This is a genomic window from Collinsella sp. wc0529 (assembly GCF_046116875.1).
GTDB lineage: Bacteria > Actinomycetota > Coriobacteriia > Coriobacteriales > Coriobacteriaceae > Collinsella.
Genome location: NZ_JBJXBO010000002.1, coordinates 229,926 through 287,596 on the forward strand (window position 1 = coordinate 229,926; position 57,671 = coordinate 287,596).

Here is a 57,671-nt window from a genome sequence, read left to right on the forward strand (position 1 = left end):
TAGAACTCAAACGGGTCGCATGTTGAACAACTAAGTTCATATTTGGGGGCGCAGTGACCTGTTGCAAGGTAGCTGCGCTCTTTTGTCATGGATATGGCAAAACGCTTTATCACATGACACGGAGAGAGGAATGGGAATGTATCAGGGAGTCAACGCTTCCGAGGGCATCGGTATCGGCACCGTCATGGTCGCCGTCGATCCCGACTTGACGTTTGAGCCGCACGAGGTTGCTGATTCGGCAGCAGAGAAGGAGCGCTATCAGTCCGCTCTTTCGGTCTTCTGCGAGAAGACCCAGGCTCAGGCCGACCACATGAAGGAGACGGTGGGCGAGGCCGAGGCCGAGATCATGAGCGGACACATTGTCCTGGCTCAGGACCCGGGCATGACCGACGCCATCAACGCCGCCATTGACGGCGGTACCTGCGCCGAGCAGGCGCTCATGGACACCTCGACCATGTTCGAGAACATGTTCCTGTCCATGGACGACGAGATGTTCCGTCTGCGCGCGGCCGACATCGCCGACATCCGCACCGGTATTCTGGCCGAGCTGCTGGGCAAGGAGGTCGTCGACCTCTCTGTCCTGCCCGAGAACACCGTCGTTGTCGTGCACGACCTTACGCCGTCCATGACCGCCACGATCGATAAGGCCCACGTTGCCGGTATCGTCACCGAGACCGGTGGCCGCACGTCGCACTCCGCGATCATTGCGCGCGCCCTCGAGATCCCGGCTGTCCTTTCGGTTTCCAACAGCTGCACCGCGCTGCGCAACGGTATGACCGTTGTCGTCGACGGCGGCAAGGGTATCGTCGAGGCCGATCCCGACGAGGAGACGCTCGCTGCCTACACCGCCAAGGCCGAGGCCTTCGCTGCCGAGAAGGCAGCCCTCGAGGCCTTCCGTGGCAAGCCGTCCGTGACTGCCGATGGCATCAAGAAGATCATCGCCTGCAACATCGGTAACCCCGATGACGTTCCCAACGCGCTCGATCACGACGCCGAGGCCATCGGTCTGTTCCGCTCCGAGTTCCTGTTCATGGACTCCGCTGAGCTTCCTTCCGAGGAGGAGCAGTTCAACGCCTACCGTAAGGTCGCCAGCGCGCTCAAGGGCGCTCCGGTCATCATCCGCACGCTCGATGTGGGTGGCGACAAGGAGATTCCGTATCTGCACATGGTCAAGGAAGATAACCCCTTCATGGGCTTCCGCGCCGTGCGTTACTGCCTGGCCAATCCCGACCAGTACAAGGTCCAGCTCCGCGCTCTGCTGCGCGCTAGCGCCTTCGGTGACGTCAAGATCATGATCCCGCTCGTCACCTGCGTCGAGGAGGTCTTGGCCGTCAAGGAGCTCGTCGAGCAGTGCAAGGCCGAGCTGACCGAAGAGGGTCGCAAGTTCAACGAGAACATCGAGGTCGGCATCATGGTCGAGACGCCCGCCGCTTCGCTGCTCGCAGACCGTCTGGCCGAGGTCGCCGACTTCTTCTCCATCGGCACCAACGACCTGATCGGCTACACCATGTGCGCCGACCGTGGCAACGACACCATCTCCAACCTGTACCAGGTGTACTATCCCGCCGTGCTCCGCTCGCTCAAGAACATCATCGAGAGCGGTGTGAAGGCCGGCATCATGGTCGGTATGTGCGGCGAGGCCGCTGCCGATCCGCTGCTCGAGCCGCTGCTGATCAGCTGGGGCCTGGAGGAGTTCTCGATGAGCGCTCCGTCCATCCTGCGCGCCCGCAAGACCATCAGCCAGTGGACCAAGGCCGAGTGCGACGAGCTCGCCGAGAAGGCGCTCGCCTGCAACACCGCTGCCGAGGTCAAGGCACTGCTCGAGACCGCAGCTCGCTAATTTGGTATCAGAGGTAACCGCGTGGTTGGAATGGGCCGGCCACGCGGCCCTCACATATACAGGGGGTACTGTAAATGTTCTACACGCTAACCGCTAACCCGGCTGTCGACATGACGGTTTCGAGCTCTCCGCTCGAGCCCGACGAGAACGTCCGCACCGGCTCGGCCAGCTACACGGCCAACGGCAAGGGCCTCGACGTGTCCTTCGCCTTTAAGAAGATGGGCGTCGACACCGTCGCGCTCGGCTTCTTCGCCGGCTTCACGGGCAAGTTTATCGTCGAGGAGGTCATGAACCTGGGTTGCCTGTGCCGCCCGGTCTGGACCGACGGTATCACGCGCATCAACACCTACGTCAACGATGGCCAGCACGAGTACGGCATCCTGAACCCCGGCGCCCCGATTACGCCGCAGCACCAGGAGGAGCTCTACAACATCCTGGACACCGCGGGCGATCTTGAGTGCCTGATCGTCTCCGGCTCCGTGCCTCCCAAAGCTACGCCCGACTTCCTGGCTCAGGTCATGGAGCACGCTCAGGCTCGTGGCGCCGACGTCGTCCTGGACCTGTCCTCCGACAAGCTCAAGGAGCTCGCTCACAAGAAGCCGCTGCTCATCAAGCCGAACCATCACGAGATGAAGGCCATCTTCGGCGTGCCGGTCGACACCGACGACGAGGTTCGCGTTGCCATGAAGATGGCTCACGACGCTGGCGTTCAGAACGTGCTGCTCACCCGTGGTAGCCGCGGCGACGCTTACTTCTCCAACGGCGAGGACATCTGGTACGCCAAGCGTGAGTTCAACATCAAGCTGGTTTCTTCTGTCTGCGCCGGCGACTGCACCCTCGCTGCGTTCCTGCACAAGTGGTACAGGGATCGCGACAACGTCGAGGAGGCCATGAAGCTCGCTATGGCCACCGGCGCCAACGTTGCCGAGTCCGTCGGCATTGGCGACTTTGGTCACGTCGACGAGTACAGCAAGCGCGTTGCCGTCCGCAAGCTCGATCGTCAGTAATCGAAACGCGACATATTCGTGCGCATGCGGCGCCCCGGTTTCGGCCGGGGCGCCTTTTTGTTCCGCCACGGGGGAGAGGTGTCCCGCCGTACTTCATCGCTTCCACACCGTTCACCGAGTTGCCCTAGCCTTTTATCGATGCGTGGAATATACTTTCATTAACACGTTGCTTCGTGAAAGGAACATTCATGATTTACACGCTCACTGCAAATCCCGCCATTGACTACAACATCGCCTGTGACCGTCTTGCTGCCAACACCGTCACGCGTACCCGCAACGCCGTCTACACGCCCAACGGCAAGGGCCTCAATGTCTCGTTTACGCTTGACCACTACGGTGTCGACACCACGATCCTGGGTTTCTTCGCCGGCTTCTCGGGCGAGTTTATCGTTAAGGGCGCCGAGGCCCTGGGCGTGCCCGTCAAGCCCGTGTGGACCGACGGCATCACGCGCGTCAACGTGTTCCTCAATGCCGGCCCCGACACGGAGTACAACATGGTCAACGCCGGTGCCGCCATCAACGAGGCCAACGAGCAGGAGATGTTTGAGCTCATCGATTCGCTCGATGACATGACCTGCCTGGTCATCAGCGGCTCGCTGCCTCCCAAGACTTCCGAGGGCTTCCTGGCCGAGGTCCTTCGCCGCGTCAAGGCCAAGGGGGCCGAGTTCGTCCTAGACATCTCGAGCCATCAGCTGGCAGACCTCATTGCCATGGAGCCGCTGCTGATCAAGCCCAATGACGACGAGCTGCTTGACATCTTTGGCATTAAGGTGAGCGGTGGCGACGATGAGTCCGTCAAGGGCGCAATGGCTGAGCTTCATGCCAAGGGCGCCAAGAACGTGCTGCTGACCCTCGGCGGCGCCGGTGCGTACTTCTCCAACGGCAAGCACATCTGGTTTGCTAACCGCACCTTCGACGTCAAGCTGCTGTCGACGGTGTGTGCCGGCGATTCCTCGCTCGCTGCCTTCCTGTCCGTGTGGCACGACGCCCCCGAGCGCGTCGAGGACGCCCTGCGCCTTTCGATGGCCACTGGCGCCAACGTGGTCGAGTGCCCTGGTTTGGGTGATTTTGCCAAGGTGGACGAATATAAGAAGCACATCGAGGTTCGCCAGGTCTGCTAGTTCCGGCACCTTGTCTGAATAGTTTGATTATTTCGCATCCGTCTTAGACTAGGACGGATGCGTTTTTGTTTATCGGACTTGCGTGTGCAGTGGAGGCTGTTTCTTGTTAGACTTCTTGAGAACCATCGATTAACGCTCACAAGTGCAGGAGGCCATAGGCATGTGCAATGTTTCGCTCAACGGTACACAACCGTCCGATGCGTCCCTACGCGTCCTGCGCGCGCTTGAGGCGGCTGGTCTTGAGGCTTGGTACGTGGGCGGTTGGGTGCGCGACGCCCTGATGGGGTGCCCCAGCCACGATGTTGATATGTGCTGTAGCGGCCTGTGGCAGGAGTCCAAGGCGGCGCTCGAGGCCGCCGGCATCGTGGTTGTGGAGTCGGGCATTAAATTTGGCGGAATCACGGCTATTTCCGATGGCGAGCGTATCGAGGTCACCACGTACCGTCTGGATGGCTTCTATACCGATGGGCGCCATCCTCAGAGCGTCGAGCGCGCCGCCTCGCTCGAGGACGATCTGGCGCGCCGCGACTTTACCGTCAACGCCATGGCCTGGCATCCCGAGCGCGGGCTTGTCGACCGCTACGACGGCCAGGGTGACTTGGAGCGCAAGCTGATTCGCGCCGTCGGCGATCCCAGGCGTCGCTTTAACGAGGACGCCCTGCGCATGCTGCGCGCGGTGCGCTTTGCCTGCCGCCTGGACTTTATGATTGAGCCCGAGACCAAGCGTGCGCTTGCCGAGTGCGCGCCGCTGCTCGATGCCGTAGCGCGCGAGCGTGTGGGTATTGAGCTCGAGGGCATTCTTTCGACCGGTCACGGGGGAGACGCCATGTTGCGCTACCCTGAGCTCATCTGCGCCGCTGTGCCCGAGTTGGCAGCGGGTCGCGGGTTTGATCAGCGCAGTGTCTATCATGCGTTTAACGTCTACGAGCATATCGCCCGTGTGCTGACGGTGGCAGGGGAGCTGGCGCTGTGCGACGGCGTCGCGCCATCGTCGAGCCTTATGTGGGCGGCGTTTTTGCACGATGTCTCCAAGCCCGAGTGCTTTACGGTCGATCACGCCGGCAGCGGACACTTCTACGGTCATCCCGAGCTCGGCGCCAAGAAAGCGCGCGTCATTATGGATCGCCTGGCACTCTCGCACGACCTGGTGCGCGACGTTTGCCTGCTCATCAAATATCACGATAAGCCGCTGCGTCCCGAGCGCTCCTGCCTGCTCAATATGATGCGCGCGCTTTCGGGTGAGGGCGTCGACACGGCCCGCCTGATTGACGAGTTCATGGACCTCAAGCGTGCTGACACGCTTGGCAAGGCCCCATCGTGCTTCTATTACGTTGAGACGATTGAGGAGATGCGCGCGCTGGCGCACGAGCTGCTGAAGGCAGGGGAGCCCCATACGCTCAAGATGCTCGCCATCAACGGCGGCGACCTGATCCGTGCCGGAGTCAAGCCCGGGCCGGAACTGGGTCAGCTTCTCAACTCCGCCCTCGACGCCGTGATCGAAGACAATATTCCCAACGAGCGCGAAGCTCTTTTGGTCCATCTCAACTTGAATTAGCTACCCAGTTTACCTTCGTGTTCCATAACCTGCCGACAAAATTTGGGCAATTTGGAATTTCTTCTTGCGCTGACGTTTTTTGTCCCGTAATATATATCCTCGCAGCACGGCAGTGCAGATGTCATGTGGCCCGTTCGTCTAGCGGTTTAGGACGCCGCCCTCTCAAGGCGGAGATCACCAGTTCGAATCTGGTACGGGCTACCACTTCTTTTCTGCTGAGGCTTATGGCCCGTTCGTCTAGCGGTTTAGGACGCCGCCCTCTCAAGGCGGAGATCACCAGTTCGAATCTGGTACGGGCTACCATACATCTGATACCCGGCCTTCCCATGGAAGGTCGGGTTTTTTATTTTCAAACAACCGTCTGCAATTCCCGTTTGAACCAGAGCTTTGCGTTCTGCCTATGGCCCTTACGGGTACAATATCCAAGATATTTTGACTGTTAGAAGGAGTCTCATGACGGAGTCCTCTCAGCATACGTCTAAGCCCCAGGTCGAGGTTGAGGCCTCGGGCGGAGATGACAATAAGAGCGCACGCCGCGGCGCCATCTTTATCGGCGTTGTGCTGGTGGGTTATATCGTCTATCTGGTGGTAACCGGGCAGATGGGGCAGTTCTGGGCCGCTATGTCGAGCGTCCAGGCGCCATGGCTCGTTGTCGCGTGTCTTTGCATGTTCATGTATCTGTTCTTTGGCATTGTGGCCTATGCGATCGCCGTCTGGCTCGATCCCAATTCGCCCGTCGGCATCCGCGACCTGATCTCGGTCGAGGCGAGTGGCATCTTCTTTGGTAACCTGACGCCCATGATGATGGGCTCCACCCCGGCTCAAATCTATCGCCTGACCAAGGCCGGCCAAAACGTGGGCGAGGCCGGCGCCACGCAATTCACGCGTTTTATCGTGTACCAGTTTGGCCTCGTTGCCTGGGGCGCTATCCTACTGCTTGCCCGTATGCCGTTTTTTGCCGAACGCTACGGCGACATGACGCTGCTGTGCGTCTTTAGCTTTGGTGGACACTGCTGCATCTTGCTGGGCATCTTCGCCGTCGCGCTCATGCCTAAGACCGTCACGCGCGTCGCCCATTGCATCATCAATTGGTTCGAGCGCATTGGTGTCTCGGCCACTAAGATCGAGGGTTGGCGCACGTTTGTCGATGGCGAGATCTACTCCTTCTCCGAGAAGTTCAAGCTTTCGGCCGGACATTTTTCTTCCATGCTGCTCACCGTGTTTATCACCATGCTGCAGCTCGCGTTTTTCTATCTGGTTCCGTATTTCCTGATGCTTGCCTTTGGCCACCACGAGGTCGACTTTTTCTCGGTCATGGCCGCGAGCGCCTTTGTCCAGCTGTTAAGCTCTGCGGTTCCCTTGCCCGGTGGAACTGGTGGCGCTGAGGGCGGCTTTGCATTGTTCTTGGGTCATTTCTTCGGTTCGGCTTCGACCGCCGGCTATCTGCTGTGGCGTCTCATTACGTTTATTGCGCCTACCATTTTGGCTGCGCCCCTGCTGGGACTTAAGAGCGCCCACAACGAGAGCATCCATGCGCGCTGGGATCGCGTGATGCGCAAGCTCGGCCGCACGCCTCAGACGCCCTCTGCGCCCACTAAGCCGCACCCCACGAATGCTGTTACCGTTGATCCCAAGAAGCACGCTCAGAAGGCTTCTGGGACCGCAAAGCCGGCTCATAAGGCCTATGTGCGTCAGACAGGAGACGGTATTCGCGTATCTCCGTCGGCACTCAATAAGAAGAAGCATCCCAAGTTGCAGTAGGGCAGTCGTGCGTTCTTCATGATGCGGGGCATATTTGTGCTGTATGGGGGATAATCCTCTTACGTAGATTATCTCTCATCTGTTGATGAATGCTTGCATATCGAAGGGACACGCCCATGGCAACCAGCAAACCGCGTCTTGATCGCCGCATCGTTCGCAGCCGTAATGCCATCCTTTCGGCTTTCGAGCGCCTGCTCATGGAAAAGCCGCTGGCAGACATTACGGTGAGTGCCATCGCGCGCGAGGCCAATGTCGACCGCAAGACCTTTTACGTTCACTTTGGTACGGTTGATGGCCTGCTCGATGCCATTGCCGTCGATGTGGTGGAGATGATTGTCGACTCGGTCGAGAAAACGCTTGCTTCAATGGACGGCGACACCAACGAGCGCGCTCTTGGCGCGGCGGCGACCTTCTTTAAAACCGTTAACGAGGCACTGTGCAACAACTTGGTGCTTAATCGTCAACTTATCGAGAACATTCCGCTCGATGATTTTATGGCTCGTCTTCGTGCGCCGCTCGAGCACGAGATTGCCGAGCGCGATCTGCTGCCTCAAGGTCTCAAGGACGAGATGTTCGACTACTATCTGGCGTTTTTGCTGTCGGGTATTATCGGTATCTATCGCACGTGGGCGCTGTCTGACGGCTCGGTTCCTATCGAGCGCGTCTCTGAGGTCGCCAACGATCTGACTCTCAATGGTCTGTCGAGTCTGGAATCTCGCTTCGAATAGCATCGATAATTCAACAACTTAAAGAAGTTGCGGTGGAATAGGGATTGTTTTGGTTATTGGAAGGCCGATCTAGCCCCTATTTCATCGCAACTTAGTAAAACTGTTTTGATGGTAAGGCGGAGCAGACTCGAAGATGTGCCTCGAGACTGCTCCGCTTCATTTCTGAGCGTTTGTCGTGTAGGGCAGCATTAATCGCCGTTTTTGAGCGTGCGGCCCTGTTTTTCGAACTTGTGCATGTCGCTATCGGCCATACCTTGTGACTTATCCTCGTGACGCTTGGCGTATAGCGGATCGTCGGAGTCGTTCCAGATGCGGTCGGCGACAGGTGACCATGCCTCGGCGGCAGCCTGGGTCTTTTCGCGCAGCTGCTCGGGTGACTCCTTCTCGATAAGATCGGTGCTCATTGCGCCACTCTCGGCGACCATTTTGGGCAGCACGTCGGGATTCTCGAGCATGGGGCATGGTTTGAGGTAGTTGTCGTTGAACGGCATGTTCTCGTAGTACTTCATAAAGAGGGGAGAGCGCAGCGCGTCGAGTAAGCTCACATCGTGGATGTTGGCGTTTGAGTAGTGGATGAACACGCACGGCTCCACGTCTCCGGCGGCGTTGATGTGCAGGTAGCGGCGACCTCCGGCGATACACCCGCCTACAAACTCGCCGTCGTTTTGAAAGTCGAGCGTAAACAGCGGCTTCTTCTCGCGCATTTTGCGGATAAAGTGATACATGTGCTCGCGCTGCTCGGGCGTGGGCATGAGCTCGGGGGTTGCGTTGCGGCCAACCGGCATAAAGTGGAAGTACCAGCAGAAGAGTGCTCCCTCGCCGATCATCCAGTCCATGTTCTCCTCGGTAGCAACCGTATCGGCATTGGCGCTTGTCCAACAGGTGGAGATACCAAACGGTAAGTCGCGCTCGCGCAGGAGTTTCATGGCGTGCTCGATCTTTGCGTAGGTACCTTCGCCGCGACGGGCGTCGGTTGTGTGCTCATTGCCCTCGGCGCTGATGGCGGGGACAAAATTACCTACGCGAATCATGTCGTCGCAGAAGGCCTCGTCGATCAGCGTGGAGTTGGTAAAGCAGAGAAACGCGCAGTCCTGATGTTTTTCGCAAATTCTGATTAGGTCCTGCTTGCGGACGAGCGGCTCGCCGCCGGTATAGATGTAGATATGCGTACCGAGCTCTTTGCCCTGCGTAACGATAGAGTCGATGTCTTCGAACGAGAGATTCTGCTTGTAGCCGTACTCAGCGGCCCAGCAGCCCGTGCAATGCAGGTTGCAGGCGCTCGTGGGATCGAGCAGGATGGCCCACGGAACGTTGCACTGGTACTTTTCGCGGTTCTTTTCCTGCTCTGGCCAAGCAAGCAGGTTGGCGTCGACAATGAGGGTCTTAAGCAGCTTGGTTCGCATCTGGGGATTAAGGCTGAACACACGCATGATCAGGTCATACCAATTGCCGCGGCTCTTGATGACATTGGTGAATGCCTCTCGCTGTACAGGAAATACGCGATTGGGGACCAGCTTGTTCACGAGGTCCATGATTTTGTCGATGTTTTCTTGCGGGTTGTCGTCGAGATAATCGATGAGCTTGTTGAGCGCTGCACGCTCTGCTGACTGTGTAAGCGACATGCGCATATCCTTTCACGTGTGCCTTGTGTGTGATAATACCCACTTGTGGATTAAACGAAGTATAAAGATTTGCAATGTGTCTATTCAACGAATCAATTTGATTTGGGATGAAGCGTTATAGCGGACGCTCTCTAAGTTGCGGTGAAATAGTGTCAGATGGGGATGCGGACGATTTCTTGGGCCGCGCCTAGGCGTATCCATTGGAATCTTCCGATGCGCCTTCGCGCGCTCGCATGACCTCGATACCATGTGAGCGCGCGAACTCGACGAGCTCTGCGTTGCGGGCGTTTATGGTGCCGAAGGCGGCGGGGCACACGATAAGACGCGCGCAGTGAACGAGGAGCTCTTTGGCGCGGGCTATGGTTTTATCCCCGATCGGCTCGAAGGCGCGCTCGGCCACGCATTCCGTCGCCAGGTCGCGCGCAAGCTCGCAGTCGATGTCCCCTTCGTGCAGAACGCCCGCGTAGAACGCCTTGCCCTGCCGGATTAGCTGGCGAAACACAGCTGACCCCGTACCTGCGCCGGCGATGACGAACGTGTGCGCATCGCCGTGTGGGCGCCCAATTTCCACGCTGCCGAAGCGCTCGTTGAAGGTGCCATGTTGAAGGCCGTAGAGCTCGCCAATCGTCTCGCGCGTGAATATGTCCTCGGGTGCGCCGGCGCGGAAGACCCGGCCGTCCTTCACGCAAATCACCCTGTCGGCGCTTTTCTGCGCGAGCTCGAGTTCGTGGATGGACATGATGACAGCCACATTCCGCGATTTCGCAAGGTGGCGAAGTATTCGCAGCAGGTCGATCTGGTAGCGGATATCGAGATACGATGTGGGCTCGTCGAGCACGAGCACACGCGGATCCTGCGCGATGGCGCGTGCGAGCATGACGCGCTGGTGTTGCCCGTCGCTTATCTGCATGAAGTCGCGCTCGGCGAGCTCTTCCACATGTGCGGTTTTCATGGCCTCGTCGACCCGACTGTGGTCGTCAGGCGAGAGTGTGCCCATTCGCCCGGTGTAGGGATGCCTTCCCGCCTCTACGATATCGCGGCAGGTGAGGAGCTCGGTCCGGGGGCGATCTGTCAGCATAACGGCAAGGTTCCTTGCGAACTCCGCCGTCTTCCATCGGGAAATCTCTCGCCCGTCGAGCTCGACCGCGCCGGCAAGCGGTGCCAGATGGCGTGTGATGGTTTTCAAGATGGTCGACTTGCCCGAGCCGTTCGGCCCGATGAGCGCCACGACGTCGCCCGCGCGAACCTCCAGATCGACGCCTTCGACTACGACCTTCTTGTCGTAGCCCGCCGACAGGTCGCTTATGCGGAAAAGCGGCGCTCCGTCAGCCTGCGTTTCGACCGGGGTTTCGAGGTTCGACTCCCCTCTGAGCGTTTTGGGCCGCGGCATGAATTCCCCCATCTACCTCACTCGTTTCTTCAACATGAGCGCGATAACCACCGGCGCGCCGAAGATGGCGGTGACGGCGCTGATGGAAAGCTCGACGGGAGAGAACAGCGTGCGCGCGATCAAATCGCAGCCCGCGCAGAAGATGGCGCCTCCCAAGAAGCACGCAGGAATCACGCGGATGGGCTTCGACGACTTCAGCGCCGACTTAACGAGATGCGGAACCGCGATGCCTACGAACGACACCGGACCAGCGAACGCGGTCACGCAGGCGGAGAGCATGCTCGCTAGAAGGACGAGCACCACGCGGAAGCGTGCGACGTTCACGCCGACGCTTTTCGCGTAGGCTTCTCCCAGCTGGAAGGCGGAAAGGGGCTTCGATATCGCGAATACGCATGCGCTCACGGTGATCACCACGACAGCGATGACCGCGATGTCGTCCCAGCTCGAACCCGAGAAGCTACCCAAAGACCAGTTGTGCAGGTTCACGATGGACTGGTCGTCGGCGAAGGCGATAAGGAAGTTCGTCGCCGCCGAGCAGATGTATCCCACCATGACGCCCGCCACGATGAGCATGGCCATGGAACTTATGCGCCGTGCGATGAGGAGCACGAAGCCGATGGTGATAAGCGAGCCCAGAAACGCTGCGGCCACCATGGCCGGCGAGGACATGGCCTGGTTCGCGCCCAGAAGTACGATCATCGTAAGCGCGACGACGAACTTTGCGCCCGAGGAGACGCCCAAGATGAACGGGTCGGCGATGGGATTGTTGAAAAACGTCTGCAGCAGGAACCCGGAGAGGGAAAGCGCCCCGCCGAGAAGCACGGCTGAAAGCACACGCGGCAGGCGAATCTCCCAGATGACTTGGCTTTCCATGGAATTGGCCGCGCCGCCCGAAAGGATGCCGGGGATGTGGTCTGCGGGCACGAGCACGCTTCCGACGCACAGGTTGGCCCCGACGAGCACGATGAGGGCAACAGCGAGCAGCGCCGTCACGACGCGACACCGCGCGGCGCGCCCCGATTCGTCGTATGCCATGGTAAGCCGGCTTCTCATGGCGCTAGCCGAGCTTCCTCAGATAATGGAAGTCACTCGTGTCATCGCCGGTGAACGCCCCGTGCAGCTCGTCGATAATGTCGGCGGTAGAAGTCATCTGCTGGTACATGTCGGCGCTTGTGACCCAGACGTTGCCGTTCTTCACGGCTTTGAACTGCGACAATAGCGCGTTTTTGCTTACGAAGTCGCTCAAGGTGGCAACCGATTCGTCGATGGTGCCGTTGTAGACGATGATGTCGGCATCCTTCGCCGTCGCATAGAAGCGCTCCATTTCGAGCGTTACTGACGAACCTGACGTCGACGCCGTCTGTGCGTCATCGAGCGCGTAGCTGCCGCCTGCGAGCTCGATCATCTGCGCCACGTAGTCGCCCCTCCGCCGCGTGACGGCGGCCCCGTTCGAGTTAATGTAGAAATACGCCACGGTTTTACCTGACGACGCGAGCCCCGACGTTTGCTCGACGCGGGCCTTCTGCTCGTTGAACAGGTGCGCGGCCTCCTCTTCCTTGTCGAACAGGACGCCGAAAAGCTTAATCCACTCGATGCGTCCGAGTGCTTCGGGCTCGCTCGACGACTGTTCGGTGAGCACGACGAGCCCGAGCTTCTGCAGCTTTTCCTTCACATCGGGCGTGTGGTTGATCATGGTGTTCTCGATGGCGAGCGTGCAGCCCGAGGCCGATATTCGCTCGTAGTCGGGCGCGCTGTACTTGCCGCCGTAGGCGATCGCCCCACTTTCGAGCGCGCTTTTGAAGCCCGCGACCGAGCAATCGTCGGCCTTCGTGCCCGACATTAAGATATTGTCGTTCGCATCGAGCGCGTCGACCAGGCACATCGTCGCCGACGACACGAGGTACACCTTGTCGGCGGGGCGTCTTATGACCGCGATGTCGGAGCTCAACCCGTCAGGTACCTTCGCATCTTGCGGCACCACGAGGAAGCGCTCCCCGTTCGAAACGCAGATAAGCCGCAAGCCGCCTTCGAACTCGTCGACAGTGAAGTGCTTGGCGTATTCAAGCTGAAGCGCCCCCGTCGGCTCCCAGCCGCAGCCCAAATCAGCGTTGTGGAAGTCGGCCGCGGCGCTTGAAGCCGTTCCCGCAGGGGAGCCACCGCTTGCATCGTCGCCCGATTTCTCCTTCATGGTGGATGAGTCGAAGTGGAGCGTGTAGTCGATGGTGTGCGGCGTCGACATGGCGACGGTCTCGGCCGACACGGCGATGTCCTCGTCGAGCGTGACGGGTATCTCGAACGTGGAGTTGCCGCCGTCGTTTACGGGCGCGTAGTCCACGCCGTCGACGGTCATCTTGTCGTAGTTCGAACTCGACCAGGTGATGGTCGCGGTGTAGGTGTCGCCATCCTTCACAATTGTGGTGGGCGAGGCGATGCTTGCGCGCCCTGACCCGCCGGAAAGCGAGACGCTCACAGTGTATTCCTGAGAGCCCGCCGTGGCACCGGTCACGTTCGGGCTCGCACTGCACCCCGCGAAGGGAAGCGCGAGCAGGGCGACGAGAACGCAGGCGATCGCGCGCGCCGCGATGCTGCGGCGCTTCCTGTTTTCCCCCTTGGGAAGAATCGACCGCATGGCGTTACTTCAGTGCGTCGGCGCGCAGATCGACGCCGGCGGATTCGAATACGAGCGTGCGGTCGTACCACCGCTCCCTTTTAATGCTCCACGCGGCGCAGGCGGTGTCCTCGTCGAGCGCATCAACGGGCACGTCGTAGGTGTACTTGCCTTCCGCGTTTTCCACATAGGGGATGAAGTCGGCCTCGCTCGCGGCGGCAGCCTCGTCGCCCGTGCCCATGAAGAGCTTGCCGTAGCCCGTGCCGGAAAGTGTCATCACGCAGTGCATGGAGCCGTTTTCCACGATGAGCTGGGCATCCACAATCCTGAACATGTTCGAGCTGGAATCTACGGTGATCGGATAGGTGCCGTCGGCCACCTTGTCGGCGGTGATGGGGGCAGCGCTTGCGCCCTCGGGCGCATCGGCCGCCTGTTCGGTCTTTTCCTGGGAATCGGCATCGCTTGCCTTTGCGCTGTCGATTGAATTTCCGCCGCAGCCGGCGAGCGAGAACGCGAAAAGCGCCGCCGACAGGGCGAAGGCGAGGGTTTTCTTCAACATGGAGGGGGTTCCTTTCAATCGCTTCGACCGCCCGCGCCGTGCGGTGGGCGGGCGGGATGCGAATGCAACGGGCATGCGCCGTCAGTCGGGGAAGGCGCATGCCCGTTGCACGGGGACGCGACCGGCGCCCCCGTGCGCGGCGAGTTTACAGCTTGGCGATGGCGTCGTCCACGTGCGCGACGTAGATGTCGTCGACCGCGACGTTCTGTCCCAGACCCTGGAGCAGGCACGTCACTTCGAAGCCGGCAGCCACGAACTTCGCAGCCCAGCTGTCGGGGTCGGTCTCGTCTGCCATGTCGTTGTTCGCGTGGTCGCCCGCGACCACCATGAACGGCGCGAGCACGGCCTTCTTGTAGCCTGCGGCGCTCGCGGCGGCGATAACATCCTCGCAGGTCGGTTCAGCCTCGACGGTGCCGACGAAGAACTGCGTCAAGCCCTCGTTCTTAAACACTTCCTGCATCTTGGCATAGTCGGCGTTGGAATCGGCTTCGGTGCCGTGGCCCATGAGGCACAGCGCCGTCTTGCCGTCGTCGAAGGACGCCATGTTCTCCTTAATGGCTGCGGCCACCTTCTTGTAGTCGTCGTCGGAGGTGAGCAGCGGGTCGCCGAGCGAGATTTTGTCGAACTTGTCGGCGTACTTGTCGAGCTCGTCTTTCACGTCGGTGTATTCCAGGCCACCCATGAGATGCGTCGGCTGCACGACGATTTCCTTTACGCCGTCTTCCACGCAGCGGTCGAGCGCCTCGGTCATGTTGTCGATCGTGATGCCGTCGCGCTTCTTCAGCTTGTCGATGATGATCTGCGCGGTGAAGGCGCGGCGGATGTCGTAGTCCTGCCAGTACTTCTCGCGGATAGCGTCTTCGATGGCGCCGATGGTGATGTGGCGCGAGTCGTTGTAGCTCGTGCCGAAGCTCGTGACGAGGATGACCGGCTTCACGGCCTTCTCCTTTTCACTCGATTTCTCGGAACTCGCGGAGGTGTTGGAGCAGCCCGCGAGCGCGACTCCGGCGAGCGCGAAGGCTCCGGTTGCTGCGGCGCCCATGAAGCCGCGGCGTGACATCTGGTCGGACATGGTTTTTCCTTTCCTCGGTTTGCCGGTCCCCCGGCGACAGTTGCTTGTCGGCACAAGCGAAAGAAAAGCGCACCCCTCGGGGTTCACAAGGAGCTAACGCCACGGCGATGCCGTGAGGAAAAGGCGAAGCAGTCTGGCTTGGGGCGCGAGGCGGTTCGCCCGTGCGTCCTATACAGTAATGTCCCTTGCCCAGGATTCCCACCTGGTTCCCTCCGCAAGCCAGCGCGGGCTGTGCGGGCGCCGCGCCGGTCATTTCCTTTTATCCGATTGTCATATGCTCGTTGCCGAATCTTTTACTATGATAGTGGGCACTTTTGAACGTGTCAAAGCCAGGGCGGGCGGCATTGCGCCTCCTGCCTGCGTATTTGCGCCGATTGCCGCTGCGGGCGCCGTGTTTTGGCCGCTGCGCGAATGGCAGCGTAAACGGTTGCGATGAGAAACGGGAAGGGAAGGCTCGGATGATTCATATCGTTGGCGCTGGCTCGGGCGCCGCCGACCTTATCACGCTGCGCGGGGCGCGCCTTTTGCGCGCGGCCGACGTGGTCGTTTGGGCGGGAAGCCTTGTGAACCCCGAGCTGCTCGCTGAGTGCAAGGAATCCTGCATCGTCTACGACAGCGCGCACATGACCTTGGAGGAAGTGCTCGACGTGATGTGCGCGGCAGATGCGCGGGGCGAGGACGTGGTGCGCCTGCACACGGGCGACCCGTGCCTGTACGGCGCCATCCAGGAGCAGATGGACGCGCTCGACGCGCGCGGCGTGGACTACGAGGTGGTGCCCGGCGTGTCGAGCTTTTGCGGTGCCGCGGCGGCGCTTCGCCAGGAATACACGCTGCCGGGAATCAGCCAGTCGGTCGTGATCACGCGGCTTTCCGGACGTACCCCCATGCCCGCGGGCGAGGGCATGCGCACCATGGCGGAAAGTGGCTCGACTATGGTCATCTTCCTGAGCTCGGGTATGCTCGCCGAGCTTTCCGCCGAGCTTTTGGCCGCGGGCCGCAGCTCCGACGAGCCGGCCGCGCTCGTGTACAAGGCGACCTGGCCTGAGGAGCGCGTGGTGCGCTGCACAGTGGGCACACTCGCCGATGCGGGCGCGCGAGAGGGCATCGACCGCACGGCGCTCGTGGTGGTGGGCCGCGTGCTCGGAGCTCGCGGCGGGTTTTCGCACAACGGCGCGCAAGCAGAGTCGTACGAGCGCAGCAAGCTTTACGACCCTTCGTTTGCCACGGGGTATCGGAAGGCGAGCAGCTAGCGTGGCCTTCGAGCACTACATATATACCGGGACGACCCGCCTGCGCTGCGGCTACACCACGGGGAGCTGCGCCGCGCTCGCGGCGAAGGCGGCCTGCGAGATGCTTTTGTCACGAAAGCCCCTCGGCCGCGTGTCGATCGTCACCCCCGGCGGGCTGCCCGTCGAAGCGAACGTGGTCGACGCATGCATCGGCGAGGGGTGTGCCCAGTGCGCCGTGCGAAAGGACGCAGGCGACGATGCCGATGTGACCGACGGCGTGCTCGTGTACGCGCGCGTGGAACATGCGGGGTCGGGCACGGGCGCTGTGGGCAGCAAGGGCGTGCCCGCGCGCGAATCGGAAGTTTCCGTCGATGGCGGCGTGGGCGTGGGGCGCGTGACGTTGCCCGGGCTCGAGCAGCCGGTGGGGGCGGCCGCCATCAACGCGACGCCGCGCGCGATGATCACTTCGGCGGTGCGCGAAGTGTGCGCCGCGCACGGCTTTTCTGGAAATATTGCTGTGACGATTTCGGTACCCGAGGGCGTTTCCCTTGTCGAAAAGACCTTCAACCCGCACCTGGGGATAGAGGGCGGCATCTCCATCCTAGGCACGACGGGCATCGTCGAGCCGCGCAGCCTCGCTGCCTTGCGCGACAGCATCGAGCTCGAGATCCGGCAGCATGCGGCTATGGGGCGGCGCGGAGTCGTACTCACGCCCGGCAACTACGGCGGGCAGTTCATCTCGGGGCATTTCCACCTAAACGGAGCGCCGGTGGTCTTCATCTCCAACTTTGTGGGCGATGCGATTGATTGCTGCGTTCGCGAGGGATTCACCAATGTCCTTCTTGTGGGACACATCGGCAAGCTGGTGAAGGTCGCTGGCGGCATCATGGACACCCATTCGCGTACCGCTGACTGCCGCGCGGAGATTCTGGCCGCCCACGCGGCCTTGGCCGGCGCGGGTGCGAAGACCGTGCGCGAGATCATGTCGTCGGTCACGACCACGGCGGCGCTCGAGGTAATCGAGGCCGCCGGCGTGGGGGACGCTGCGCGTGCCTCGCTCGCTGCGGCAATCGAGGACAGGTTGCGCCGCCGCGCGGCGGGCGCATGCGACATCGCCGCGGTCGTGTTCGACGCCGAGCGCCGCGAGCTTTTCCGCACGTCGGGCGCCGATGCAGTTATCGGGGAATTGGGGGCGACGTATGAGTAAAGGCGTGCTGTACGGGGTGCGCCGCGCAATCGGCTGGCCGGGGACGAAGGTGGTCATGAAGACGCGCCGCTCGCTTGAGGACACGAAGCGCATCCTTCGCGAGGAGGGCGCCTTCGACGGTGCCGAGCTCGTAGAGGACTGTGGGCTTCCGGGCGAGCGCGTGTACCGCTCGCTCGACGATGTGCCCGATCGGGGCAGCTACTTCTCGACGATGGTGGTGCGCTAGATGAGGGTTTCCTGCATAGCGTTCACTGAGAGGGGGTATGCGTTGGCGGAGCGCACCGCACGCGCGCTTTCCGATTGCGCGCAGACAGGTGAAGATGACCCTGGCTGGGACGTTTCCGTTTCGCGCGGGTTCGGCGAGGGGAAGGCCGACCTGCGCGCATGGACGGCGCTCACGTGGGAAGCGTCGGACGCGCTTCTGTTCGTGGGCGCGGCGGGCATCGCCGTGCGGGCGATCGCGCCGCATGTCGCCTCGAAGGTAAACGATCCCGCGGTTGTGGCGATCGACGAGGCGGGGCGCTTTGCCGTCCCGCTTTTGTCGGGGCATTTGGGCGGTGCGAACGAGCTTGCGCAAACTGTGGCACGCGCGGCAGGGGCCATCCCCGTCATCACCACGGCGACCGACGTCCGCGGCGTGTGGGCGGTGGATACGTGGGCGCGCTGTGCGGGGCTCGCCGTTTCGAATCCCGAGGCCATCAAGCGAGTGTCGGCGCGGCTGCTTTCGGGCGGGCGCGTGGCGCTCTATTCCGACATGCCGATTTCGGGACAGCCGCCTGAGGGGGTTGACATTGCGTCCGACCGCGCTCGGGCCGATATCGTCGTGTCGCCGTTCGCTGGCGCGAATGCAGGTGCGTCCGTTCGCGCCTTGGAGACAACGGGCGAGGTCGTGCCCGCCGGTGAGACGTGGAAGCCGGCGGGCGTGCGGGGGCAGGGGCCTTCGCCCGCGCCGCTTCGCCTTGTCGTGCCCTGCATCGTTGCGGGCATAGGGTGCCGTCGCGGTGCGTGCGCCGAAGCGATCGAGGAGGCGTTTCTTCTCGCGTGCGGGCAGGCGGGTATCTCGCCTTCGGCCGTGCGCGAGGCGGCGACGATCGAAGTGAAGGCGCACGAGGAGGGTCTGCTCGCCTTCTGCCGCGCGCGCAATATCCCGCTTGCGACGTATTCCGCAGAGGAGTTGTCGCAGGTCGAAGGCAGCGTTTCGCCATCTAATTTCGTGCGCGCGACGGTGGGGGTCGACAACGTGTGCGAGCGCGCGGCGCTCGCGGACGGGGGCAAACTTATCTTCCCGAAGCTCGCTCACGGCGGCGTGACCGTCGCGTTTTCCAAGGTAACTATCGAACTTTCGTTTAAGGAGCGGTGATGGGAAAGCTCTTCGTGGTGGGGATCGGCCCGGGCGGCCCCGACGGCATGACGATTGCGGCCCGGCGCGCGCTCGAGGCGGCCGACATCGTTGTGGGGTACACGAAATACGTGGAGCTCGCGCTCGCCGCCGTGCCCGACGCGGCGCATCTCGCGACGCCGATGATGCACGAGGTTGAACGGTGCCGCCTGGCGCTTTCGCGCGCGCAGAGCGGAGAAGCCGTGGCGCTCGTGTGCAGCGGTGACGCGGGCGTGTACGGCATGGCGAGCCCCGTGCTGGAGCTTGCGGAGGACTACCCCGATGTAGACGTGGAAGTTATCGCCGGGGCCACCGCGGCTCAGAGCGGGTCGGCGGTGCTCGGCGCCCCGCTTGCCCACGACTTCGCGGTCGTGTCGCTCTCCGACCTGCTCACGCCGTGGGAGGTCATCGAGCGCAGGCTCGCCGCCGTGGCGAGCGCCGACTTCTGCATCTGTTTGTACAACCCGCGCAGCAGAAAGCGCGCCGACAGGCTCTCGCGCGCGGCGAAGATTATGCTCGAATGGAAGGCCCCCGACACGCTCTGCGGCTGGGTACGCAACATCGGGCGCGAGGGGCAGCAGTCGGGCATGTGCAGGCTCTCCGAGCTGGGGGAGCTCGACGCCGACATGTTCACCACCGTGTTCGTCGGCAACGCTGACACGAAGCTCGTAGGCGGCCGTATGGTCACGCCGCGCGGGTATCGGGAGATTCCATGCGAAAGGTAACGATCATCGGGGCGGGGCCCGGAAACCCCGACTTGCTCTCGCGCGCGGCGCTCGACGCGATCGACATCGCCGACGTGGTCATTGGCGCTCATCGCGCGCTTGCCGGCATCGACGTGCCGCCCGACGTGGTGAGATGCGAGCTCGTGAAGACGGCGGACATCGTCGCCGCGCTCACCGATGCGGCGTCGTGGCGGCGCGCCGTGGTCGTGATGACGGGCGATGTGGGGCTGTTCAGCGGCGCGCGCCGCCTGGTGGAGGCGCTCTCCGGCGACGCGCAGGTGGACGTGCGCGTTGTTCCCGGCATAAGCTCAGCGTCGTATCTCGCCGCGCGCCTTGCGCGTCCATGGCAGGATTGGCGCTTCGCGAGCGCTCACGGCGTGGCGTGCGACATCGTGGCCGAGGCCGAGCGCGCAGGTGAGCTCTTCCTCGCCACGTCGGGCGGGGAAGACCCCTCGCGGCTTTCGTGCGAGCTTGCGCAAGCGGGCTTCGGGGACGCGCGCGTGACGGTGGCCGAGCGCCTGTCGTACCCCGACGAGCGCATCACCTGTGCGACCGCAAGTGAAATCGCAGGTCAGACGTTTGACGACTTGAACGTGATGCTTATCGAGTTCGCAGGCGGCGCCGGGTCGCCTGCGGGCTCTAGCGCAGCCTCCGAGGCGCCGGCCGGCGCGTCATCGCCCGCGGCGGCTTCTTCCGCGGCGGACCCTGCGGGCGCATCCAGCGCCGCGAGCTCCCGCTGGCCGTACGCTTCCTTGGGCATTCCCGACGAGCTCTTCATCCGCGGCGACGTTCCCATGACCAAGCAGGAGGTGCGCGCCGTCGCGCTCGCGAAGCTGCGCCTTACCGCGACCGACACCGTGTGGGACGTCGGAGCCGGCACGGGGAGCGTGTCGATTGAGGCGGCGCTCGTCGCGCGAGCGGGGTCGGTATGGGCGGTCGAGCGCAACGCGGCCGGCGTGCGGCTCATCCGAGAGAACGCGGATGCATTCGGGTGCGGCAACGTGCATGCGGTCCCCGGTGTCGCCCCCGAAGCGCTCGCGAAACTGCCCGTCCCCGACGCCGTGTTCGTCGGCGGGAGCGCGGGCGAGCTTCCCTCTATCGTGGAGGCGGCGCTCGAGAAGAACTCGCAGGTTCGCCTGTGCGTGCCATGCGTCACCGTTGAGACGCTCACCGAGGCGTGCGCGCTTCTCTCGGGTTCGCGCTTTAAGGGGTTCGAGGCGTGCCAGGTGTCGGCCGCCCGCGCCGAGGCTGTAGGCTCGCACCATCTTATGAAGGCGCAAAACCCCGTGTTCCTCGTCAGCGCGCGTGGTGCGGGTGGGGAAGGCGGCGCCCGGTGAGCACGACCATCCCGCGTTTCATGGTCGCTGCGCCCTCGAGCGGGAGCGGCAAGACGGTCGTTACGTGCGCGCTCCTGCGCGCGCTTGCGCGCCGCGGCCTCGCATGCGCGGCCTTCAAATGCGGCCCCGACTACATTGACCCGCTCTTTCATCGCCGCGTCGTGGGCGCGCGCTCGGGCAACTTAGACGGCTTCTTCACCGACGCCCGGACGCTGCGCGCCCTGCTCGCACGCGGCGCCGCGGGCGCGGATGTCGCGGTGCTCGAGGGGGTCATGGGCTTCTACGACGGCATGGCGCCCGGCGTGGCCGACGCGAGCAGCTACCAGGTTGCGCGCGACACGGAAACGCCGGTCGTTTTAGTGGTGAACGGGCGCGGGGCGTCTTTATCGCTCGCCGCCGTAATTCGCGGCATCGCCGAGTTCCTGCCTTGTGCGAACGTGCGCGGCGTCGTGCTGAACAAGACGAGCGCCGCTGCCTGCGCCTACGCGGCGCCTGCGATCGAGAAGCACACGGGCGTCGCGGTTTTGGGTAATATTCCCGCCGACGAGGCGTTCTCGCTCGAAAGCCGGCATCTGGGGCTTGTGACCGCCGACGAGGTCGAGCAGCTCTCCGCGCGCATCGACAAGATGGCCGAGCTGGTGGAAAAGAGCGTCGACGTCGACCGCTTGCTCGAAATAGCGGCGACGGCACCCGATATCCGCGAGGAACCTTACCGGTTGGAGCCGATCGCGGGAGCGCGGCCCATCGTCGCCGTCGCGCGTGACGAGGCGTTCTCGTTCTACTACGAGGAGAACCTGCGCGCGCTCGAGGACCTGGGTTGCGAGCTGGCCTTTTTCAGCCCTCTGTGTGATAGCGAGTTGCCCCGGGGGACAAGCGCCCTCTATCTGGGAGGCGGCTACCCGGAGCTCCATGCGCGACAGCTCTCCGAGAACGCGCCGATGCGCGAGGCGGTGCGGCGCGCGGTGGAATCCGGCATGCCGACGGTCGCCGAATGCGGTGGGTTTCTGTGCCTGCAGCGCGAAATCGCCGATAGCGAGGGGCGGCGCTGGCCTGTTGCGGGCGCCCTTGAGGGCGCAAGCGAGAACGGGGGAAGGTTGTCCCATTTCGGGTACGTGGAGCTCACTTCCCAACGCGACGGGCTCTACGGGCCGCGCGGCACACGCATCCGCGCGCACGAGTTCCACTACTGGCAGTCCACCTGCCCGGGCGGCGACTTCTGGGCGCAGAAGCCCCGGCGCGACAAGGGCTGGCCGTGCATGACGACCACCCCGTCCCTGGTTGCGGGCTTCCCGCATGTGTACTATCCTGCGAACCCCGACGTTGCGCGCGCGTTCGCGTCTGCCGCAGCGTCGTTCGCAGAGAGGAGACGGCATGGCTGAAGCAACCGAAACCGCGCTTGCCTGCATCCGCGAGGAAGTCGAGCGCGCGTTCTCGTCGGCGCCGGGCGCCGTGCTCGAAGCCGCGCTCTCCCGGATCGCGCCCGCAGACGAGTGCGCCCGCGCCGCCGCGTATGCCGCGTGGGACTCCATCGCGCACCCCTTGGGGGGATTGGGCGACTTTGAAGACGCTGTCGCGTGTATCGCCGCAGCTCAGGGGAGCGCCGAGGTGGCCGAGTTTCCCCGTGCGCTCGCGGTATTCTTCTCCGACAACGGGGTCGTTGCCGAAGGCGTGTCGCAAAGCGGGCAAGACGTGACGCGAGTCGTCGCGCACAACATGTGCGAGGGGGCCACGAGCGCCTGCCGCATGGCGGCGTTCGCGGGTGCCGAGGTCGTGCCCGTCGACGTGGGTATGGCCCGGGGCATAGAAGACGCGCGCATGGTGCGCGCGAACGTGCGACGGGGGAGCGGCAACATCGCGCACGGCTTAGCCATGTCTCGCGATGGGGCCGTGCGCGCGATCGAGGTCGGAATCGCCGTCGCGTGCGGGCTTGCCCGCGCCGGCGTGCGCCTTCTCGCTGCGGGCGAGATGGGCATCGGCAACACGACCACCTCGGCGGCGGTGGCCGCAGTGCTCATCCGGGCGGACGCGCGGAGCCTCGTCGGGCGCGGCGCGGGGCTCTCGGACGCCTCGCTCGCGCGCAAGCGCGACGTGGTCGAGCGCGCTATCGATGCGAACTCGCCCGATCCCGCCGACCCGATCGACGTGCTCTCGAAGGTGGGCGGCTTCGACATCGCGGCGATGTGCGGCTTCTACCTGGGGGCCGCGGCCTCGAAGGTGCCGGCGCTCCTCGACGGGGTCATATCCTGCACGGCGGCCCTGTGCGCGGTGCGCCTTTGCCCCAACGCCTTGGGCTACCTCGTGGGCACCCACGCATCAAGCGAACCCGCAAGCCAGGAGCTCCTTCGCGAGCTCGGCATAAAGGCACCCCTCGACGCAGGCATGCACTTGGGCGAGGGCGCGGGTGCCATGGCGTATCTGCCCCTTCTGGATTCGGCGCTGCGCGTGTACCGGGATGGGAAGACGTTCACGGCGTCTGGCATGGCTGCTTACGAGCATTTCGAGGCCGGGAAATGACGGTGACGCTCGTCATCGGCGCCGCCGCGAGCGGCAAGAGCGCCTACGCCGAGTCCCTGTGCCTCAGGCACGACGGCCCCCGCGTGTACCTGGCAACGATGGAGCCCTTCGGGGAAGAGAGCGACCGTCGCATCGCGCGCCATCGGGCGCTGCGCGAGGGCAAAGGGTTTTCCACCCTCGAGCGCACGCGTGACGTGGGCGCCGCAGCGTCCGGGCTTCCGTGCGGCTGCACGCTTCTTTTGGAGGACGTGGGCAACCTGGTTGCGAACGAGCTCTTCGCGGAAGGCGGCTTGTCCCCACGTGACCCCGACGCTGCGACGCGCGAGGTGCTCGGAGGCATCGAACGGCTCGCTCAGGCCGCTGCGTATACGGTGGTGGTCACCGTCGACGTGTTCGCCGATGGGATGCGCTACGATGAGGGGACCGAGGCATGGAGGCGCGCGCTCGCGCGCGTGAACGCGGGTGTGGTGGCGCTGGCCGACCGTGCAGTCGAAGTGGTATGCGGGATTCCCGTGTGGATGAAAGGCGAAGGACCTACAAGGTGAAGATAGCAGAGGCAATCGGCGCGGCGTTCGGAACGTTCTCGCGCATCCCCGTCCCGAAATCGGCCTGGACCGATTTCGGATCAACCCATGCGCTTGCCGCGTTTCCCCTGGTGGGCCTTGCGGAAGGCTTCCTCATGACGGCGTGGGGGTACGTGGCGAACCTGCTCGGCGTACCCGCGACCATCGTCGCGGCCGTGCTCGCGGCGCTGCCTGTGGCGGTGACGGGAGGCATCCACCTAGACGGGCTCTGCGACACCTCCGATGCGCTTGCAAGTTGGGCCCCGCGCGAGCGAAAGCTCGAGATCATGCACGACCCGCGGGCGGGCGCCTTCGGGGTCATTGGTGTTGTTGTGTACCTTATTCTGCAGTTTTCCCTGTTCACCGCGCTGCCGCTTACGGCAGGGGCGTTCCTCGCGCTTCTGTGCTCGCTCGTGTTCTCCCGCGCGCTTTCGGGGCTCGCCGTAGAATGCTGGCCTGCCGCGCGGGCGGACGGCATGGCCGCGGGGCTCTCGCCTGCGAAGAAGCGCGCGGCGATCGTCGTGCCGCTTTGCGCTTTCGCTGCGGCTTCGGCTGCAGGGATGGTCGCGTGCGCTCAGGCCGTCGGCGCCCTTATGGCGGTGGCGGGGCTTTTGGCGCTCGCGTGGTACCACCATGTTGCCCTGTCCCGCTTCGGCGGGGTGACGGGGGATTTGGCCGGATGGTTTCTGCAATGGGCCGAGCTCGCGATGCTTGCCATGCTGGTGGCGGGGGGTATGCTCCTATGATTCTCGTGGTAGGTGGTGCGCATTCGGGGAAGAGGACCTTCGTGCGCGAAAAGCTCGGGTTCGCGGCGGACGATTTCGTCGACGCGGCGCAGCTTGCGGAGGGCGGCGTGCCCGCGGCTTTTGCCGGCCGCGTCGCGTACAGTGTTGAGGAACTCGTACGCGCGCTCGACGCTGACCGGGCGCTCGAGCGGCTGATCGGCTTCGACGCAGTGATTCTGTCCTTGGTCGGCTCGGGGGTCGTCCCCATGCGTGCGGAAGACGCCCAATGGCGCGAGCGCGCGGGGCGTCTGGGATGCGCGCTCGCTGCGCGCGCCGACGTCGTCGTGCGCATGACGTGCGGGATTCCCCAGGTCATCAAAGGAAACCTTACCGATGCGCCTCGAGGGACGCAGGGCGCGGGCGCGCCTTTGGAAGTCGTCTTCGTGCGCCATGGTGCCACGGCGGGCACGGAAGACCATCGCTACAGCGGGGCGGGCACCGACGAGCCCCTGTCGAGTGCGGGCGAGCGCGCTTTGCGCGAGCTCGCGTGCGATCGTGACGTGTTCCGTGTTATCACGAGTGGCATGGCCCGCACCGACCAGACGGCACGCATCCTCTTCCCGAATGCGGAGCTTATGGCATGCCTCGGTCTGTGCGAGATGGATTTCGGTGACTTCGAGGGGCGAAGCGCCGCCGAGCTTAAAGAGGATGTGCGCTACCGCGCCTGGGTAGACTCCTGGTGCGAGACGCGCTGCCCGCATGGCGAGGGCAAGAGCGATTTCACCCGCCGCGTCGTCGCGGCGTTTCGGGAGGCGTGCGAATCGGAGCGCGCCCAGGGGAGTGGGCGCGCCGTCTTCGTCGTTCACGCGGGTACCGTGAAAGCGCTGCTTTCCGAGCTTGCTGTCCCGAAAATGGAATACTTCGACGTGCATACCGAGCCGGGCGGCGCATGGGCCGCCACCTGGGATGGGCGCTGCCTTCGCGACGTTCGCCCCGCTTCGGGGGGCGATGCCCGGTGATGTCGATTCTTGCCGTCGCCGCCGGGTTCGCGGCCGACCTTGCCTTCGGCGACCCGCGCTGGCTTCCCCATCCCGTCGTCGCCATGGGGCGCGCGATCACGTGGGCCGAAGGCCGCCTGCGGGGCGCATTCCCGCAAACGTCCGCGGGCACGCGCGCCGCAGGGCTTGTGCTCGCCGTGGCGCTTCCGCTTGCGTGTGGGCTTTTGACCTGGGGAATCCTGCATCTTTGCGGCATGGTTCACCCCGGCTTGCGCTTCGTGGCCGAGGCATGGGCGAGCTATCAGATTCTTGCGGCATGCGAGCTACGCCGCCAGAGCCTGGCCGTGGCCCGCGCGTTCTCGAAGGGCGGCCTTGTCGCGGCGCGCGAAACAGTCGGGCTCATCGTGGGACGCGACACGTCTGTTCTCGACGAGCAGGGCGTTGCGCGCGCCGCCGTGGAAACGGTGGCGGAGAACGCGAGCGACGGCGTCATCGCGCCGCTTTTCTACCTTATGATCGGGGGTGCGCCCTTGGGCATGGCGTACAAGGCTGTGAACACGCTCGACAGCATGGTGGGCTACAAAAACGCGCGCTACATCGACTTCGGCTGCGCCTCGGCGCGCCTCGACGATGCGGTGAATTGGATTCCCTCGCGCTTATCGGCCCTGCTTATGATCGCCGTGTGCCCGATCGTCGGGCTCGACGCGCGCGGGGCGGCGCGCATCTGGCGCCGCGACAGGCGTCGCCATGCGAGCCCCAACTCGGCGCAGACCGAGTCAGCGTGCGCGGGCGCGCTCGGGCTGCGCCTGGCGGGACCCGCGGTGTATTTCGGCAAGCTCGTTGAGAAACCGACGATAGGCGACGCGTCCCGCGAAATCGAGTGGAGCGACATCGCCCGGGCGACAAGGCTCATGCTCGCCGCGTCCGTATGCGCGCTCGTCGTCTTCGGCGCCGCGCGCGCGGCGGTCGTGCTTGCCGTGGGGGCGATGGTATGAGGGAAGACCACGCCGCGCCCCGGGCTGCCGGGGGAATCCTGCGCGCCCGTACGCATGGGGGCAGCTCGCAATCGCTCGGCATCGCTTGCGAAGGGGGCGCATCCGACCTCATTGACTTCTCGGTGAACGTGAATCCGGCAGGCCCATCGCCGCGCGCCGTCGCCGCAGCTTGCAAGGCGCTTTCTCGAATCGACGCCTACCCCGATAGGGAAAGCCTCGCCCTCGTTCGTGCCCTAGCGCGCACCCAGGGCATTCCCGAAGATACTATCGTTTGCGGCGCGGGCGCGTCCGACATCATCTGGCGGCTCGCCGCGGCGGTGCACCCGAAACGCATCGTCGTGTGCGCGCCGACGTTCTCTGAATATGCGGAGGCGGCATCGTACTACGGCGCATGCGTGCAGGAGTTCCCACTCTCCGAAGCGGATGACTTCGACGTGCCCGCCTCCTTCGCCCGCGCGATCGAGGGGCCGGGAGACGTGGCGTACCTCTGCAATCCGAACAACCCGACGGGGCGCCTCGTCGACCCCCGCGTGATCGATGCCGCGGCTTGCCGCTGCGAGCAGGTGGGCGCGCTGCTCGTCGTGGACGAGTGCTTCCTCGGATTTGCGCCCGACGCCCGCGAAAGGAGCGTGGCCGCACGCGCCGCGTGTTCGCACCATGTGGCCGTGCTCTCCGCGTTCACCAAGCTCTACGGAATGGCAGGGTTGCGGTTGGGGTATCTGATCAGCGGAAACGCCCAACTCATCGAGGGGATTCGTCGGGCGGGGCAGGCGTGGCCCGTCTCCTCGGTCGCCGAGGCCGCGGGCATCGCCGCCCTGGAAGACGTCGAATACGTCTCGCGCACGCGCGATGTATTGGCGGGCGAGCGAGCGTGGCTTTCCCACGAGCTCTCCTCGCTCGGGCTTTCCGTCGTGCCGTCGGATGCGAACTTTCTTTTAGTCCGCACGCCGGCGAAAGACATCCCCGAGCGCCTGTATAAACAGGGGGTTTTGGTCCGCACGTGCGACTCGTTTTCGGTACTGTCCCGTTTCTGGTGCCGCGTCGCGGTGCGCACGCGCAAAGAGAATGCCCGGCTTGCGATGGCGTTCAGCCGCGCGCTTCGGGCGGAAGGCGCATCGGGCGAAGGCGAACCCGACGAACGGGGCGGCGCTTCTTGCAGCGGCGCTATGGCGGGCGCGGATGGCCGAGGCTCGGCGAAGGAGGTCGATACCCGTGGGTAGGGCGAAGCCCATCATGATCCAGGGCACCATGTCGAACGCGGGGAAGAGCCTGCTTGCGGCGGGGCTGTGCCGTGTGCTTTCGCAGGACGGCCTGCGCGTGGCTCCCTTCAAGAGCCAGAACATGGCGCTCAACAGCGGTGTCACGGCCGACGGTCTCGAGATGGGGCGCGCCCAGATCATGCAGGCCGAGGCGTGCGGCATCGCGCCCGACGTGCGCATGAACCCCATCCTGCTCAAGCCCGAAAGCGACCACCGAAGCCAGCTCATCGTGGCCGGCAAGGCGCAGGGAGCCTTCGCTGCGAGGGACTACTTCGCGCGAAAGAAGGCGCTCATGCCGCAGATTTTGGAGGCGTTTGATTCGCTCGCGGAGGAAAACGACGTCATCGTCATCGAGGGCGCCGGCAGCCCCGTCGAAATCAACCTTGCCGAAAACGACATCGTCAACATGGGGCTCGCGCGCGCCGTGTCCTCCCCCGTGCTGCTCGCGGGCGACATCGACCCAGGCGGGGTGTTTGCCCAGCTCTACGGCACGGTCGCGCTCTTTGCGCCCGAGGATCGCGCTCTTTTGCGGGGGCTTGTGGTGAACAAGTTCCGCGGCGATGTAGAAATCCTGCGCCCGGGTTTGGCCCCGCTCGAGAAGATGTGCGGGGTTCCCGTCGTGGGGGTCGTGCCGTATCTTACGCTCGACCTGGACGACGAGGACTCGCTCGCGCCGCGCCTATCTGCCCGCGAGGCGCGCGGCGTCATCGACGTCGCCGTCGTGCGCCTTCCGCATCTGTCGAACTTCACCGACTTCGACCCGCTTTCGCGCGTGCCCGGCGTGGGCGTGCGCTACGTTTCCTCGACGACCGATCTGGGCCGACCCGACCTGGTGGTGCTCCCCGGCTCGAAGACCACGCTCGACGACGCGCGCTGGCTTGCGGCTAGCGGCATCGGAGCCTGTGTACGCGCGCTTTCGGGCGCGGGCACGCCGGTGCTCGGTATATGCGGAGGCTACCAGCTTTTGGGAGACGAGCTTTCCGACCCGCACGGCAGGGAAGGCGCTGGCACCGCGCGCGGGCTCGGGCTTATCCCTGCAAGTACGGTGTTCAAGGAGGAAAAGCGCCTCGCTCGGTCGGAACTGCGCATCACGGGCGCCCAAGGCGCGTTCTCGGTGTGGAACGGCATGACGGCGCGCGGGTACGAGATTCACGACGGCGAAACGATCGTCTCCTGCGCCCCTGCGGGCACGATTGGCGGCAAACCAGAAGGCGCGGCCTGCGGAAACGTGTTTGGAACCTATCTCCACGGCCTGTTCGACGAACCGCGGGTGGCGCTCGCCCTCGCGCGCTCGCTCGCGCGCATGCGTGGCCTGCCCGAGAGCGTCGTGGGTGCTGCGGGCGCGGCGTCCGCGGCCGATCACCGTGCGCGCGAGTTCGACCGCCTGGCCGACTCCGTGCGCGTGGCGCTCGACATGGAGTATGTCTACCGCATTATCGAGGAGGGCGTATGATCCACGTGTATCATGGCGACGGCAAAGGCAAGACCACGGCGGCGATGGGCCTCGCCCTTCGCATGCTCGCCGCAGGCCGCCGCGTCGTCGTCGTGCAGTTCCTGAAAGACGGCGAAAGCGGGGAGGTGCGCCTGCTCGCCGAGCATTTCGGCGTGCCCGTGTTCGCGGGGAAGGCGTCGGACAAGTTTACCTGGTCCATGACGTCGGAAGAACTTGCCGCGACGCGCGAGCTGCACGATGGGAACCTCGCTTCCGCGCTCGCCGAGCTCGAGGGCGCGCAGGAGGGGCTGCTCGTGCTCGACGAGGCGCTCGACGCGCTTTCGAAGGGGCTTGTCGACGAGGCGCTCGTGGACCGCGCGCTCGATATGTCCGCGCGCGGCGTCGAAGTAGCGCTCACCGGGCGCGCGCCTTCCCGCAAGATCGTGGAGAAGGCCGACTACATAACCGAGATGCGGTGCGAGAAACACCCCTACGCTCAGGGGATAGGTGCAAGGGAAGGAGTGGAGTACTAGATGGATTCCAAGGAGATGGCGCCCGGCGACATCGAGCGGCGCAGCTTCGAGATCATCACCGAAGAGCTCGGCGGCCGCACGTTCCCGCCGCTTGAAGAGCCCGTCGTGAAGCGCGTCATCCACACCACTGCCGACTTCTCGTACGCCGATTCCCTCGTATTCACCCATGACGCCGCGCACTGTGCTCTCGACGCACTGCGCGCAGGGGCCACGGTGCTCACCGACACGAACATGGCGCTCGCAGGCATAAGCAAGCCCGCGCTCGCAAAGCTCGGCTGCAAGGCCGTGTGCTACATGGCCGACCCTGATGTCGCCGCGGCTGCGCGCGCCGCGGGCACGACTCGCGCCGTTGCGAGCATGGACAAAGCTTGCGGCATCGAGGGTCCGCTCATTGTGGCCGTCGGCAACGCTCCCACAGCACTTCTGCGCCTCGCCGAGCTCATGGACGCGGGGAAGATCGCGCCCGCGCTCATCGTTGGGGCGCCGGTTGGGTTTGTGAACGTGGTCGAGGCGAAAGAGGAGCTACTCGCGCGACGCGTGCCGGCCATCGTCGCGAGGGGTCGCAAGGGCGGCTCGACCGTGGCGGCCGCCATTATGAACGCGCTGCTCTACCAGATCACGCGCCCAGGCGGCCCGAAGTGACGGCCCCCGCATCCGCGCCGGCGCTGCGCATCTTCGCCGGCACCACCGAGGGCCGCCTTCTGTGCGAATGGGCGAGCGGGGCGGGCATCCCCGCCCGTGCCTACGCGGCAACCGAGTACGGAGGCGAGCTTTTGGGCGAGCTTCCGGGCATCGAGGTGCATGCGGGCAGGCTCGACGAGGCCGACATGGAGCGCGAGCTTTCCGGCGCGCGCATCGTCGTCGACGCCACGCACCCCTTCGCTACGCTCGCAAGCGGCAACATCCGGGCCGCTTCGCTCGCCGTGGGTGTACGATGCCTGCGCCTTGCGCGCGCGGCCGAGGCGCTGCCCAAAGGCGTCGTGTCGGTCGCGTCGATTGCCTGCGCGGCGCGCTTTCTCTCCGAGAACCCGGGTCGCGCGCTTCTCACGACGGGGAGCAAGGAGCTTGCTCCCTATACGCGCGTCGCCGATTTCTCGGAGCGCTTCTTCGTGCGTGTGCTCCCGCTGCCCGGTGCTATAACGAAGTGCATCGACGCGGGGTTTTCGCCGTCGCACGTCATCGGCATGCAGGGGCCCTTCACCCGCGAGCTCAACGAGGCGATGCTTCGGCAGGTGGGAGCCCAGTGGCTTGTGACCAAGGACTCGGGAACCGTAGGCGGCACGGCCGAGAAGCTTGCCGCCGCGCGCGACGTGGGAGCGCGCTGCATCGTGGTCACCCGTCCCGCCGAGGGAGACGGGGCCCTTTCGCTTCGGGAAGTGGAAGACGCGCTCTTACGGGAGTTCGCGCGCTAGGCGCTCGCCGCGCCTGCGTTCCCTCCCGCCCGCGAGGAGGAGCGCCTCGAGCAAGCTCGAACCGTACAAGACCGTCATCCGCCAAAAGTTCGAGGACGACGCCCGGAACTGGCGCAAGTAGCCCTTCAATAAGTTGCGGTGAAATAGTGTCTGTTTTTGCTGCTAGATAGCATATTCAGTCCCTAATTCACCGCAACTTGTTGGTGGTGGCTTACTGGTAGCGTAGGCACTCCACCGGGTCGAGCTTTGCCGCGCGGCGAGCGGGGTAGAAGCCAAAGATTACGCCGATGCCGACGGAGACGGCGAAGGCCAGCAGCACCGTGGCGATTGAAAAACTCGGTGTGATTTGCCCGCTGGCTCCGAGCTCGCCAAGAATCCCGGATCCGGAGGCAAACATCGCGAGGCCCCAGGCCAGCAGATAGCCTATCAGGACACCCAGTAGGCCACCGGTGACGCACAGCGCCGAGGACTCGGCCAAAAACTGCGCGGTGATATCGCGACGACTGGCGCCCAGAGCGCGGCGGATGCCGATCTCGCGAATGCGCTCCGTTACGTTGGTAAGCATCATATTCATAATGCCGATACCGCCGACAAGCAGCGAGATGCTGGCGACAGCACCCATGATGAGCGAGAACGCGCCCATAAAGGAGTTGAGCGCATCGATGGCGCTTTTCATGGAGGTCGCCGATACACTGTCGTACTCATCCTCCTCGATGCCCTTCATCGCGCGCACCTTGGACTCGATGGTCTTACAAAGCTCATCCATGTCCGTGCCCTCGGCGGCAAGTGCCGTCACGCTGGGGAATGAAGGATTCTCGTCGCCGAACAGCCCGGAGATGGTTTCGCGTGGCATATACAGCGTGAGCGAGCCCATGGAGTCGCTGCCGCCATCAATCACGCCTACAATCTGCACCTCGCCGTTGGACACCTTGATGGTTTTCCCCAGCGCATCCTGTTCGTTGCCGTAAAGCTGATCGGCGCCGTTGCGGCTGATGAGCGCCACGCGCGAGCCTGATTGGGACTCGGCCTGGGAATAGGTGCGCCCCGCAACGAGCTTGCTGGCCCCCACGGCGTCGAGCATGTCGCTATCGACACCCTGTGCCATGACGGTATAGCTTTTATCGCCGGTCTTATACTCGGTATACGCGCTGTCGACAATGCCGATCTGCTCTATCTGCGGCACCAGTTTTTGAAGCTTCTCGATGTCCGATTCGGTGAGTTCTTGCGACGAATAGATTTGCACCATGCGTGCCGCATTGAGGCCCAGACTGTTGACCAGGCTGTTTTGGATACCGCCGATGAGCGAAGTCATGGCGATAACCGAGGCGATGCCGATGACAATGCCCAGGATGGTGAGCAGGCTGCGCCCCTTGTTGGCTTCGAGCGAGTGAAGGGCTTCCTGGATGAGATCGCGGGCGCTCATGCCACCACTCCTTTCGGCGGGTTGGTGGAGGCGGAAATCATGGGCAGGCTATCTACGGCGCTGCGCAGGGTCCGCGGTGCATGTGGAATATACGCGCCGTCGTGAATGCGACCGTCGCGGATGGTCATGGCACGGTCGGCCTCGGCGGCGATGCTGGGGTCGTGTGTGATAAGCACGATGGTTTTGCCGCGCTTCTGGAGCTTATGGAAGGTCTCCATCACAAGCGCTCCAGTGGCGGAGTCCAGGTTTCCCGTCGGCTCGTCGGCCAGAATGATGGGCGGGTCATTGACGAGGGCGCGCGCGATTGCGACGCGCTGCATCTGGCCGCCCGAGAGCTCGGATATGCGGTGGTCCCAGTGGTCGACGGGCAGCGTGACAGCCTGCAGCGCGTGCACGGCGCGCATTTCGCGCTGGCTACGGGGCACATTGGTGTAGGCCAGCGGCAGCATGACGTTTTCGATAACTGACAGGCGCGGCAGCAGGTTGAAACTCTGAAAGACAAAGCCAATACTCAGGGCGCGAACTTCGGTGAGCTCGTCATCGTCAAGCTCGGCCACGTTGAGTCCTTGCAGGTAATAGTCGCCCGCCGTCGGTTTGTCCAGACAGCCCAGGATGTTCATGAGCGTTGACTTGCCCGAGCCCGAAGGGCCGGTAATGGCGACGAACTCGCCGGGATCTACCGCCAGGCTCACGTTGTGCAGGATGTGGGCGCACCCCGCCTCGCTCTCAAAGATGCGGTGCACGTTGCGGATGTCGATAACGGGACGCATTACATGTCCTCGTCGGCAGACGTGCTGCCCGAATCCGCGCTGTAGCCGCCGTCAGCCGTTGCGTCCGCTCCGGTGTCCATGACGAGGGTGTCGCCATCGCGCAGCTTGGTAACCGGCACGTTGGGGTTGATCTCGTTGCCCTGGTCGTCGCGCTTGACCTGCGTCTTGCCGACTACGGCTTCGTTATCGTTTTGCGTCACGACGGTCACCTTCACGCGACGGGTTTGCTTGCCCTCGTCATCGGTTGCCACATTGACGTAATAGTGTTCGCCATCTTCGGTCATGAGCGCCATCGTCGGCACCATCACCACATCGTCGAGCTGCTCGGTCACCACCGAGACCTCGGCCGTCATGCCCGGCTTCAGGCGCGCGTCGGGCGCCTCGATGAGGATGTCGACATTAAAGGTCACGCTGCCGCCGCCACCGTTGGTGGAGTCGGAGTTTGCCACCGAAGCGATGGCCGTGACCGTTCCCTGGCTCACGATATCGGGAAACGCGGGATACGTGACGTTGGCGCTCTGCCCAACGGCGATCTTTGCGATGTCCTTTTCGCCCACCTGCACGGTCACCTTCATCTTGGATAGGTCGGCGATCTGCATGCACTGCTTGCCGCCGCTCGTATCGCTTTCGCCCATGATCATGCCGCCTGTTACCGTGGCGCCCACCTTGGCGTTGAGCTCCACGATACTGCCCGAGCTCGGGGCCGTGACCCTACGACTGGCTGCCTTGGCGTTCGCCTGATCGAGGTTTGCCTGGGCCGATGCGAGGCTGCGCTGCGCGGCCGATACGGCGTTCGTGTCCGCCGATGCGGCGGAGATGCCAGCCGCTGCGGAAGCTTCATCGACGTCCGTCATTGGGGTGGCCTGTGCGGCGGCTGCGGCTTTCTGCGCGTTGGCGAGGTCTTCCTGGGCGGCTGCAACTGCACGCTGCGCCTCGGCAACGTTGCGATCGAGCTCGTCGTTTTTAATGGTCATAAGCACGTCGCCCTCGTTGACGGATTGGCCTGCCTGCACGTTGATCGAATCGACCGTGCCGTCGACAGAAGGGGAGACCACTGAGGACGAAATGGGTTTGAGCTGGCCTTTCGCCTCGACCGTTGTGGTAAACGTACCCTCGGTCACCATGTCGGTCACAGGCCCACTAGCGCCCTGTGGCTGCGCATTGAGAACCAGGGTAGCGACAATGGCAATGAGCGCGATGGCGCCCACGACGCCGACGGCAATACCGCGGCGAATCAGCTTTTTGCGTCGGCGCTCGGCACGTTTTGCCTTGAGCTTGGCATATGCCTCTTCATCGGAAATCTCGGCCGCATCGTTCGTGCGTCCGTTCTGCTTGTCGGCATGTACGTTTGTAATCAGAGGAATCGTTTCGGTGGCACCTTCGGGCGTGCGCTCGGTATCATCCGGGCCCGGGGTGATGGTGGGGACATTCGGCATAGCGTCTCCTTTATAGAAAGAACCTCGATAAGTATATGCGCCCACCGGTTGGGGTGGGCGCATAGAACGGTTTCTTTCGGAACTGTTAGATTGGTCGCAGCGGTTCCACGTTGTAGGAATGCGCGCGTTGCACTACGAGTGGACAACCACGCACAGGCCGACTTTGATGCAGTCGTGAAGTGCCTTGGCGTCTGCCAGGCGCAGGTTGATGCAGCCGTGGCTGCCGCACCATTTGTACGACTCGGCGTTATCGAAGCTCTTGTCGTTTTGCCATGTAGCGTCGTGGAAGCCGATCATGTTGCCCTCAAACGGCATCCAGTAGCTCACCGGACTCTCGTATTTGGGCTTGCCGGTCTCGGGGTCCTTGGCTCCGATCAGGGTGCTGCCGCCGTCGTTGCTGTTGATCTGCCAGACGCCCTCGGGCGTGGCGTCCTCGCCCGGTTTGCCGGAAATAAAGTTGGCCTCCCAAACGATATTTCCGCTCTCGTCATAGTAGCGCGCGTGCTGTTCGGACAAGTCGACGTCGATATACGCCTTCCAGTCGGGCTCTCCCTTTGCGGTAAAGGTGTCGGCCTTCTGGGAGTACTTGATCTCGATTTCGCCGGTCTGCTTGTTGTTAATGGCGTCCTCGACCTGCTTGGCGAGCGAGCTGCTGTCGATGGACCAACCAAAGTCGCCGCCTTCGACGGCGCACTGCTTGCCATCGGCGCGTGTCCACCAGCGAGTGGAGCCCACGGTATTAAAGCCGTTGGCGAGTTCGGCTGCCCAGTTGCTGATCTGCGACGTATCGAGCGTTGGGTTGGCGGGATCGGCAAAGCTGATCCACTGCAATACGGAGCTGCCATCAACCTTGCCGGCATCCTCGCCGTTGAGCTTGAGGGTCACGTTGACGCCCAGGAAGTTGTTGGCGGCATCGCATGCGGCCTGAATCTGATCATCGGTCAGCGTTCCATTGAGCGGTTCATAGGCATCGTTGCCGAGCTTGGAAAGATCTACGGTCTCGGCCAGCGAGGAAAGCTCGAGCTCGGCATACTTAATGACATGCTCGCGGTTGATTTTTTCGTTGGAGCGCGCCTTCTCGACGGTAAACTTGCCGGCCTGCTCGTCATAGGAGCTATTGGCCTCGAACGTGCCCGAACGGCCCTCGTTAAACTCGTCGATAGCGGCGCCCAGGTCCTCCTCAAACTTCTTTTGGTCAAAGGTGTCGGAGAGCATGGACAGGTCGACGTCTTGATCAAGATCGACTTCGTTGGAGGTAGCGGTTGTTTTGGTCTTGCCGCTTAAGGATTCCACAAGGCGGACCGGCCAAATAAAGGCTTCGTTGTGGTTGATGATTTCTTTTGCAGCAGCTTCACCGTCGACGATGGGTTCATCGGACTCGGGCTGATAGGTCCAGCTAAAGTCATCTCCTGTCACGGTGAGCTTATAGTGCTTCCATGCCGAGTTGACCTTGGTGGCGGCAGACGAAGCGTTGGAGAACGAGACGTCTACGCCGGCGATGGTGGTGTTGGGGTAGGCTACCTGCGAAAACGCTACGACGCCTACGATATAGACAATGACGATGAGACCAAGGACGACAAAGAGCGTTGTCTTTTTGCCCGACTTATTGTTGCCGGCGGGCTTGCGCGCGGGGCCGCGATCGCCTCGAGCGTGCGTGGGGGGCTGCTTGGGCGCATTGCCGTTTGCCTGGTGCTGCTGACGTTGTTGACGCTGCTGTCGCTGTTGGTTCGGGCGTTGGGAAGCGTTTGCCGCACCACGCTGCTGACCGTGGCTCGGCGCGATAGGACGCGGCGACTGAACGCCGCCGGCGTGCCTGCTCGGCTGCTGCGGATCGGGAATCAGTTGAGTTCGATCGTTTTGCGACATCGTATGCATATCCTTCGATTTTCGCCTTGCGGTTCATCGTGTTTTTACTGGGCTTGCATTATAGCGATTGCCCTGCTGTTTGTGGTACGGAAACGGTGGCATTCAAAAGAGGTGGGACATTTGTCCCACCTTTGAGTCGTTCTTTGTCGCTATCCGCACACACCGCATTTTGCACAGGCCGAAAGTGCGGCCGGAGCCTGCGCGATGCCGCCCTTTGCCGTCTCTCGCAGTGTGGCCGGCAACGCGTGACCCACCGAGAGCATGACATGTGCCATCTGGTCAAACGGCACCAGGCTCTTAATGCCTGCGAGGGCGAGTTGTGCCGAGCTAAAGGCCGCTGCCACGCCGATGGCGTTGCGGTTTTGGCAGGGCACCTCCACGAGGCCACCGACGGGGTCACAAACGAGGCCCAGCAGGTTACTCAGCGCGATGGAGCTGGCGTCGAGCGCCTGTTCGGGCGTGCCGCCGAGCATCTGCACCAGCGCGGCGGCTGCCATGGCGGCGGCGCTTCCCACCTCGGCCTGGCATCCGCCCTCGGCGCCGGCGACGCAGGCACTCGTGGTGAGGTTGAGGCCGATGGCGGCTGCGCAGTAGAGCGCGTCCATGACTTGCTCGTCGTCGAGCTGCAGGCGATCGGCGAGCGCCAACACGCAGCCGGGCACGACACCCGCGGAGCCTGCCGTGGGGGCGGCGACGATCACTCCCATCGTGGCGGAGCGCTCAAGCACGGCCATCGCGCGGGCCACGGCGTCGGTCTGAACGGGGCCCATCAGGCTTGCACTCAAATCGTTGCGGCCGGTGGCTTCGACAAGCTTGGCCTCGCCGCCGATAAGCCCGCCGAGCGAGCGTTGCGGATTGGCGATGGGAGCCATGGTCTCCTCGCGCATGACGTCGAGCACGCGGCGCATGGCAGCGACGGCGTGGGCCTCGCCGGTCAGACGCGCCTCGCGAACGGCCATGACGGCGCCGATGCTGAGCCCCAGTTCCTCGCACGCATCGAGCAGCTGCTCGCCGTCGTCGAAGATTTCCTTGGCCGAGACGCCGGGGGAGAGCGACGAGGCAGAACCAGGGAGCTCGATAAACGTTGCGTAATCGACATTGTCGAGCTTGCGCAGCATGGGGACGACGGTGTCGTCGGGCGCGCCGTCGGTCTCAAAGACGGAGTAGGCCTGGCCGCCCACCTCGGTGCGGTAGGTGCGGCAGAAGGCGATGTTCACGTGTGCGTAGGCGAGCAGGTTGGTGAGCGCGGCGAGTACACCGGGGACGTCCTTGTGTGCCACGAAGAGCGTGGAGTACATGCCCGAGATGTCGACGCCGACGCCGTTAATGCGGCTGATACGCATCTTGCCACCGCCCAGGCTCTCGCCGCGAACCTGGGCGGTGGCGCCCGTGTCGTCGACCATGTCGATGTCGACGGTGTTGGGGTGGATGGAGGCGTCGTCGCCCTTGATGTCAAAGTGATATTCGAGGCCCTGCTCGTGCGCGAGGTCGAAGGCTTGCTTGATGTTCTCGTCATCGGTATCAAGGCCTAGGATGCCCGCGACGAGCGCACGGTCGGTGCCGTGGCCGCGGTAGGTGTGGGCGAAGGAGTTCCACAGGCCAAAGGTGACTTTGGTGATGCGGCCTTCCAGCAGGCTGGCGGCAACTTGGGCGCAGCGCAGGGCGCCGGCGGTGTGCGATGAGCTGGGGCCGACCATGACGGGGCCCAAGATCTCGAATGCCGAGGTCGTAGCTAGTGTTTGCGGCTTGCCTGCCATGGGTGCTCCTTTAATCTGTCCCGTCGTCCCGAGGGGCGGGGCATAAGGTCGCCTGCTCGGACAGTCCTGCTCGCACGGAGAGCACATTAAGTGCTCTCCGGCTCGTGCGGAACTCGCGATCGACCTTATGCCCCGCCCCTCGGGACTAAGGATACATGGTTGGAGTTGCTGGATGGCAAAATTCATTAGCTAGGGACGTGTCTTTCCTTGCATATCGAGACATCTTCACCACCGTATATATAAAAAAAGAAGTACCGGTTGGAGCCGGTACTTCTTTTGGTACGTTGTTTTTGGCTGTAGCTTTTCGGGTTAGCTTACAGGCCGCAGGCTGCTTTGAGTTCTTCGACTCGATCGGTCTTCTCCCAGGTGAAGTCGGCGTCTTCGCGGCCGAAGTGACCGTAGGCTGCCGTCTTTTCGTAGATGGGGCGACGCAGGTCTAGGTCGCGGATGATTGCGCCCGGGCGCAGGTCGAAGGTCTTCTCTACGGCTTCAACGATCTTGTCCTCGGCAACATGTGCGGTACCGAAGGTGTCGACCATGATTGAGAGGGGCTTGGAAACGCCGATGGCGTAGGCAAGCTCGACTTCGCAGCGGTCGGCCAGACCGGCGGCGACCACGTTCTTGGCGACCCAGCGCGCGGCATACGCGGCGGAGCGGTCGACCTTGGTGCAGTCCTTTCCGCTAAAGGCACCGCCGCCGTGACGACCGTAGCCGCCGTAGGTGTCGACGATGATCTTGCGGCCGGTGAGGCCCGTGTCGCCCATGGGGCCGCCCACGACAAAGCGACCGGTGGGGTTCACGTAGATGTCCGCGTTATCCCACGGCATGTTCTCAGTGGCCATGACCGGGGTGATGACGTGCTCGATGAGGTCGGCCTTGATCTTGCCCATGTCCTCGATCTCGGCAGCGTGCTGCGTGGAGATGACGATGGTCGTGACCTCGACGGGCTTGCCTTCCTTGTAGCGCACGGTGACCTGGGTCTTGCCGTCGGGACGCAGATAGGGCAGGGTACCGTCGTGGCGCACGGCGGCCAGGCGCTCGGCCAGGCGGCTTGCCAGGTAATGCGGCATGGGCATGAGGGTCTTGGTCTCGTTGGAGGCATAACCGAACATCATGCCCTGGTCGCCGGCACCGATCAGGTCGATCGGGTCGGTGGTAGCGCCGGTCTGGGTCTCGAAGGACTCGTCAACGCCCTGCGCGATATCGGGCGACTGCTCATGGATGAGGCTCATGACGCCGCAGGTGTCGCAGTCAAAACCGAACTTGGCACGGTTGTAGCCAATGCGGCGGATAACGCCACGGGCGATCTCCTGCACGTCGACGTAGGCCTGAGTGCGGATCTCGCCGGCGACGATGACGGTGCCGGTCGTCACGAGGGTCTCGCAGGCGCAGCGGACGTTCTCCACGTTGGCAGGCACGCCGTTGGGGGCGATGTAGCCCTGCTCCTGCAGCTCTATTTCTTTGGCGAGGATTGCATCGAGGACGGCGTCGCTGATCTGGTCAGCGATCTTATCGGGATGGCCTTCGGTCACCGACTCCGACGTAAAAACGAAGGACCCGTGTTGGGGTGGGATGGAACGAAGTTCTTCTGACATGATTGTCCTTTCAAAAACGTGTCCCGGCGACCGTTACCATTCCGCCGGGCTCTCTATGCAAGGGCACATCATAGCGCGTAAATCAAACATTCACACCCTTTCCGCACCTACTCATTGGGGACAGACATAAATGACCAGCCTTCCTAAGTGCCGACAGGTTGCCCAAAGAATGGTCATTTAAGTCTGTCCCCAATGAGTAGGTCGGTGCCCTTTGAATGAGTAGGTCGGTGCCCTTTGTGCGGAGGTTGCTTTGATGCTTTATACTGGTGCGGTTAGACATCCATCCTGCAATCGAGGAGATTTCCATGGCATCAGACGTTCGCGTCCGCTTTGCACCCTCACCGACGGGCAAGCTGCACATCGGCGGCGCCCGCACCGCTATCTATAACTGGGCTTTCGCCCGTGCTAACGGCGGCACGTTCATCCTGCGCATCGACGACACCGACCCCACCCGCTCTACCGACGAGAACACGCAGATCATCCTGCGCGCCATGCGTTGGCTGGGCCTGGACTGGGACGAGGGTCCCGAGGTGGGCGGCGACTTTGGCCCCTACGCCCAGACCGAGCGCCTGGACCTGTACAAGCAGGCCGCCCAGAAGCTTTGGGACGAGGGCAAGGCCTATCCTTGCTTCTGCACCAAGGAGCAGCTCGACGCCGACCGCAAGGCCGCGCAGGAGCGCAAGGACCCCTTCCAGGGCTATCAGCGCCGTTGCCGCGATCTTGATCCCGAGGAGGCCCGCCGCCGCATCGAGGCCGGGGAGTCCTACGTCCTGCGCATCAAGGTGCCCGAGGACCGCGGCGATGTCGTCATCCACGACGCCGTTCACGGCGAGGTGACCTTCGACGCCAAGGAGCTCGACGACTTTGTCATCTTCCGCTCCGATGGCACGCCCACGTACAACTTCGCGACCGTCGTCGACGACGCCATGATGAAGATCACCCATGTCATCCGTGGCGACGACCATCTGTCCAACACCCCGCGTCAGGTCATGGTGTACGAGGCCCTCGGCGCTCCCGTGCCCACGTTCGCCCACATCTCCATGATCCTGGGCGCCGACGGCAAGAAGCTCTCCAAGCGCCACGGCGCCACCTCGGTGGAGGAGTACCGCGACGCCGGCTACCTGTCCGACGCCTTCGTCAACTACCTGGCGCTGCTCGGCTGGTCGCTCGACGGCGAGACCACGATCATCCCGCGCGATGTCCTGGCCAGCAAGTTCTCGCTCGACCGCATCTCCAAGAACCCCGCGACCTTCGACCCCAAGAAGCTCGACTGGGTCAATGCTGAGTACATCAACGGCATGTCCGATGCTCAGTTTGCCGACGAGATCATGGTCCCCGAGCTGCACGAGGCGGGTCTCATCGAGGGTAATGTCGAGTACGGCGAGGATTGGATCGACGCGCTCGCTGCCATCGTCAAGCCGCGCACCAAGATGCCGGCCGACGCCGTGACCGTCGCCGCTCCCATCTTCGCTACGGCCGATACGCTCGAGTATGACGAGAAGTCCGTCAACAAGGGCCTGGCCAAGGAGGGCATGGGTGCCATTCTGGATGCCGCCAAGGTCGCGCTCGAGGGCGTGGACGAGTGGACGGCTGCCAACATCGACGCTGCGCTTGAGCCGTTGCCCGAGCAGATGGACCTTAAGAAGCGCGTGGTGTTCCAGGCCGTGCGCGTCGCCGTTTGTGGCAACATGGTGAGCCCTCCGTTGGGCGAGACCATGGCACTCGTCGGCCGCGACGATTGCTTGGCGCGCATCGACCGCGCCCGCACGATGGCGCTGTAATCGCTGCGCAAACGTATGTATCCGAGCCCCGTTCACCCGAGCGGGGCTCTTGTTTCTGTAGACGTATGGGATAGGAGGTGCTGGGGCCATGGTCGAACAACTGTCGCTGTTTGGTTCGCCGCAACCGGAGGAGGCTCCCGTGAAGCATGCCCGCACGGCCGAGCAGGCCAAGCCCGAGCCTGCGCCAGAGCCCATTGCCGCCTACGCGAGCGTGGTCCTCGACATTCCCACCCGTGCACTGTCCGAGCCGTTTGCCTACGGCATTCCACAGTCCCTTGCCAACGAGGCTCAGATTGGGTCTACGGTCCTGGTCCACTTTGGCAACCGTGCCGCCGCGGGCTATATCGTCGACATTGCGTCCGAGCTTGGCGACCTGCAAGGTAACAATGCCCTCGATCCCGCGCGTATCAAGCCTATCGAGGCTATCCTCAGCAAGCCACTCTTTACCGCAGAGGCCGCCCGTATCGCACGCTGGATGAGCCGCGAGTACGTCGCAACGCTTTCCGAGTGCCTGCGCCTGTTTTTGCCCCCGGGCGGCAGCCCTCGTGTGGTCAAGGGCGACGACGGCGCGTGGACGGTTGAGCGCCCCGCCGTCAAGCCTATCCAAAACCGCTGGGTCATGCTCACGCCCGAGGGTTTCGACTATACGCCGCCCAAGACTGCTGTCCGCCAGCGTCAGCTCATCGAGGCACTCCAGTGCGGGCCGGTCACGACGCGCGACCTCAACCTGCTTTATAACAGTATGTCGGCGACCATCAAGGCGCTCGAAAAACGCGGCGTCGTGGTGGTGGAGGAGCGACGTGCGTGGCGTGGATGCAGCGAGCAGACCACGCTGTCCTCGGCAAGCGGCAAGGCGCCGGTCGCACTTACCAACGGCCAGCAGCAGGCGCTCGCGCAGATTGAGCGCGCCCGTCTTGAGGCCCACGGCGACGTGGTCCTTGTCGACGGCGTGACCGGCTCCGGCAAAACCGAGGTTTACCTTTCCGCCATCGAGCGTGTGCTGGCAGCTGGCCGTTCGGCCTGCGTACTCGTCCCCGAGATTTCGCTGACGGCCCAGACTGTCGGCCGCTTCCGCTCGCGTTTTGGCGAGACGGTCGCGGTCTTCCATTCGCGCCTTTCGGCTGGCGAGCGCCTGGACCAGTGGGATATGGTCGCCAGCGGTGCGGCCCGCGTGGTCGTCGGCGCCCGCTCGGCGCTCTTTTGCCCGCTCATTGACTTGGGCCTCATCATCATCGACGAGGAGCACGAGACCAGCTACAAGCAGGGCTCCAGTCCGCGCTACCACGCGCGCGAGGTGGCGGCCGAGATGGCGCGTCGCTATCGCTGCCCACTTGTGCTGGGCTCCGCTACGCCTTCTGCCGAGGCCCTCGACCGCAGCCGTCGCGGTACGTACAACGGTGTCACCTGGACGCGTGTGGAGATGCCAGAGCGCCCGGGACACGCCGTTCTGCCCACGGTCCGCATTGCCGACCTGCGCCGCGAGTTTTCTCACGGTAGCCGCTCCATGTTCTCAAAGCCGCTGATGGAAGGCTTGGAACGCGTGGTCGAGCGCCGCGAAAAGGCCGTGCTGTTGCACAACCGCCGTGGCTTTGCGCCGTTCTTGATGTGCCGCGAGTGCGGATGCGTCCCCACCTGCAATCACTGCTCCACCGCGCTTACGTATCACGAGCGCACGCACACGCTGCAGTGTCACACATGCGGTTCGTCTTGGCGCGTGCAGCCGTATCCCGCGCCCACGAGCCGTTGCCCCAAATGTGGCAGTCGCTACCTGGCAAAAATGGGTCTGGGCACTCAGCAGATCGAGGACGCACTGCACCAGATGTTTCCCGAGGATGTCGCCATTATTCGCATGGATGCCGATTCCACGCGCGGCAAGGATGCGCACAAAAAGCTGCTCGAGCAATTTGATGCGGCCGATTGCGCCGTTTTGCTGGGCACCCAAATGATCGCAAAGGGTCTCGACTTTCCCGAGGTCACGCTCGTGGGCGTGGTCAATGCCGACTTCGCCCTCAAGCTGCCGGACTTCCGCGCAGGGGAGCGCGCCTACGACCTGCTGGAACAGGTGGCGGGCCGTGCCGGTCGCGGCGATCGCCCCGGCGAGGTGATCATCCAGACCTACCTGCCCGAGGACCCGGTCATTCGCGCCGTCGCTGAGCATGACCGTTCGATCTTTACCGACTACGACCTGGACCAGCGCCGCGACGCACTGTACCCGCCGTTTGTTCGCCTGGTCAACATCTTGGTGTGGTCGGCGAACCGAGACGACGCGCAAGACTACATCGGTCGCATCGCGAAACTCCTCAAGCGCCGCTGGCATGCCGCCGCACCCGACTTTTTGCGGGCGGGGAGTGCCGTGCCGCAGGTGCTGGGCCCGGCTTCGTGTGTAATCGAGAGAGCCAAGGACCGCTACCGCTTCCATCTGCTTGTGAAGTCGCCTGTGGGGTACCATGTCCCTGATGATATCGACGCCTGTCTTAAAGAGGTGGGCTCTGTGCGCGGTGTGAGCGTGAGCGTTGACGTCGATGCCTATGATTTGATGTAACAACCCGAAAGGATGGCCATGGAAGCCAACGGAATCGTACTGTCGCCCGACCCTCGTCTGCGCCAGGAGTGCGCCGTCATCGAGGAGATCACCCCGGCGATCGAGACGCTTGCCGAGAAGATGAAGAAGATGATGTTCGAGAACGGCGGCTGCGGCCTGGCTGCCCCGCAGATCGGCGAGCTCATTCAGCTCGTCACCATCGACTGCGACTACAGCGACAAAAACGACTACGACCCGTACGTGCTCATCAATCCCGTGATTGTGGAGCAGAGCGACCATCTGGTGCCGTTTAGCGAGGGCTGCCTTTCCATTCCTGGTATTAGCTGCGAGATCGAGCGTCCCGACCATGTCGTCGTCGAGGCGTACGACCTGGATGCCAACCTGATTCGCTATGAGGCCACGGGCGATCTGTTCTGCGTGTGCCTTCAGCACGAGATCGATCACCTGCACGGCAACACCATGTTTGAGCGATTGAAGCCGATGCAGAGGATCAAGGCAGTCAAGGAGTACCAGGACGCCCTGGCCCGCGGCGCTCGACCGGGCGAGACGGAATAGGTTAATTGTCCGTCCCTGGGATGGGGCCCACACATATCATCCCGTGCTCAAACATTCTCGCTGCGCTGCGAAACTGCGCGCGGGACGATATGTGTGGGCCCCATCCCAGGGACTACGTTGTCGCTCTTCGTTTCGCCCGGGTGCCGTCGGGCCAGGGAGGGGCGTCTTCGCTGATAGTCTTTGTTGAGAGGGAGCTGCTTTTATTGCGGCTCTTTCTTTGGTTTTGGGTATATTTGTTCTTGTTGAATTGTTATTGCGGATGGGCTGGGTACTTGGCTTTCTGCTGTTCTTTGGAGCCGTCTCGGCTGTGGTTGAGGGGAGACGTTCTTTATGCGTATTGTGTTTATGGGTACGCCTGATTTTGCTGTGCCTTCGCTGACTTCGCTTGTTGAGGCTGGGAATGAGATTGCGCTCGTAATTACTCGTCCCGATGCTGTTCGTGGGCGTGGTAAGAAGCTTGAGCCTTCTCCTGTTAAGTCCAAGGCGCTTGAGTTGGGGTTGCCGGTTGTTGAGGCCAATCGTATGACGCCTGATGTTGTTGAGGCGCTTCAGGCTGCGCAGGCTGACATTTTCTGTGTGGCTGCCTATGGCTGCATTTTGCCTGATGAGGTGCTGCATATGGCGCCGCTTGGTATCGTGAATGTTCATGCTTCGCTGCTGCCGCGTTGGCGTGGCGCTGCTCCCATTCAGCGTGCCATTCTTGCTGGTGATGAGGTTGCTGGCGTTTCTATCATGCGCATCGGGCACGGCGTGGATACTGGTGCTTATTGTGCTCAGGCTTCCACGTCGGTTGCCGGTAAGCATGCTGAGGCGCTGACCATGGAGCTTGGTGAGCTTGGCGGCAAGCTGCTTGCCGATACGCTTCCTTCTCTTGCCGATGGCACCGCCGTGTGGACTGATCAGGATGAGTCGCTTGTGACCCATGCAGCCAAGATTTCCAAGCTGGAGATGCGTCTGGATCCGCAGATGGCGGCGCTCGATTGCGTGCGTCATGTGCTCGCTTCGTCCGATACCGCACCCGCCCGTTGCGTGATTGCCGGCAAGTCGGTTCGCGTCCTCGATGCTGCGCCGGCTGATGTGTCGCTTGGCGAGGGCCAGGTTCTCGTTAAGGCCAAGTGTGTTTACCTGGGTCTTTCCGATGGCTCGGTTGAGTTGCTCGAGGTTAAGCCTGATGGCAAGCGTGCTATGGCCGCTTCTGCTTGGGCTGCTGGTCTGCAGGGCGTCGATCTTTCGTGGGGTGTTTTGTCGTGAGTAAGTTGTCTCCCGCGCGCAAGCTTGCGCTCGATGTGCTAATGGAGGCCGATCGCCGCGGTATGTATGCGCGTGACGTGCTGTCCTCTCGCGCATCGGCCAAAGCTATTGACCAGCGCGATTCCGCTTTTGCCGCTCGTTTGGCGCTTGGTGTGGCCGCCACGCAGGGTATTTTGGACGAGCTGCTCGATCAGTTTCTTGATAAGCCTAAAAAGGTTGCGCCGCGTGTTCGCATGGCACTTCGCATCTCGGCCTTCGAGATGCTCTATCTGCATACGCCTGGCCGCGTTGCGGTGAGTCAGGGCGTTGAGCTGGTGCGCAGCGGAGCTAAGTCTGCCGCCGGTTTGGCCAATGCCGTGCACCATAGGGTCGCGGACAACGTTGAGAACTTTGCCACTGCGTCCGATGTAGATGAGTCTGAGCGACGCTTGGTTCGTCTGTCGCGCCTGATGGGTCTGCCGCGTTGGCTTTGCGCTCGTATTATGGCCTCGTTCGATACCCCAGAGGGTGCGCTCAACTTTGCTGGCAATCTGGCCCCCGCGCCTCTGGCCCTGCATGAGAACGCCTTTGCGAACAAGCCCGATCCGTATATCTCGCAGCTCGTCGCGCCTGTCTTCCCGGGCTGCCATGCCCCGGTTGATGCCCAGGTTACCGTTGCTTCGGGTGTGTTTGAGCGTGCTGCCGCGGTGGCGTCTGATCTCAACGCGCAGCTTATCGCCACGGCAGCCACGCGCCCTGGCAGCTGCCTTGAGATTGGTGCCGGTCGTGGCACCAAGACCTATGTGATGATGTGCCAGGCCAAGCGTGCGGGCTATGAACGTCAGCATACGGCGCTCGATCTGCATGATCGCAAGTGCGATCTGAATCTCGCTCGCCTGCATAAGGCCGGTATTCAGGGCGTTCGTACGGTTTCGGGCGATGCCTGCGAGCTTGATGAGGTGCTCACATCGTTTGATGCCATGCTTGGCGAGCCGGTTAAATTCGACACGGTCTTTATCGATGCGCCGTGCTCGGGCACCGGAACCATGCGTCGTCATCCCGAGATTCCGTGGCGTCTGACCGAAAAGGATGTGACGGTTGAGCTGCCCAAACTGCAGCTGTCGATGCTCAAGGAAGCCGCCGCGCGCGTGGCTGCCGGCGGCGAGCTCATCTATGCGACGTGCTCCGTCTTCGACGAGGAGAACACGCAGGTGGTGGACGCGTTCCTTGCTTCTCCCGAGGGTTCCGGCTTTAGCGTGGCGCCGCTTTCCGAAGCACAGATTCTGCAACTCCCCGAGTTCGATCAGGCCAAGAAGCTCGTTTCCGTACGCCAGAACGATCGAGGCCTCTTCCAAAGCGTTCCCGTAAACGCCGACTCCTACGACGGCCACTTCTGCGCCAGACTGGTCCGCAAGTAACTACTAAGTTGCGGTGAAATAGGGATTGAATAGCGGCTTCTAACTGCCAAACAGTCCTTATTTCACCGCAACTCATAGAGCCACCTTTAGCGCAAAGAAATAGCCCCGCGATCGGTGTCGGTCGCGGGGCTGCTTGGTTTCTAGTGGTTATGCGGGCAGTTGGCGCAGCAGCCGCTGGTGGCGTTGGTGCTGGAACCACCGCTTCGCTGGTCGGTGTTGTAGAAACCGCTGCCTTCGAACTTAATGCCGCTGGCCGAGAACGTCTTGGATGCCGGGGCACCGCAGCTAGGGCATACGACCTCGGGCGTCTCGGACATGGGGTGCTCAACCTCAAACACGTTGCCGCAGCTCGTGCACTTGTAATCGTAGCGCGCCATAATACTTCCTTTTCAGCACAAAGCGGGCAGATCGCTCTGCCCGCAAAAATTCAAACAGCTGTAACTGTACCCTATATCGGGGGTTTTATCACGCTTCGCCCCAGAATCTATGAGTGTTGCGCAGGAGCTTCGCAGTTTTCTCCTCGGCTGCAGCAACGTCGGCCTCGTCAGCCTGCCATGTCCAGTTGCCTGTGGCTACACCCGGCACGTTCATACGTGCATCGTCGCCCAGTCCCAGCACGTCCTGCAGCGGCATCATCACGAGCGGTGCACCGCTTGCCAGGGCATTGCCCATGAGCTCGCTTGCCAATGTAATGCCGCTCGGCTCATCGCCGCCTGCAAAGGAGCGCGTGCACCAGCCGGCAAGTGTCGAGGTGTCGTGCGTCGAGGTGTACAGGATCTTTCCCGGTGTGGGGTGAATTCCGCAACGAACGTCGTAGTCGCTAAACTCCAGCACGTCCATGCCGGGGAAGCCGCAGGTCGAAGCCATGGCGCGAACGCCGGGCGTCAGATAGCCCAGATCCTCGGCGATAAAGTTGAGCGGGCCCAGCTCGTCATAGGCGGTCTGGAACAGGTCCTTGCCCGGGCCTGCCAGCCAGCGGCCGTCGGCACAGGCCTTACCGGCGGGAATGCTAAAGTAGCTGTGGAAGCCCAGGAAGTGGTCCAGGCGCACGCGGTCATAGAGCGAAAACGCACGACGCAGGCGGTCCATCCACCAGCGATAGCCGTTCTCCTTCATGCGATCCCACCGGAAGGTGGGGTTGCCCCACACCTGGCCCTCGGGCGCAAAGTTGTCGGGCGGCGCGCCCGAAATCTCAATCGCCTTGCCGGTATCGGACAGCCAGAAGTTCTCGGGCTCGCTCCACGCGTCGGCCGAATCGTCCGAGACATACATCGGGATATCGCCGATGACCTCGATGCCCTTCTTGTGCGCATAGTTCATGAGCTCGCACCAGGCAAGGTCAAAGCGATACTGCATGTACGCCTGCAGCTCGGCCTCGTCGTGGAAGCGCTTGTCATCGATTAGATACTCGTTGTAGCGCGCTACATCTGCCGGCCAATCGTGGCGCGACTCGCCCTCAAAGTACTTCTTAACGGCCATGTAGACGCAGTACTTTTCGAGCCAATCAGCGTTGCGATGTTTAAACGCCGTGTACAGCGGGTCGGCATCCTCGCCGCCGTGAGCCTTCCATGCAGCAAAGTCGGCGGCCAGCTCCTCGTGACTCTCGGGCAGCAGGTCAATATTGCCCGCAAAGGCCGAAGGCCCAGCGTAAGGGGAGCGGAAGAAGTCCGTCGGGTTGACGGGCAGGACTTGCCAGTAGCGCATGCCCATAGCGGCCAGATGGTCGATAAAGCGACGCGTGGGCGCACCGATTGTGCCGGGCTTGCCGTCATCGGTCGGCACCGAGGTGATGTGGCACACAACGCCCGCGCCATGATCGAGCGGCTCCTGCAGGCGCTTCTCGGCATGGTGATAGATGATCGAAGCGCCCAGCGGGTACAGGTCGAGCGTGACGGTACCGTTGTGGATCTCGCACTCGTGACCGCTGATCACGTCGCTCGCGCATTCGCCGAGCGCCGGAATCGTCACGCGGTGCGAATTGCGCAGGCTGCGGTTGACGATAACCGTCGCGGCCTCGCCGTCTTTGCCCGTGCGTGTGTAAGCCAAGACTTCGTCGTTGAGCGCAAAGGCCTTGATCTCGCCATCGACCATAAAGGGCAGCGCACGGCGCACGGCAGACGCGTTCTTAACGATGGCCAGTGTGTCGAAGTCGTGGAGTTGGTCCTTGGTCGGCAGGGTGCGGCGGTTGCCCGGGTCGGTAAGGCCCTCCAAGCCGTACTCGTCGCCGTAATAGATTGAGGGTACACCCGGGAAGGTCATCTGCATGAGCGTCGCCAGCCAAAAACGGCTCTTGGCCAGGCCCATCGAGTTATCGTCCAGGCGCCATTTGCTGCGCTCGCTCTCGGGCAGCTGCGACTCGTCGGGGCCACCGCCGAGCACCGAGATGATACGCGGACGGTCGTGGCTCGAAAGCAGATTGAGCGCGCAGGCCAGTGCCTCGCGCGGGTAGTTCTCGCGCAGGGTTTCGATATCCTCGGCTGCCTGGTAAGCGTTCTTGTAGCCCATCAAAAAGCCGATGACCATGTCGCGGAAGGGGTAGTCCATGGCGGAGTCGAGCTCCGAGCCCTGCAGATAGCGGCGCAGGTGGCCATAGCTGATCTTGTTGGAGGCGTCTTCCCAGACTTCGCCGAGCAGCAGCGCGTCGGGCTTCTCGGCGAGCACGGCCTTTTTGATCTCGGCCAGGAAGTCGTCGGAAAGCTCGTCGGCCACATCGAGTCGCCAGCCATGGGCACCGGCGCGCAGCCATTTACGGATCACGCCGTCCTTGCCCAGGAGCCGCTCGCGCACCAGTTCGGAGCTCTCATTGATGGCGGGCATGTTGCCCACGCCCCACCAGCAGTCATACGAACCGTCCTCATGGAAGTAAAATGCATCGCGCCACGGCGAGTCCTCGCTCTGCCAAGCACCGACGCCGGGATAATTGCCGTAGCGGTTAAAGTAGATCGAGTCGTCGCCCGTATGGTTGAACACACCGTCCAGAATGATGGAAATGCCAAGCTTCTCGGCCGCCTCGCACAGCTCGGTAAAGTCCTGCTCGGTGCCCAGAATCGGGTCGATCTTGGTGTAGTCGGCCGTGTCGTAGCGGTGGTTGCTCGCGGCCTCAAAGATGGGGTTGAGGTAGATGGCCGTAAAGCCTAGCTCGGCAATGCGGGGCAGGTCATTTTGGATACCCTTGAGCGAACCGCCGTAAAAATCCCAGGTCTTGATGGAGCCGTCTTCGGCACGCTCGTACTCGGGCGGTTCGTTCCAGTCCTCGACCATGCGGCGCTGGATTCCTTTGCGCGGTTTTTCAACTTCGGTAAGCGTGCGCTCGCGCCAGTTTTCGTCGCGGGCATAGCGGTCGGGGAAGATCTGGTAGACCATGCCACGCTCGTACCACTCAGGACGAACTTTGCGGTGCTTGTAGACGGTGATCTGGAAGGACGGGACCTCGGCGTAGTTGTAAGTTACGCCCTCGCCACCGGTGCGACCCTGCGGTGCGCCCAAACGGACCTCGGGCTGACCCTCGATATTGCAGATAAAGCTGTACCAGATAAGACAGGGCTCGGTGCACTCAAGCTCTACGGTAAATATGCCGTCGCCCTCGTGCGTCATGGGATACAGAGACTCACCGATCTCATCGACCCAGGTGCGCAGCGTAAGCGTTGCCTGGTTGGGGTCGGCATCCTCCAAAATCACCGAGAGCGAAACGGAAGTTCCAGTGGTCACAGCGCCAAACGGAGTGCGAAACTGCGGTAGACGGCTGTTGTGAATCAATCTCATAATTCGGTCCAGTTCAATAGAATCACGGCCTGCGGGCCATGGGCTTTACGCACAGGATATAAGTATATATGTTACACACAGGCTGTATAAACAACATCCGTTTACCATCGGCGAACGGTTGTCCTAGAAAATCGTTTTACCAACTATCCACAGAGAAGGGGCGCCCGGTTGGAGCGCCCCTTACTTATGGTTTGTTGAGGTTTTGGATCGTCTGCGGACTAGCGGCGCTTTCGGGTGGCCGTTGCCTTGCGGACGGACGTCTTCTTGGACGGCGCTTTTTTCTCGGTCGCGGCGGCGGGGGAGACCGGGGTCTCCTTGGCGGGCTCGGTCTTTGCAGTAGCCTTCGGAGCGGTCTTGACCTCAGCGGCCTTCGGTGCCGGCTCGGCCTTTACTGCGGGCTTGTCCTCGGCCGTAGCCTCTGCCTTGGGAGCAGCGGCCTTGGTCGTGGCCTTTTTGGCCGTCGTCGTAGCGCGCTTGCGCGTGGTGGTCTTGGCGGCCGGCTTTGCCTCGGCCTTGGGCTCGGCACCCGCCTCCTCGACCTTGACGGCGGGCTTTGCGGCAGCCTTCGTAGTGGTCTTCGCAGCAGCCTTCGTCGCAGCGGCCTTGGTCGTTGTCGACTTCGTAGCCGTGGCCTTCTTGGCGGTCGTGGTCTTGGTCGTGGTCGTCTTCTTGGCAGCGGTCTTTACCGGAGCCTTGGCGGCCGGCTTGGCATCAGCGACCTCGGCCTTTACCTCGGGAGCAGCCTCGGCTTCTGCGGCCTTCTTGGCAGCGGCGGTCGTGCGCTTGCGCGTGGTCGTTGCCTTGGCAGCAGTCGTCTTTGCTGCGGCGGTCTTGGTGGCGGCAGTCTTGGTTGTCGTAGCCTTCTTGGCCGTCGTCTTGCGAGTCGTGGTCTTCTTAGCTGCGGGCTTTGCAGCGGGCTTGACCTCGGTCTCTGCCTCAGGAGCAACCTCAGCCTTCACCTTAGGCTCGGCCTTTGCGGGCTCAGCCTCAACCGGCTTCTCCTCGGCCTTGGGCTCCTCAACGGTCACCGGCTCAGCAACAGCCTCAGGCTCGTCGACAACAGCCGTCGGCCTCTCAATCTCCGGGTGCATAAAGAAGTACAGGTCCAGATACTTGTCGGCCGAGCGCGTCCAGCTAAAGTCCTGGCTCATGGCCTGCGTAACCAGCTTGTTCCAGGCATCGCGGTTGTCCCAGAACAGGCGTGCCGCACGGAACACGGCGTCGCCCATCTCATCGCCGTTAAAGTTGGTAAACGAGAAGCCCGTGCCCTCGCCGGTAAACTCGTTGTACGGCTGCACGGTGTCCTTCAGGCCACCGGTCTCGCGCACGATGGGCAGGGTGCCGTAGCGCATGGCGATGATCTGCGACAGGCCGCAGGGCTCAAACTTCGAAGGCATCAGGAACATATCGGCGGCAGCGTACATGCGCTGCGACAGCGCAGGATCGAACTCGATGCGCGCGGCCATGGTGCCGGGGTACTTGTCCTGGAAGTAGCGCAGACCGTCCTCGTAGTCGCGGTCGCCGGTGCCCAGCACGGCCACCTGAACGCCGCCGGACAGGATGCGGTCGAGCGCGTACATGACCAGGTCCATGCCCTTCTGGCGCGTCAGGCGCGTGACCATCACCATAAGCGGACGGTCGTCGCGAACCTCGAGGCCCAGCTCCTCCTGCAGCTTGGCCTTGCACACGGCCTTGCCGGAACGGTCCTCGACGGTGTAGTTGGCGGCAATGCGCTTATCGGTCGCCGGGTCAAAGCCCGTCACGTCAATGCCGTTCAAAATGCCCTGCAGCGCGTACGAACGCTCGCGCAGCACGCCGTCCAGGCCCTCGCCAAATTCGGGCGTCTGGATCTCGTTGGCATAGGTGGGGCTCACCGTGGTGATGGCATCGGCATAGTGCAGCGCACCTAGCATGTAGTTGATGCTGCAGGCGTCGCAGCGCAGCTGCGTAGCTGCCGCGGGAATATGCGCTACGCCCAGGATGTCCTCCATTACGGTGTCGCTAAACTGGCCCTGGAAAGCCACGTTGTGGATCGAGAACACGGTCTTGACGCGCTCGTACAGCGGCAGGTCCTGGTAGAACTCGCGCAAAAACACGGGCGCCAGCGCGGTCTGCCAGTCGTTGCAGTGCAGGATGTCGCACTCAAAGCCGGCCGGCAGGTGCTGCAGGCTCTCGGTGATGGCCTTGGAGAAGAACGCAAAACGCTCGCCGTCGTCAAAGAAGCCGTACGGATAGTCGCGCGCAAAGTAGCGCTCGTTGTCGATGAACATATAGGTGACGCCGTCGTGCTCGAGCTTCTCAAGTCCGCAGTACTCATTGCGCCAGCCCAGGCTCACGTAAAAGTCGGAGAAGTGCTCCATTTGCGCCTTGTACTCGTCCTTGATGGTGGCGTACTTGGGTACCATAACGATAACTTCGGCGCCGGCGCGCACAAGCGCCGCAGGCAGCGAGCCCGCCACGTCGCCCAGGCCACCGGTCTTCACAAACGGTGCGCACTCGGCCGAGGCAAACACGATCTGCATCTTTTTGCTGGAATCAGCCATATTGTCTCCCATGTTGTTATTCGAGAATAGCCGCCTGGCGCAAACCGGGCGGCTATTCTACGTGTTACGAGCGATGTTGCGGTGCCAAAGCTAGCTCGCGTTGGTGATATCAGAAGTTAACGGGGCCTTTCCCAGCACCAGGATGTTCTCAGGCGTGCCGCGAAGCTCGGTGTTGGTGGGAACCACGTTGTTCTTGTCCAGGATGGCATTCTCAACGCGGGCGCCGCTCTTGATGACGCAGCTCTGGTTGATGATCGAGTTGGTCACCGAGGCGCCTTCCTCGACCACGACGCCGCGCGACAGAATCGAGTTGCGCACGGTGCCCTTGATGATGCAGCCGGCCGAGATAATCGAGTTGCAGGCGTGGCTGCCGGTGGCGTAGCGCGAAGGCGGCACGTCGTGAGCCTTGGTCAGGATCGGGCGCTCGGGGTCAAAGAGCTGGTCGGCCACGGTCTGGTCGAGCAGGTCCATGCTGCGGCGATACAGCGACTTCTCGCTAAACACGCCCACGACCTCGCCCTTGTACTCGTAGCTGCACACGTCGATGTTGCCAAAGTCGCCCTGGAGTGCCTCGAGCAGGTCCAGATAGTCGGCGGCCTGGTAGTGGTCGATGATCTCGAGCAGTGTCTCGCGGTTGACGATGCAGCAGTCCATAGAGGCGTTGTCGCCATACACGACGCCGGCGCTCACGCCCGTCAGGCGGCCGTTCTCGTTGATCTGCAGCTTGGTCTCGTCATCGACGTTGCGCGTGGCCTTGCAGTACACAACGGTCATCTGGGCACCGGAGTTCTCGTGCGCGTCGATGATGGTGTTGAGGTCCATGTTAAAGATGATGTTGGTGCCCATCATCACGACATAGGGCTTGTCCGAGCGCTGGAACAGCGTCTTGTTGGAGATGATGTCGCGCAGCAGGAAGCGCATGCCGCCCTTGGTGGTGCCATATGCGTTGCCGGGCACCATGAACAGGCCGCCCTTCTTGCGGTCCAGGCCCCAGTCCTTACCCGAGCCCACGTGGTCGATCAGCGAGCGGTAGTTGCCCGGCATGACGACGCCGACGGTCTTGATGCCGGCGTTCATCATGTTGGACAGCGGGAAGTCGATCAAGCGGTAGCGGCCCAAAAACGGAACGGACGCGATGGGGCGGTCCTTGAGCAGCACGCTGCCGTAGGTCGAAGAGTAGTTAGCGGTGATATAACCGATGGCCTTGCGATTGATCATCGGATCATTCCCCCTTCCCGATAACGACGTCATTTCCAACGACGGCCGTATCCTTGGTGGTATCGACAGAGCCGAGCTTCACGCCCTCTTCGACCGTGGAGTTCTCGCCCAAAATAGCGCGGCAGATGTGTGCGCCGCTCTTAACGTGCGCACCCGGCAGCAGCACGGAGTCCTCGACCACGGCGCGCTCCTCGATGATGACATCGGTCGAAAGGATCGAGTGGCGAGCGGTGCCGTAGATCTTGCAGCCGTTGGAGACCAGGCAGTCGTCCAGGCGACCATCCGGACCAATGTAGTGCGGCGGACGCGTGGTGATGTTGGACATGATGGGGAAGTGCTTGTCGAACAGATCGAACTCGGGGTTGTTGCCCAGCAGGTCCATCGAGGTCTCGTGGAAGCTGGCGATGGTGCCGACGTCCTTCCAAAAGCCGTGGAACTCGTAGCTGTACAGGCGCTTGCCCTCGCCGAGCAGCTTGGGGATGATGTCCTTGCCAAAGTCGTGGCTCGAGCGCTGGTCCAGAGCGTCCTCCTCGAGCGCCTCGATCAGCACGTCGGCCGAGAAGATGTAGATGCCCATGGACGCGAGGTTCGAATCGGGCTTATCGGGCTTCTCGGTGAACTTGGTGATGCGGCCGTCCTCGGGGTCGGTGGTCAGGATGCCAAAGCGGCTGGCCTCCTCCCAAGGCACGGGCATAACGCTCACCGTGAGGTCGGCGTTGTTCTCAATGTGCGTCTTGAGCATCTTGCGGTAGTCCATGCGATACAGGTGATCGCCCGAAAGAATCAGGACGTACTTGGGGTCGTTGGCCTTGATGTAGTCGAGGTTCTGCGTAATGGCGTCGGCCGTGCCCGCATACCAGGCGCCGCCGGTCTGCGTCTCGTACGGCGGCAGGATCGAAACGCCGCCGTCACGGCTGTCCAGATCCCACGCCTCGCCGGAGCCCACGTAGGCATGCAGCAGGTAGGGACGGTACTGCGTCAGAACGCCCACCGTGTCGATGCCCGAGTTGGAGCAGTTGGACAGCGAAAAGTCGATAATGCGGAACTTGCCACCAAAGCTAACCGCCGGCTTAGCGATCTTTTGGGTGAGTGCCCCCAATCGGCTGCCCTGTCCTCCTGCGAGGAGCATCGCGATGCATTCTTTCTTACTCATCGATTTCTCCTTCTGTCATCGATGTTCCTAAACCCATTAGCGACGGGCGCGGCGCAACGTCACGCCCGTCGAGTAATGCCGTGCTGGCATAGGGGAGCTCGCGCGCCTTTACGCGTGCCAGATCTCGTCGCGGTACTCGCGAATGGTTCGGTCGCTCGAGAACCAGCCGCTCGAGGCGGTGTTGAGCAGAGCCTTGCGGTTCCAGGTCTCCTGGTCGCCATAGCTGCCGGTGAGCTTCTCCCATGCATCCACGTAGCTGCGGAAGTCTGCCATGACCAGGTCGGGGTCGTTGTTGTTCATGAGCTCGTTGTAGATGCTCTCAAAGTTGCCCGAAAGACCCGCGAAGGTGTTGTCCTTGAGCTCGTCCATCACGCGGCCCAGGCGCTCTCGATCGCCGTTGAGGGTATCCCACGCAAAGTAGCTATTCGACGCCCAGAGCTGCTCGACCTCGGGGGCGGTCAGACCAAAGATGGCCTCGTTCTCGCGGCCGGCCAGGTCGGCGATCTCGATGTTGGCGCCGTCGAGGGTGCCCAGCGTAATGGCGCCGTTCATCATGAGCTTCATGTTGGACGTGCCCGAGGCCTCCTTGCCGGCCGTGGAAATCTGCTCCGAGATCTCGGCGGCGGGGTAGATGAGCTGGGCGTTGCTCACGCGGAAGTTGGGGATAAAGCAAACCTTCATGACCTCGTTGACGCGCGGATCGTTGTTGATGACGTCGGCCACGGAGTTAATGAGGCGGATGGTCTCCTTGGCAAAGGTGTAGCTGGAGGCAGCCTTGCCGCTAAAGATGAAGGTCGTCGGCGTCACGTGGAAGTTGGGATCGGCGATGCGACGGTTGTAGATGTCCATCACCTTCATGATGTTCATGAGCTGGCGCTTGTAGGCATGGAAGCGCTTTACCTGAACATCGAAGACGGTGTTGGGGTCAATGACCAGACCGGTTTCGGACTTGACGTAGGCGGCCAGGCGCTCCTTGTTGGCGCGCTTGGAGGCACCCACGGCCTTCAGGAACTCGGTGTCGTCCTTAAACTCCTTGAGCTTCTCCAGCTCAA

47 protein-coding genes and 2 tRNA genes (2 of these 49 cut by a window edge) are annotated in these 57,671 nt (G+C 62.9%); 31 read left to right on the forward strand and 18 right to left on the reverse strand.

Going from position 1 to position 57,671, the window contains the following annotated elements:
• From ACKUTP_RS07585 to ACKUTP_RS07625, 9 genes are all read left to right on the forward strand, one after another.
• A protein-coding gene (locus ACKUTP_RS07585) for an HPr family phosphocarrier protein (RefSeq protein WP_022094575.1) crosses the window boundary here: on the forward strand, window positions 1-3 show its end. Its footprint begins 261 nt before the window's first position; only the last 3 of its 264 coding nucleotides appear in the window; its start codon lies off the left edge, out of view; the stop codon is at window positions 1-3.
• A gap of 133 nt (window positions 4-136) precedes the next feature.
• A complete protein-coding gene (ptsP, locus tag ACKUTP_RS07590) occupies window positions 137-1,840 on the forward strand; it encodes a phosphoenolpyruvate--protein phosphotransferase (RefSeq protein WP_409063981.1) in 1,704 nt (567 codons plus the stop codon).
• A 74-nt stretch (window positions 1,841-1,914) separates the two neighbouring features.
• Window positions 1,915-2,847 (forward strand): 1-phosphofructokinase family hexose kinase, encoded by a 933-nt coding sequence (locus ACKUTP_RS07595; RefSeq protein WP_006233969.1) that lies wholly within the window; start codon window positions 1,915-1,917, stop codon window positions 2,845-2,847.
• A 188-nt stretch (window positions 2,848-3,035) separates the two neighbouring features.
• Entirely contained in the window at window positions 3,036-3,968 is a 933-nt protein-coding gene (locus ACKUTP_RS07600; RefSeq protein ID WP_409063982.1) for a 1-phosphofructokinase family hexose kinase, read from the forward strand.
• 160 nt (window positions 3,969-4,128) lie between these two features.
• Entirely contained in the window at window positions 4,129-5,523 is a 1,395-nt protein-coding gene (locus tag ACKUTP_RS07605; RefSeq protein ID WP_409063983.1) for a CCA tRNA nucleotidyltransferase, read from the forward strand.
• 127 nt (window positions 5,524-5,650) lie between these two features.
• Window positions 5,651-5,727, forward strand: a tRNA-Glu gene (locus tag ACKUTP_RS07610).
• 22 nt (window positions 5,728-5,749) lie between these two features.
• Window positions 5,750-5,826: transfer RNA gene (locus tag ACKUTP_RS07615), tRNA-Glu, on the forward strand.
• 150 nt (window positions 5,827-5,976) lie between these two features.
• On the forward strand, window positions 5,977-7,284 hold the full coding sequence (locus ACKUTP_RS07620; RefSeq protein ID WP_409063984.1) for a YbhN family protein: 1,308 nt from the start codon (window positions 5,977-5,979) through the stop codon (window positions 7,282-7,284).
• A gap of 116 nt (window positions 7,285-7,400) precedes the next feature.
• Entirely contained in the window at window positions 7,401-8,012 is a 612-nt protein-coding gene (locus ACKUTP_RS07625; protein ID WP_117746330.1) for a TetR/AcrR family transcriptional regulator, read from the forward strand.
• A gap of 188 nt (window positions 8,013-8,200) precedes the next feature.
• Here the strand turns inward: ACKUTP_RS07625 and ACKUTP_RS07630 are convergent, their stop codons facing one another.
• The 6 genes from ACKUTP_RS07630 to ACKUTP_RS07655 all read right to left on the reverse strand — a co-directional run bounded on the left by ACKUTP_RS07630 (window position 8,201) and on the right by ACKUTP_RS07655 (window position 15,263).
• Window positions 8,201-9,634 (reverse strand): radical SAM protein, encoded by a 1,434-nt coding sequence (locus tag ACKUTP_RS07630; RefSeq protein ID WP_409063985.1) that lies wholly within the window; start codon window positions 9,632-9,634, stop codon window positions 8,201-8,203.
• A 187-nt stretch (window positions 9,635-9,821) separates the two neighbouring features.
• Window positions 9,822-11,036: an ABC transporter ATP-binding protein gene (locus tag ACKUTP_RS07635; protein WP_409063986.1), complete on the reverse strand. Its 1,215-nt coding sequence runs from the start codon at window positions 11,034-11,036 to the stop codon at window positions 9,822-9,824.
• A complete protein-coding gene (locus ACKUTP_RS07640) occupies window positions 11,037-12,059 on the reverse strand; it encodes a FecCD family ABC transporter permease (protein WP_409063987.1) in 1,023 nt (340 codons plus the stop codon).
• Window positions 12,060-12,081: 22 nt separating this feature from the next.
• Complete coding sequence (locus ACKUTP_RS07645; protein WP_409063988.1) at window positions 12,082-13,653, reverse strand: ABC transporter substrate-binding protein; 1,572 nt, start codon at window positions 13,651-13,653, stop codon at window positions 12,082-12,084.
• Between the two features lie 4 nt (window positions 13,654-13,657).
• Complete coding sequence (locus ACKUTP_RS07650) at window positions 13,658-14,191, reverse strand: hypothetical protein (protein ID WP_195363984.1); 534 nt, start codon at window positions 14,189-14,191, stop codon at window positions 13,658-13,660.
• A gap of 145 nt (window positions 14,192-14,336) precedes the next feature.
• On the reverse strand, window positions 14,337-15,263 hold the full coding sequence (locus tag ACKUTP_RS07655; RefSeq protein ID WP_055286465.1) for a sirohydrochlorin cobaltochelatase: 927 nt from the start codon (window positions 15,261-15,263) through the stop codon (window positions 14,337-14,339).
• 458 nt (window positions 15,264-15,721) lie between these two features.
• Between ACKUTP_RS07655 and cobM the strand changes: the two genes are divergently transcribed.
• Genes cobM through cobK form a run of 17 tightly spaced genes read left to right on the forward strand, consistent with a single transcriptional unit; the run spans window position 15,722 to window position 31,570 of the window.
• Complete coding sequence (gene cobM / locus ACKUTP_RS07660; protein ID WP_055286466.1) at window positions 15,722-16,513, forward strand: precorrin-4 C(11)-methyltransferase; 792 nt, start codon at window positions 15,722-15,724, stop codon at window positions 16,511-16,513.
• Window position 16,514: 1 nt separating this feature from the next.
• Window positions 16,515-17,699 (forward strand): cobalt-precorrin-5B (C(1))-methyltransferase CbiD, encoded by a 1,185-nt coding sequence (gene cbiD / locus ACKUTP_RS07665; protein WP_409064227.1) that lies wholly within the window; start codon window positions 16,515-16,517, stop codon window positions 17,697-17,699.
• Window positions 17,692-17,925, forward strand: a complete 234-nt coding sequence (locus ACKUTP_RS07670; RefSeq protein ID WP_409063989.1) for a hypothetical protein — start codon at window positions 17,692-17,694, stop codon at window positions 17,923-17,925. Before cbiD ends, ACKUTP_RS07670 begins: the two co-directional genes overlap by 8 nt.
• 42 nt (window positions 17,926-17,967) lie before the next feature.
• Window positions 17,968-19,059 (forward strand): cobalt-precorrin 5A hydrolase, encoded by a 1,092-nt coding sequence (locus ACKUTP_RS07675; protein ID WP_409063990.1) that lies wholly within the window; start codon window positions 17,968-17,970, stop codon window positions 19,057-19,059.
• Window positions 19,059-19,802, forward strand: a complete 744-nt coding sequence (gene cobJ / locus ACKUTP_RS07680; RefSeq protein ID WP_409063991.1) for a precorrin-3B C(17)-methyltransferase — start codon at window positions 19,059-19,061, stop codon at window positions 19,800-19,802. Before ACKUTP_RS07675 ends, cobJ begins: the two co-directional genes overlap by 1 nt.
• Window positions 19,790-21,139: a precorrin-6y C5,15-methyltransferase (decarboxylating) subunit CbiE gene (gene cbiE / locus ACKUTP_RS07685; protein ID WP_409063992.1), complete on the forward strand. Its 1,350-nt coding sequence runs from the start codon at window positions 19,790-19,792 to the stop codon at window positions 21,137-21,139. Before cobJ ends, cbiE begins: the two co-directional genes overlap by 13 nt.
• Complete coding sequence (locus ACKUTP_RS07690; protein ID WP_409063993.1) at window positions 21,136-22,518, forward strand: cobyrinate a,c-diamide synthase; 1,383 nt, start codon at window positions 21,136-21,138, stop codon at window positions 22,516-22,518. Before cbiE ends, ACKUTP_RS07690 begins: the two co-directional genes overlap by 4 nt.
• The gene (locus ACKUTP_RS07695) at window positions 22,511-23,653 is read left to right on the forward strand and encodes a nicotinate-nucleotide--dimethylbenzimidazole phosphoribosyltransferase (protein WP_409063994.1); all 1,143 of its coding nucleotides are present in this window, start codon (window positions 22,511-22,513) and stop codon (window positions 23,651-23,653) included. The genes ACKUTP_RS07690 and ACKUTP_RS07695 overlap by 8 nt, the downstream gene beginning before the upstream one ends.
• On the forward strand, window positions 23,650-24,198 hold the full coding sequence (locus tag ACKUTP_RS07700; RefSeq protein WP_409063995.1) for a bifunctional adenosylcobinamide kinase/adenosylcobinamide-phosphate guanylyltransferase: 549 nt from the start codon (window positions 23,650-23,652) through the stop codon (window positions 24,196-24,198). The genes ACKUTP_RS07695 and ACKUTP_RS07700 overlap by 4 nt, the downstream gene beginning before the upstream one ends.
• On the forward strand, window positions 24,195-24,962 hold the full coding sequence (locus tag ACKUTP_RS07705) for an adenosylcobinamide-GDP ribazoletransferase (protein ID WP_271738070.1): 768 nt from the start codon (window positions 24,195-24,197) through the stop codon (window positions 24,960-24,962). The genes ACKUTP_RS07700 and ACKUTP_RS07705 overlap by 4 nt, the downstream gene beginning before the upstream one ends.
• A 41-nt stretch (window positions 24,963-25,003) precedes the next feature.
• Entirely contained in the window at window positions 25,004-25,960 is a 957-nt protein-coding gene (locus ACKUTP_RS07710) for a histidine phosphatase family protein (protein WP_409063996.1), read from the forward strand.
• Window positions 25,960-26,934 (forward strand): adenosylcobinamide-phosphate synthase CbiB, encoded by a 975-nt coding sequence (gene cbiB, locus ACKUTP_RS07715; RefSeq protein ID WP_409063997.1) that lies wholly within the window; start codon window positions 25,960-25,962, stop codon window positions 26,932-26,934. The genes ACKUTP_RS07710 and cbiB overlap by 1 nt, the downstream gene beginning before the upstream one ends.
• A complete protein-coding gene (locus tag ACKUTP_RS07720; RefSeq protein WP_409063998.1) occupies window positions 26,931-28,154 on the forward strand; it encodes a pyridoxal phosphate-dependent aminotransferase in 1,224 nt (407 codons plus the stop codon). Before cbiB ends, ACKUTP_RS07720 begins: the two co-directional genes overlap by 4 nt.
• Window positions 28,147-29,646: a cobyric acid synthase gene (locus ACKUTP_RS07725; RefSeq protein WP_409063999.1), complete on the forward strand. Its 1,500-nt coding sequence runs from the start codon at window positions 28,147-28,149 to the stop codon at window positions 29,644-29,646. Before ACKUTP_RS07720 ends, ACKUTP_RS07725 begins: the two co-directional genes overlap by 8 nt.
• Window positions 29,643-30,158, forward strand: coding sequence for a cob(I)yrinic acid a,c-diamide adenosyltransferase (locus ACKUTP_RS07730; protein WP_161145595.1), 516 nt, complete (start codon window positions 29,643-29,645; stop codon window positions 30,156-30,158). Before ACKUTP_RS07725 ends, ACKUTP_RS07730 begins: the two co-directional genes overlap by 4 nt.
• Window positions 30,159-30,800 (forward strand): precorrin-8X methylmutase, encoded by a 642-nt coding sequence (locus tag ACKUTP_RS07735; protein WP_409064000.1) that lies wholly within the window; start codon window positions 30,159-30,161, stop codon window positions 30,798-30,800.
• Window positions 30,797-31,570 (forward strand): precorrin-6A reductase, encoded by a 774-nt coding sequence (gene cobK / locus ACKUTP_RS07740; RefSeq protein ID WP_409064001.1) that lies wholly within the window; start codon window positions 30,797-30,799, stop codon window positions 31,568-31,570. The genes ACKUTP_RS07735 and cobK overlap by 4 nt, the downstream gene beginning before the upstream one ends.
• A 211-nt stretch (window positions 31,571-31,781) precedes the next feature.
• Here cobK and ACKUTP_RS07745 read toward each other — a convergent pair whose 3' ends face one another.
• From ACKUTP_RS07745 to metK, 6 genes are all read right to left on the reverse strand, one after another.
• Window positions 31,782-32,993: an ABC transporter permease gene (locus tag ACKUTP_RS07745; RefSeq protein WP_409064002.1), complete on the reverse strand. Its 1,212-nt coding sequence runs from the start codon at window positions 32,991-32,993 to the stop codon at window positions 31,782-31,784.
• Window positions 32,990-33,763: an ABC transporter ATP-binding protein gene (locus tag ACKUTP_RS07750; RefSeq protein WP_161115673.1), complete on the reverse strand. Its 774-nt coding sequence runs from the start codon at window positions 33,761-33,763 to the stop codon at window positions 32,990-32,992. The genes ACKUTP_RS07745 and ACKUTP_RS07750 overlap by 4 nt, the downstream gene beginning before the upstream one ends.
• On the reverse strand, window positions 33,763-35,199 hold the full coding sequence (locus tag ACKUTP_RS07755; RefSeq protein WP_161115674.1) for an efflux RND transporter periplasmic adaptor subunit: 1,437 nt from the start codon (window positions 35,197-35,199) through the stop codon (window positions 33,763-33,765). The genes ACKUTP_RS07750 and ACKUTP_RS07755 overlap by 1 nt, the downstream gene beginning before the upstream one ends.
• Window positions 35,200-35,331: 132 nt before the next feature.
• On the reverse strand, window positions 35,332-37,065 hold the full coding sequence (locus ACKUTP_RS07760; RefSeq protein WP_409064003.1) for a L,D-transpeptidase: 1,734 nt from the start codon (window positions 37,063-37,065) through the stop codon (window positions 35,332-35,334).
• Window positions 37,066-37,214: 149 nt separating this feature from the next.
• Window positions 37,215-38,822 (reverse strand): L-serine ammonia-lyase, iron-sulfur-dependent, subunit alpha, encoded by a 1,608-nt coding sequence (gene sdaAA / locus ACKUTP_RS07765; RefSeq protein WP_161115676.1) that lies wholly within the window; start codon window positions 38,820-38,822, stop codon window positions 37,215-37,217.
• Between the two features lie 314 nt (window positions 38,823-39,136).
• Window positions 39,137-40,417 (reverse strand): methionine adenosyltransferase, encoded by a 1,281-nt coding sequence (gene metK, locus ACKUTP_RS07770; RefSeq protein ID WP_161115677.1) that lies wholly within the window; start codon window positions 40,415-40,417, stop codon window positions 39,137-39,139.
• 305 nt (window positions 40,418-40,722) lie between these two features.
• On the opposite strand from metK, the gene gltX reads away from it, so the two are divergent.
• The 5 genes from gltX (at window position 40,723) to ACKUTP_RS07795 (ending at window position 47,943) form a co-directional block, all read left to right on the forward strand.
• On the forward strand, window positions 40,723-42,198 hold the full coding sequence (gene gltX, locus ACKUTP_RS07775; RefSeq protein WP_409064004.1) for a glutamate--tRNA ligase: 1,476 nt from the start codon (window positions 40,723-40,725) through the stop codon (window positions 42,196-42,198).
• A gap of 88 nt (window positions 42,199-42,286) precedes the next feature.
• On the forward strand, window positions 42,287-44,740 hold the full coding sequence (gene priA, locus ACKUTP_RS07780; RefSeq protein ID WP_192919564.1) for a primosomal protein N': 2,454 nt from the start codon (window positions 42,287-42,289) through the stop codon (window positions 44,738-44,740).
• An 18-nt stretch (window positions 44,741-44,758) separates the two neighbouring features.
• The gene (gene def / locus ACKUTP_RS07785; protein WP_409064005.1) at window positions 44,759-45,295 is read left to right on the forward strand and encodes a peptide deformylase; all 537 of its coding nucleotides are present in this window, start codon (window positions 44,759-44,761) and stop codon (window positions 45,293-45,295) included.
• A gap of 330 nt (window positions 45,296-45,625) precedes the next feature.
• Window positions 45,626-46,546: a methionyl-tRNA formyltransferase gene (gene fmt, locus ACKUTP_RS07790; protein ID WP_409064006.1), complete on the forward strand. Its 921-nt coding sequence runs from the start codon at window positions 45,626-45,628 to the stop codon at window positions 46,544-46,546.
• Window positions 46,543-47,943 (forward strand): transcription antitermination factor NusB, encoded by a 1,401-nt coding sequence (locus ACKUTP_RS07795; RefSeq protein WP_338324410.1) that lies wholly within the window; start codon window positions 46,543-46,545, stop codon window positions 47,941-47,943. Before fmt ends, ACKUTP_RS07795 begins: the two co-directional genes overlap by 4 nt.
• A gap of 140 nt (window positions 47,944-48,083) precedes the next feature.
• On the opposite strand, the gene ACKUTP_RS07800 is transcribed toward ACKUTP_RS07795, so the two are convergent.
• From ACKUTP_RS07800 to ACKUTP_RS07825, 6 genes are all read right to left on the reverse strand, one after another.
• Window positions 48,084-48,320, reverse strand: a complete 237-nt coding sequence (locus ACKUTP_RS07800; RefSeq protein WP_148331383.1) for an FmdB family zinc ribbon protein — start codon at window positions 48,318-48,320, stop codon at window positions 48,084-48,086.
• Between the two features lie 88 nt (window positions 48,321-48,408).
• Window positions 48,409-51,705, reverse strand: coding sequence for a 4-alpha-glucanotransferase (locus ACKUTP_RS07805; protein WP_409064007.1), 3,297 nt, complete (start codon window positions 51,703-51,705; stop codon window positions 48,409-48,411).
• Between the two features lie 218 nt (window positions 51,706-51,923).
• Window positions 51,924-54,248, reverse strand: a complete 2,325-nt coding sequence (gene glgA, locus ACKUTP_RS07810) for a glycogen synthase GlgA (protein ID WP_409064008.1) — start codon at window positions 54,246-54,248, stop codon at window positions 51,924-51,926.
• 90 nt (window positions 54,249-54,338) lie between these two features.
• Complete coding sequence (gene glgD / locus ACKUTP_RS07815; protein WP_161115682.1) at window positions 54,339-55,466, reverse strand: glucose-1-phosphate adenylyltransferase subunit GlgD; 1,128 nt, start codon at window positions 55,464-55,466, stop codon at window positions 54,339-54,341.
• Between the two features lie 4 nt (window positions 55,467-55,470).
• On the reverse strand, window positions 55,471-56,619 hold the full coding sequence (locus tag ACKUTP_RS07820; RefSeq protein WP_006233920.1) for a glucose-1-phosphate adenylyltransferase: 1,149 nt from the start codon (window positions 56,617-56,619) through the stop codon (window positions 55,471-55,473).
• Window positions 56,620-56,727: 108 nt separating this feature from the next.
• Window positions 56,728-57,671 carry the end of a glycogen/starch/alpha-glucan phosphorylase gene (locus ACKUTP_RS07825; protein ID WP_409064009.1) on the reverse strand. 1,483 nt of this gene lie beyond the right edge of the window, so only the last 944 of its 2,427 coding nucleotides appear in the window; the start codon falls outside the window, past its right edge — the gene reads right to left on this strand; the stop codon is at window positions 56,728-56,730.

Bases quoted from the DNA above. Each gene is read 5' to 3' on its own strand.
- ptsP (WP_409063981.1), top strand. From the start codon at position 137: ATGTATCAGGGAGTCAACGCTTCCGAGGGCATCGGTATCGGCACCGTC.
- ACKUTP_RS07595 (WP_006233969.1), top strand. From the start codon at position 1,915: ATGTTCTACACGCTAACCGCTAACCCGGCTGTCGACATGACGGTTTCG.
- ACKUTP_RS07600 (WP_409063982.1), top strand. From the start codon at position 3,036: ATGATTTACACGCTCACTGCAAATCCCGCCATTGACTACAACATCGCC.
- ACKUTP_RS07605 (WP_409063983.1), top strand. From the start codon at position 4,129: ATGTGCAATGTTTCGCTCAACGGTACACAACCGTCCGATGCGTCCCTA.
- ACKUTP_RS07620 (WP_409063984.1), top strand. From the start codon at position 5,977: ATGACGGAGTCCTCTCAGCATACGTCTAAGCCCCAGGTCGAGGTTGAG.
- ACKUTP_RS07625 (WP_117746330.1), top strand. From the start codon at position 7,401: ATGGCAACCAGCAAACCGCGTCTTGATCGCCGCATCGTTCGCAGCCGT.
- ACKUTP_RS07630 (WP_409063985.1), bottom strand. From the start codon at position 9,634: ATGTCGCTTACACAGTCAGCAGAGCGTGCAGCGCTCAACAAGCTCATC.
- ACKUTP_RS07635 (WP_409063986.1), bottom strand. From the start codon at position 11,036: ATGGGGGAATTCATGCCGCGGCCCAAAACGCTCAGAGGGGAGTCGAAC.
- ACKUTP_RS07640 (WP_409063987.1), bottom strand. From the start codon at position 12,059: ATGGCATACGACGAATCGGGGCGCGCCGCGCGGTGTCGCGTCGTGACG.
- ACKUTP_RS07645 (WP_409063988.1), bottom strand. From the start codon at position 13,653: ATGCGGTCGATTCTTCCCAAGGGGGAAAACAGGAAGCGCCGCAGCATC.
- ACKUTP_RS07650 (WP_195363984.1), bottom strand. From the start codon at position 14,191: ATGTTGAAGAAAACCCTCGCCTTCGCCCTGTCGGCGGCGCTTTTCGCG.
- ACKUTP_RS07655 (WP_055286465.1), bottom strand. From the start codon at position 15,263: ATGTCCGACCAGATGTCACGCCGCGGCTTCATGGGCGCCGCAGCAACC.
- cobM (WP_055286466.1), top strand. From the start codon at position 15,722: ATGATTCATATCGTTGGCGCTGGCTCGGGCGCCGCCGACCTTATCACG.
- ACKUTP_RS07670 (WP_409063989.1), top strand. From the start codon at position 17,692: ATGAGTAAAGGCGTGCTGTACGGGGTGCGCCGCGCAATCGGCTGGCCG.
- cobJ (WP_409063991.1), top strand. From the start codon at position 19,059: ATGGGAAAGCTCTTCGTGGTGGGGATCGGCCCGGGCGGCCCCGACGGC.
- cbiE (WP_409063992.1), top strand. From the start codon at position 19,790: ATGCGAAAGGTAACGATCATCGGGGCGGGGCCCGGAAACCCCGACTTG.
- ACKUTP_RS07695 (WP_409063994.1), top strand. From the start codon at position 22,511: ATGGCTGAAGCAACCGAAACCGCGCTTGCCTGCATCCGCGAGGAAGTC.
- ACKUTP_RS07700 (WP_409063995.1), top strand. From the start codon at position 23,650: ATGACGGTGACGCTCGTCATCGGCGCCGCCGCGAGCGGCAAGAGCGCC.
- cbiB (WP_409063997.1), top strand. From the start codon at position 25,960: ATGTCGATTCTTGCCGTCGCCGCCGGGTTCGCGGCCGACCTTGCCTTC.
- ACKUTP_RS07720 (WP_409063998.1), top strand. From the start codon at position 26,931: ATGAGGGAAGACCACGCCGCGCCCCGGGCTGCCGGGGGAATCCTGCGC.
- ACKUTP_RS07730 (WP_161145595.1), top strand. From the start codon at position 29,643: ATGATCCACGTGTATCATGGCGACGGCAAAGGCAAGACCACGGCGGCG.
- ACKUTP_RS07735 (WP_409064000.1), top strand. From the start codon at position 30,159: ATGGATTCCAAGGAGATGGCGCCCGGCGACATCGAGCGGCGCAGCTTC.
- ACKUTP_RS07745 (WP_409064002.1), bottom strand. From the start codon at position 32,993: ATGAGCGCCCGCGATCTCATCCAGGAAGCCCTTCACTCGCTCGAAGCC.
- ACKUTP_RS07750 (WP_161115673.1), bottom strand. From the start codon at position 33,763: ATGCGTCCCGTTATCGACATCCGCAACGTGCACCGCATCTTTGAGAGC.
- ACKUTP_RS07755 (WP_161115674.1), bottom strand. From the start codon at position 35,199: ATGCCGAATGTCCCCACCATCACCCCGGGCCCGGATGATACCGAGCGC.
- ACKUTP_RS07760 (WP_409064003.1), bottom strand. From the start codon at position 37,065: ATGTCGCAAAACGATCGAACTCAACTGATTCCCGATCCGCAGCAGCCG.
- sdaAA (WP_161115676.1), bottom strand. From the start codon at position 38,822: ATGGCAGGCAAGCCGCAAACACTAGCTACGACCTCGGCATTCGAGATC.
- metK (WP_161115677.1), bottom strand. From the start codon at position 40,417: ATGTCAGAAGAACTTCGTTCCATCCCACCCCAACACGGGTCCTTCGTT.
- gltX (WP_409064004.1), top strand. From the start codon at position 40,723: ATGGCATCAGACGTTCGCGTCCGCTTTGCACCCTCACCGACGGGCAAG.
- priA (WP_192919564.1), top strand. From the start codon at position 42,287: ATGGTCGAACAACTGTCGCTGTTTGGTTCGCCGCAACCGGAGGAGGCT.
- def (WP_409064005.1), top strand. From the start codon at position 44,759: ATGGAAGCCAACGGAATCGTACTGTCGCCCGACCCTCGTCTGCGCCAG.
- fmt (WP_409064006.1), top strand. From the start codon at position 45,626: ATGCGTATTGTGTTTATGGGTACGCCTGATTTTGCTGTGCCTTCGCTG.
- ACKUTP_RS07800 (WP_148331383.1), bottom strand. From the start codon at position 48,320: ATGGCGCGCTACGATTACAAGTGCACGAGCTGCGGCAACGTGTTTGAG.
- ACKUTP_RS07805 (WP_409064007.1), bottom strand. From the start codon at position 51,705: ATGAGATTGATTCACAACAGCCGTCTACCGCAGTTTCGCACTCCGTTT.
- glgA (WP_409064008.1), bottom strand. From the start codon at position 54,248: ATGGCTGATTCCAGCAAAAAGATGCAGATCGTGTTTGCCTCGGCCGAG.
- glgD (WP_161115682.1), bottom strand. From the start codon at position 55,466: ATGATCAATCGCAAGGCCATCGGTTATATCACCGCTAACTACTCTTCG.
- ACKUTP_RS07820 (WP_006233920.1), bottom strand. From the start codon at position 56,619: ATGAGTAAGAAAGAATGCATCGCGATGCTCCTCGCAGGAGGACAGGGC.